Origin of the sequence: Falsiroseomonas sp. HW251 (assembly GCF_050563545.1) — a bacterium.
Classification (GTDB): domain Bacteria; phylum Pseudomonadota; class Alphaproteobacteria; order Acetobacterales; family Acetobacteraceae; genus Falsiroseomonas.
In genome coordinates this window covers 1-54,609 of the sequence record NZ_JBNXUM010000041.1, presented here as the reverse complement: position 1 = coordinate 54,609, position 54,609 = coordinate 1, and the positions used below count along the sequence as shown (strand labels likewise).

General features: G+C 71.3%; 52 protein-coding genes, 1 tRNA gene and 1 pseudogene. 28 read left to right on the top strand and 26 right to left on the bottom strand.

Annotated elements, in window-relative coordinates:
* The first annotated feature begins 159 nt into the window (after window positions 1-159).
* From ACLF3M_RS31760 to ACLF3M_RS31745, 4 genes and pseudogenes are all read left to right on the top strand, one after another.
* A complete protein-coding gene (locus ACLF3M_RS31760) occupies window positions 160-735 on the top strand; it encodes a hypothetical protein (protein WP_430661034.1) in 576 nt (191 codons plus the stop codon).
* A gap of 125 nt (window positions 736-860) precedes the next feature.
* Window positions 861-1,685, top strand: a complete 825-nt coding sequence (locus ACLF3M_RS31755; RefSeq protein WP_430661033.1) for a DNA-primase RepB domain-containing protein — start codon at window positions 861-863, stop codon at window positions 1,683-1,685.
* A pseudogene (locus ACLF3M_RS31750) lies at window positions 1,573-2,217 on the top strand (helix-turn-helix domain-containing protein); the annotation flags it as partial. The gene ACLF3M_RS31755 and the pseudogene ACLF3M_RS31750, both read left to right, overlap by 113 nt.
* A 110-nt stretch (window positions 2,218-2,327) precedes the next feature.
* Window positions 2,328-3,485 carry a tyrosine-type recombinase/integrase gene (locus ACLF3M_RS31745; protein WP_430661032.1) on the top strand — a complete coding sequence of 386 codons (1,158 nt, stop codon included), beginning with the start codon at window positions 2,328-2,330 and terminating at the stop codon, window positions 3,483-3,485.
* Window positions 3,486-3,653: 168 nt separating this feature from the next.
* Here the strand turns inward: ACLF3M_RS31745 and ACLF3M_RS31740 are convergent.
* Window positions 3,654-3,746: transfer RNA gene (locus tag ACLF3M_RS31740), tRNA-Ser, on the bottom strand.
* A gap of 293 nt (window positions 3,747-4,039) precedes the next feature.
* On the bottom strand, window positions 4,040-4,669 hold the full coding sequence (locus tag ACLF3M_RS31735) for a glutathione S-transferase family protein (RefSeq protein ID WP_430661031.1): 630 nt from the start codon (window positions 4,667-4,669) through the stop codon (window positions 4,040-4,042).
* 106 nt (window positions 4,670-4,775) lie between these two features.
* Here ACLF3M_RS31735 and ACLF3M_RS31730 point away from each other — a divergent pair, with 106 nt between their 5' ends.
* Window positions 4,776-5,060: a hypothetical protein gene (locus tag ACLF3M_RS31730; RefSeq protein WP_430661030.1), complete on the top strand. Its 285-nt coding sequence runs from the start codon at window positions 4,776-4,778 to the stop codon at window positions 5,058-5,060.
* 51 nt (window positions 5,061-5,111) lie between these two features.
* On the opposite strand, the gene ACLF3M_RS31725 is transcribed toward ACLF3M_RS31730, so the two are convergent.
* Together ACLF3M_RS31725 and ACLF3M_RS31720 are read right to left on the bottom strand one after the other, a co-directional pair.
* Window positions 5,112-6,074 carry a tripartite tricarboxylate transporter substrate binding protein gene (locus ACLF3M_RS31725; protein ID WP_430661029.1) on the bottom strand — a complete coding sequence of 321 codons (963 nt, stop codon included), beginning with the start codon at window positions 6,072-6,074 and terminating at the stop codon, window positions 5,112-5,114.
* Between the two features lie 31 nt (window positions 6,075-6,105).
* Window positions 6,106-6,978, bottom strand: a complete 873-nt coding sequence (locus ACLF3M_RS31720) for a fumarylacetoacetate hydrolase family protein (RefSeq protein ID WP_430661028.1) — start codon at window positions 6,976-6,978, stop codon at window positions 6,106-6,108.
* 157 nt (window positions 6,979-7,135) lie between these two features.
* Here ACLF3M_RS31720 and ACLF3M_RS31715 point away from each other — a divergent pair, with 157 nt between their 5' ends.
* Window positions 7,136-7,420 carry a hypothetical protein gene (locus ACLF3M_RS31715; RefSeq protein WP_430661027.1) on the top strand — a complete coding sequence of 95 codons (285 nt, stop codon included), beginning with the start codon at window positions 7,136-7,138 and terminating at the stop codon, window positions 7,418-7,420.
* Between the two features lie 166 nt (window positions 7,421-7,586).
* On the opposite strand, the gene ACLF3M_RS31710 is transcribed toward ACLF3M_RS31715, so the two are convergent.
* From ACLF3M_RS31710 to ACLF3M_RS31700, 3 genes are all read right to left on the bottom strand, one after another.
* Window positions 7,587-7,952 (bottom strand): hypothetical protein, encoded by a 366-nt coding sequence (locus ACLF3M_RS31710; RefSeq protein WP_430661026.1) that lies wholly within the window; start codon window positions 7,950-7,952, stop codon window positions 7,587-7,589.
* A complete protein-coding gene (locus tag ACLF3M_RS31705; protein ID WP_430661025.1) occupies window positions 7,952-9,274 on the bottom strand; it encodes a sulfite oxidase in 1,323 nt (440 codons plus the stop codon). The genes ACLF3M_RS31710 and ACLF3M_RS31705 overlap by 1 nt, the downstream gene beginning before the upstream one ends.
* Window positions 9,275-9,339: 65 nt before the next feature.
* Window positions 9,340-10,296: a dihydrodipicolinate synthase family protein gene (locus ACLF3M_RS31700; RefSeq protein ID WP_430661024.1), complete on the bottom strand. Its 957-nt coding sequence runs from the start codon at window positions 10,294-10,296 to the stop codon at window positions 9,340-9,342.
* Between the two features lie 101 nt (window positions 10,297-10,397).
* Here ACLF3M_RS31700 and maiA point away from each other — a divergent pair, with 101 nt between their 5' ends.
* The 6 genes from maiA to ACLF3M_RS31670 all read left to right on the top strand — a co-directional run bounded on the left by maiA (window position 10,398) and on the right by ACLF3M_RS31670 (window position 15,871).
* On the top strand, window positions 10,398-11,045 hold the full coding sequence (gene maiA / locus ACLF3M_RS31695; protein WP_430661023.1) for a maleylacetoacetate isomerase: 648 nt from the start codon (window positions 10,398-10,400) through the stop codon (window positions 11,043-11,045).
* Complete coding sequence (locus tag ACLF3M_RS31690) at window positions 11,035-12,024, top strand: 2-hydroxyacid dehydrogenase (RefSeq protein ID WP_430661022.1); 990 nt, start codon at window positions 11,035-11,037, stop codon at window positions 12,022-12,024. The genes maiA and ACLF3M_RS31690 overlap by 11 nt, the downstream gene beginning before the upstream one ends.
* 17 nt (window positions 12,025-12,041) lie before the next feature.
* Window positions 12,042-13,022: a Bug family tripartite tricarboxylate transporter substrate binding protein gene (locus ACLF3M_RS31685; protein ID WP_430661021.1), complete on the top strand. Its 981-nt coding sequence runs from the start codon at window positions 12,042-12,044 to the stop codon at window positions 13,020-13,022.
* Window positions 13,022-14,008 carry an ABC transporter substrate-binding protein gene (locus ACLF3M_RS31680; protein WP_430661020.1) on the top strand — a complete coding sequence of 329 codons (987 nt, stop codon included), beginning with the start codon at window positions 13,022-13,024 and terminating at the stop codon, window positions 14,006-14,008. Before ACLF3M_RS31685 ends, ACLF3M_RS31680 begins: the two co-directional genes overlap by 1 nt.
* Window positions 14,009-14,131: 123 nt before the next feature.
* Window positions 14,132-15,163, top strand: a complete 1,032-nt coding sequence (locus ACLF3M_RS31675; protein ID WP_430661019.1) for a methyltransferase — start codon at window positions 14,132-14,134, stop codon at window positions 15,161-15,163.
* Between the two features lie 102 nt (window positions 15,164-15,265).
* Complete coding sequence (locus ACLF3M_RS31670; RefSeq protein WP_430661018.1) at window positions 15,266-15,871, top strand: 2-hydroxychromene-2-carboxylate isomerase; 606 nt, start codon at window positions 15,266-15,268, stop codon at window positions 15,869-15,871.
* 10 nt (window positions 15,872-15,881) lie between these two features.
* Here the strand turns inward: ACLF3M_RS31670 and ybaL are convergent, their stop codons facing one another.
* The gene (ybaL, locus tag ACLF3M_RS31665; protein ID WP_430661017.1) at window positions 15,882-17,594 is read right to left on the bottom strand and encodes a YbaL family putative K(+) efflux transporter; all 1,713 of its coding nucleotides are present in this window, start codon (window positions 17,592-17,594) and stop codon (window positions 15,882-15,884) included.
* Between the two features lie 100 nt (window positions 17,595-17,694).
* Window positions 17,695-18,951: a D-amino acid dehydrogenase gene (locus ACLF3M_RS31660; RefSeq protein WP_430661016.1), complete on the bottom strand. Its 1,257-nt coding sequence runs from the start codon at window positions 18,949-18,951 to the stop codon at window positions 17,695-17,697.
* A 132-nt stretch (window positions 18,952-19,083) separates the two neighbouring features.
* Here ACLF3M_RS31660 and ACLF3M_RS31655 point away from each other — a divergent pair, with 132 nt between their 5' ends.
* The gene (locus tag ACLF3M_RS31655; RefSeq protein ID WP_430661015.1) at window positions 19,084-19,521 is read left to right on the top strand and encodes an Lrp/AsnC family transcriptional regulator; all 438 of its coding nucleotides are present in this window, start codon (window positions 19,084-19,086) and stop codon (window positions 19,519-19,521) included.
* A 45-nt stretch (window positions 19,522-19,566) separates the two neighbouring features.
* Here the strand turns inward: ACLF3M_RS31655 and ACLF3M_RS31650 are convergent, their stop codons facing one another.
* Both ACLF3M_RS31650 and ACLF3M_RS31645 read right to left on the bottom strand, forming a co-directional pair.
* A complete protein-coding gene (locus tag ACLF3M_RS31650) occupies window positions 19,567-20,832 on the bottom strand; it encodes a hemerythrin domain-containing protein (RefSeq protein ID WP_430661014.1) in 1,266 nt (421 codons plus the stop codon).
* Between the two features lie 134 nt (window positions 20,833-20,966).
* Window positions 20,967-21,881: an NAD(P)/FAD-dependent oxidoreductase gene (locus tag ACLF3M_RS31645; protein ID WP_430661013.1), complete on the bottom strand. Its 915-nt coding sequence runs from the start codon at window positions 21,879-21,881 to the stop codon at window positions 20,967-20,969.
* A 157-nt stretch (window positions 21,882-22,038) separates the two neighbouring features.
* Here ACLF3M_RS31645 and ACLF3M_RS31640 point away from each other — a divergent pair, with 157 nt between their 5' ends.
* The 3 genes from ACLF3M_RS31640 (at window position 22,039) to ACLF3M_RS31630 (ending at window position 25,338) form a co-directional block, all read left to right on the top strand.
* Window positions 22,039-23,094 carry an alkene reductase gene (locus ACLF3M_RS31640; RefSeq protein WP_430661012.1) on the top strand — a complete coding sequence of 352 codons (1,056 nt, stop codon included), beginning with the start codon at window positions 22,039-22,041 and terminating at the stop codon, window positions 23,092-23,094.
* A 126-nt stretch (window positions 23,095-23,220) separates the two neighbouring features.
* On the top strand, window positions 23,221-24,315 hold the full coding sequence (locus ACLF3M_RS31635) for a YihY/virulence factor BrkB family protein (protein WP_430661011.1): 1,095 nt from the start codon (window positions 23,221-23,223) through the stop codon (window positions 24,313-24,315).
* Window positions 24,316-24,372: 57 nt separating this feature from the next.
* On the top strand, window positions 24,373-25,338 hold the full coding sequence (locus tag ACLF3M_RS31630) for a Bug family tripartite tricarboxylate transporter substrate binding protein (protein ID WP_430661010.1): 966 nt from the start codon (window positions 24,373-24,375) through the stop codon (window positions 25,336-25,338).
* Window positions 25,339-25,344: 6 nt separating this feature from the next.
* Here ACLF3M_RS31630 and ACLF3M_RS31625 read toward each other — a convergent pair whose 3' ends face one another.
* Genes ACLF3M_RS31625 through ACLF3M_RS31605 form a run of 5 tightly spaced genes read right to left on the bottom strand, consistent with a single transcriptional unit; the run spans window position 25,345 to window position 30,028 of the window.
* Window positions 25,345-26,121: an ABC transporter permease gene (locus tag ACLF3M_RS31625; RefSeq protein ID WP_430661009.1), complete on the bottom strand. Its 777-nt coding sequence runs from the start codon at window positions 26,119-26,121 to the stop codon at window positions 25,345-25,347.
* Window positions 26,121-27,299, bottom strand: a complete 1,179-nt coding sequence (locus ACLF3M_RS31620) for an ABC transporter permease (protein ID WP_430661008.1) — start codon at window positions 27,297-27,299, stop codon at window positions 26,121-26,123. Before ACLF3M_RS31620 ends, ACLF3M_RS31625 begins: the two co-directional genes overlap by 1 nt.
* Before the next feature lies 1 nt (window position 27,300).
* Window positions 27,301-28,326, bottom strand: a complete 1,026-nt coding sequence (locus ACLF3M_RS31615; RefSeq protein ID WP_430661007.1) for an extracellular solute-binding protein — start codon at window positions 28,324-28,326, stop codon at window positions 27,301-27,303.
* Window positions 28,323-29,270, bottom strand: a complete 948-nt coding sequence (locus tag ACLF3M_RS31610) for an aminotransferase class IV (protein ID WP_430661006.1) — start codon at window positions 29,268-29,270, stop codon at window positions 28,323-28,325. Before ACLF3M_RS31610 ends, ACLF3M_RS31615 begins: the two co-directional genes overlap by 4 nt.
* 59 nt (window positions 29,271-29,329) lie before the next feature.
* Window positions 29,330-30,028, bottom strand: a complete 699-nt coding sequence (locus ACLF3M_RS31605; RefSeq protein WP_430661005.1) for a hypothetical protein — start codon at window positions 30,026-30,028, stop codon at window positions 29,330-29,332.
* A 72-nt stretch (window positions 30,029-30,100) separates the two neighbouring features.
* Here ACLF3M_RS31605 and ACLF3M_RS31600 point away from each other — a divergent pair, with 72 nt between their 5' ends.
* Entirely contained in the window at window positions 30,101-31,069 is a 969-nt protein-coding gene (locus tag ACLF3M_RS31600) for a Bug family tripartite tricarboxylate transporter substrate binding protein (protein WP_430661004.1), read from the top strand.
* On the opposite strand, the gene ACLF3M_RS31595 is transcribed toward ACLF3M_RS31600, so the two are convergent.
* From ACLF3M_RS31595 to ACLF3M_RS31580, 4 genes are read right to left on the bottom strand one after another with little or no spacing between them, the layout of a single operon-like run.
* Window positions 31,070-32,386 carry a TRAP transporter large permease gene (locus ACLF3M_RS31595; RefSeq protein ID WP_430661003.1) on the bottom strand — a complete coding sequence of 439 codons (1,317 nt, stop codon included), beginning with the start codon at window positions 32,384-32,386 and terminating at the stop codon, window positions 31,070-31,072.
* Window positions 32,387-32,389: 3 nt separating this feature from the next.
* Window positions 32,390-32,902 carry a TRAP transporter small permease gene (locus tag ACLF3M_RS31590; RefSeq protein ID WP_430661002.1) on the bottom strand — a complete coding sequence of 171 codons (513 nt, stop codon included), beginning with the start codon at window positions 32,900-32,902 and terminating at the stop codon, window positions 32,390-32,392.
* Window positions 32,902-33,933 (bottom strand): TRAP transporter substrate-binding protein, encoded by a 1,032-nt coding sequence (locus ACLF3M_RS31585; RefSeq protein WP_430661001.1) that lies wholly within the window; start codon window positions 33,931-33,933, stop codon window positions 32,902-32,904. Before ACLF3M_RS31585 ends, ACLF3M_RS31590 begins: the two co-directional genes overlap by 1 nt.
* 19 nt (window positions 33,934-33,952) lie before the next feature.
* Window positions 33,953-34,885 carry a fatty acid desaturase gene (locus ACLF3M_RS31580; RefSeq protein WP_430661000.1) on the bottom strand — a complete coding sequence of 311 codons (933 nt, stop codon included), beginning with the start codon at window positions 34,883-34,885 and terminating at the stop codon, window positions 33,953-33,955.
* Window positions 34,886-35,064: 179 nt separating this feature from the next.
* On the opposite strand from ACLF3M_RS31580, the gene ACLF3M_RS31575 reads away from it, so the two are divergent.
* Window positions 35,065-36,495, top strand: a complete 1,431-nt coding sequence (locus ACLF3M_RS31575; protein ID WP_430660999.1) for an NAD(P)-binding domain-containing protein — start codon at window positions 35,065-35,067, stop codon at window positions 36,493-36,495.
* On the opposite strand, the gene ACLF3M_RS31570 is transcribed toward ACLF3M_RS31575, so the two are convergent.
* Genes ACLF3M_RS31570 through ACLF3M_RS31550 form a run of 5 tightly spaced genes read right to left on the bottom strand, consistent with a single transcriptional unit; the run spans window position 36,496 to window position 43,763 of the window.
* On the bottom strand, window positions 36,496-38,154 hold the full coding sequence (locus tag ACLF3M_RS31570; RefSeq protein ID WP_430660998.1) for a thiamine pyrophosphate-dependent enzyme: 1,659 nt from the start codon (window positions 38,152-38,154) through the stop codon (window positions 36,496-36,498).
* Window positions 38,154-39,083 carry a branched-chain amino acid transaminase gene (locus ACLF3M_RS31565; protein ID WP_430660997.1) on the bottom strand — a complete coding sequence of 310 codons (930 nt, stop codon included), beginning with the start codon at window positions 39,081-39,083 and terminating at the stop codon, window positions 38,154-38,156. Before ACLF3M_RS31565 ends, ACLF3M_RS31570 begins: the two co-directional genes overlap by 1 nt.
* A gap of 6 nt (window positions 39,084-39,089) precedes the next feature.
* Window positions 39,090-41,153: a hydantoinase/oxoprolinase family protein gene (locus ACLF3M_RS31560; RefSeq protein ID WP_430660996.1), complete on the bottom strand. Its 2,064-nt coding sequence runs from the start codon at window positions 41,151-41,153 to the stop codon at window positions 39,090-39,092.
* Window positions 41,150-42,133 (bottom strand): Bug family tripartite tricarboxylate transporter substrate binding protein, encoded by a 984-nt coding sequence (locus tag ACLF3M_RS31555; protein ID WP_430660995.1) that lies wholly within the window; start codon window positions 42,131-42,133, stop codon window positions 41,150-41,152. Before ACLF3M_RS31555 ends, ACLF3M_RS31560 begins: the two co-directional genes overlap by 4 nt.
* Window positions 42,117-43,763 carry a hydantoinase B/oxoprolinase family protein gene (locus tag ACLF3M_RS31550; protein WP_430660994.1) on the bottom strand — a complete coding sequence of 549 codons (1,647 nt, stop codon included), beginning with the start codon at window positions 43,761-43,763 and terminating at the stop codon, window positions 42,117-42,119. Before ACLF3M_RS31550 ends, ACLF3M_RS31555 begins: the two co-directional genes overlap by 17 nt.
* Window positions 43,764-43,950: 187 nt before the next feature.
* On the opposite strand from ACLF3M_RS31550, the gene ACLF3M_RS31545 reads away from it, so the two are divergent.
* The 10 genes from ACLF3M_RS31545 to ACLF3M_RS31500 all read left to right on the top strand — a co-directional run bounded on the left by ACLF3M_RS31545 (window position 43,951) and on the right by ACLF3M_RS31500 (window position 53,874).
* Window positions 43,951-45,168: an ABC transporter substrate-binding protein gene (locus ACLF3M_RS31545; RefSeq protein ID WP_430660993.1), complete on the top strand. Its 1,218-nt coding sequence runs from the start codon at window positions 43,951-43,953 to the stop codon at window positions 45,166-45,168.
* A 209-nt stretch (window positions 45,169-45,377) separates the two neighbouring features.
* Window positions 45,378-47,231 carry an ABC transporter permease gene (locus ACLF3M_RS31540; protein ID WP_430661041.1) on the top strand — a complete coding sequence of 618 codons (1,854 nt, stop codon included), beginning with the start codon at window positions 45,378-45,380 and terminating at the stop codon, window positions 47,229-47,231.
* Window positions 47,228-48,004, top strand: a complete 777-nt coding sequence (locus ACLF3M_RS31535) for an ABC transporter ATP-binding protein (RefSeq protein ID WP_430660992.1) — start codon at window positions 47,228-47,230, stop codon at window positions 48,002-48,004. The genes ACLF3M_RS31540 and ACLF3M_RS31535 overlap by 4 nt, the downstream gene beginning before the upstream one ends.
* Entirely contained in the window at window positions 47,997-48,710 is a 714-nt protein-coding gene (locus ACLF3M_RS31530) for an ABC transporter ATP-binding protein (protein ID WP_430660991.1), read from the top strand. Before ACLF3M_RS31535 ends, ACLF3M_RS31530 begins: the two co-directional genes overlap by 8 nt.
* Window positions 48,711-48,767: 57 nt before the next feature.
* The gene (locus tag ACLF3M_RS31525; protein ID WP_430660990.1) at window positions 48,768-49,733 is read left to right on the top strand and encodes an NAD(P)/FAD-dependent oxidoreductase; all 966 of its coding nucleotides are present in this window, start codon (window positions 48,768-48,770) and stop codon (window positions 49,731-49,733) included.
* The gene (locus ACLF3M_RS31520) at window positions 49,730-50,284 is read left to right on the top strand and encodes a pyridoxamine 5'-phosphate oxidase family protein (RefSeq protein ID WP_430660989.1); all 555 of its coding nucleotides are present in this window, start codon (window positions 49,730-49,732) and stop codon (window positions 50,282-50,284) included. Before ACLF3M_RS31525 ends, ACLF3M_RS31520 begins: the two co-directional genes overlap by 4 nt.
* The gene (locus ACLF3M_RS31515) at window positions 50,281-50,541 is read left to right on the top strand and encodes a DUF3253 domain-containing protein (protein WP_430660988.1); all 261 of its coding nucleotides are present in this window, start codon (window positions 50,281-50,283) and stop codon (window positions 50,539-50,541) included. Before ACLF3M_RS31520 ends, ACLF3M_RS31515 begins: the two co-directional genes overlap by 4 nt.
* Window positions 50,541-50,984, top strand: coding sequence for a DUF1499 domain-containing protein (locus tag ACLF3M_RS31510; protein ID WP_430660987.1), 444 nt, complete (start codon window positions 50,541-50,543; stop codon window positions 50,982-50,984). Before ACLF3M_RS31515 ends, ACLF3M_RS31510 begins: the two co-directional genes overlap by 1 nt.
* Window positions 50,985-51,048: 64 nt before the next feature.
* Window positions 51,049-52,782, top strand: coding sequence for an ABC transporter ATP-binding protein/permease (locus ACLF3M_RS31505; protein WP_430660986.1), 1,734 nt, complete (start codon window positions 51,049-51,051; stop codon window positions 52,780-52,782).
* Between the two features lie 162 nt (window positions 52,783-52,944).
* Complete coding sequence (locus ACLF3M_RS31500) at window positions 52,945-53,874, top strand: alpha/beta fold hydrolase (protein WP_430660985.1); 930 nt, start codon at window positions 52,945-52,947, stop codon at window positions 53,872-53,874.
* A gap of 5 nt (window positions 53,875-53,879) precedes the next feature.
* Here the strand turns inward: ACLF3M_RS31500 and ACLF3M_RS31495 are convergent, their stop codons facing one another.
* Entirely contained in the window at window positions 53,880-54,353 is a 474-nt protein-coding gene (locus ACLF3M_RS31495; protein ID WP_430660984.1) for an SRPBCC family protein, read from the bottom strand.
* Window positions 54,354-54,609: the final 256 nt, after the last annotated feature.

Below are 54,609 nucleotides of genomic sequence, written 5' to 3'. Positions count from 1 at the left end.
CCATCGCCCTGCAGATTAGGAAGACGAACGCCGGCGAAATCTGTGACAGCGCCGCCGCCTCTTTCTCTTGCCAATATCTGCATGCCGCGCCGGTCCCAACAGGCACGCGCATCCCCGCACATCGCACCTTCATCTCATTGAACAACTCAGGATCAACTCATGCTCTCCAGCATCCCCGCGTGGCTCGGCCGCATTGGCCTTTCACGGACAGACATCGGCAATTTTGGAGACGACATACTCATCACCGGCAGCGCTCTTTGCGCCATGCACCGCACGCCATGCGGCATGTCCCTCGGATGGGAGCGCGTCGAGCAGGATTCTCGCGGCCGTCTGCGTTACAGCTATCCGGCCGGCGCGCAGAAGGGCATCGTGCGCTCTCGAGTGAGAGACCCAATCGCGCGTCGGATCCTGCTCACGTGCGGTCCCCTGCCGGCACTTTGCGCACAGGTGATCGATGGTGCGCGCCATGACACGGTCGCCATTGGTCTCGGCGGCTGCTGGACGGATGCCTCGGCGGAGATCGTCGAGCATCATGTCAGTGCAGGCGCACGTGAGATCGTGCTCGCCTTCGCGGACCATCCGGCAGGGACGAGGTCGCATGACGCGGCGGTCGCGTTCATCCGAAAGTCGCCGCTGGGGTTGGAGCGTCTGACACGACGCACCCCGGCGTGCCGAACATGGCCGGAGACATTGCAGGTGCTTCGGTCTCTCTCGGCTGACGGGTCAGCATCGTGAACAGCGTATTGCATGCGACTGCGAAGTCAGACCGGACACACACCGCCATCGCGGCGTGGCTGTCAGCCCTGCCAGCAGAACGCTACGACCTTAGGCTCGTGCCGTCAGCGACAGCCGGCCCGGTCATGTCGCGAACAGTCGATGCGATGGGCTTGATCAGGTGGATACCCTGGGTTCGTGCGCGCAACGCGAGTGGCGATCATGTCTACTGCCGGCCGCTCTGCTCGCGGCACGTCCTCGTGGACGACCTCTGGCAGCATCAGCTTGACGCGTTGGTCGCAGCCCACGGCGTCGCGGCTGTGGTCGAGACATCGAAGGGCAACTACCAGGCGTGGGTCACGGTGGCGCAGGCCGAGGTGGATGCGCCGGTTGCCAGTGCGGCAGCGCGGATCCTGGCGAGGCAATTTGGCGGTGATCCCGGAGCCGCGAGCGCTCATCAGCTGGGTCGCTTGGTCGGCACGACGAACCGGAAACTGCGGCATCAGAGGGAGGACGGGTCATTCCCGTTCGTGCTCCTTCGCCGATCCGTCCCTCTGGTCGATCCCGCTGGCTCGGCACTGCTAGCTGAGGCCGCTGATGACGCACAGAGGCATTCCCAGGAACCGCTCGCTGCTACGCCGGCCGTCGCTCCGAATTCGAGAGCGTTCTGTGAAGCTGCTGAAGCGCGTCGACGGATTGTCGCGAGCCTTCGATGCGCGATACCGGTTGACCGGTCCCGTGTGGATTTCTCGGCTGCGCGTCGCCGCTTGAGGCGAGGTGGTGGGGCCGAGGCAGCGCTGCGGATGGTGTTAGCGGGTGATCGAGCCCGGGAGATGTCTCCGGCGGCCGCGATTGCGTATGCAACGCGGACCGTCTGTGCCGCGCGGCTCGCAATTGCCAGGGAAGCTGATCACGGGCGCCCCCTTGGGGCGGGGAAAGGAAGATGCCCAGAGGTCGCAGCCACGGACTAAGCGACCAAGCCTCCGTGGCCGGCGAGCCCCCACAGCTGTTTGCAAATTTCTGCAGCGCCGGACTAACTCAAGCATAGGACGCCTCGGGACGTGCACAGACCTGTCTGTGCACGCGCAGCCAGGACGTCGGCAGCGTCAGAAGGCGCGGGCATGTCATCCCTGTTGTGGATGCACCCGCCGTCGTGCTGCCGACGTCGGATGCATTCGGAGCGAGCCACCGGTGCGCCGGGTCCGATTGCGATCAGCCGAGCCGCCATTCGCGGATTGTCAGCGGGTACTCCCCGCGGCACTGCCGGGGCGGTCGTCCATCCAGAGCAGTCCGGACCTAGGGCCGCAAGGGCTCTGCAAATGCGGCGCCCTTGCTGAAGCCGCGATGCACCATAGCCTCGAGCATCGGCTCCAGGCGGCGGAAGCAGCCCCCCTACTCGGCGTGTCCGTCAGGATGGTCCAGGCGCTCCTGGCTTCTGGCGAGCTCGCGGGCAACAGGGTCGGCCGCACCTGGACAGTCACGCCCAGTTCCATCCGCGGCTATCTCGCTCAGCACTCCAATCAACGTCATTCAGCTCCGCTTTCCCGTCCGCCGTCAGGCGAAGACGAGGATGGCCGGGGCTGCATGCGCAAATCCAACGAGAAGCATCGGCCATGCCGAGAACCCAGAACGAAGACCCCGACCGCAACCTCTACAGGCGCGGCGAGACATGGTGGTGCCGCTACGTCCTCGGCGGCGCCGAGCAGCGCGTCTCGCTACGAACTTCTGATGTCAAGGCGGCGCGCCGGGCGCGCGACCGGCTCCTGAAGGACGCCGCCACCCACCGCGACGGGCGGGGACCCGCCCCGGTCCGAACGTGGGAAGATGCGGTCGAAGGCTACCTCGCCGTCCAGGAGACCCTCGTGCGCAGCAATACGCTCGCTGCGAAGACGGCCCGACGTTACGAGACGAGCTTGGTGCAGATCAGCGAGGCACTGGAAGGCACGCCCCTCGGCGACATCACGACGGCGACCGTCCTCGACTTCGTCATGGCTCGCCGCGAGGATGAGTGCGCCTCGAGCACCATCCACAACGACCTGACGGCGTGGTCCCGCGTGCTCGGCTACGCGGTAGCCAACAACTGGATCGACGTGAACCCAGTGCGGAGCTTCGAGCGGAAGATCTTTATCGGCCGGGACGCCGACATGCTCGACCCACCTGAGGATGCCGCGGTGCAGACGCTCATCGAAGAGGTGGCAACCTGGTCGACGGACATGGCCGACCTCGTGCGCTGGCTGCGGGAAACCGGCATGCGACTGGGCGAAGCGCTCGCGATCGACCGGCAGGACATCCATCCCGACAAGAGGCATGCGACGCTGCGGCGTGGCGTCAAGCGGAACGCACACGGCCTCAAGACGCGCACCATCGACCTGGGCCGAGCCGCCGATATGCTGGACCGGCTGCCGGGCAAGGGGCGCCTCTTCGCCAACCTGTCCGCCGACAGCGCCGTGGTCAGCACGCGCTACGGCCAATGGTGCCGTCAGCGCCAGGGACGGGAGGACCGCGAAGCCTATGCCGAAGGGCGGCCACCCGTTCAGCTGGCGCGGTACCGTCTTCACGACCAGCGACACGCCTTCGCCATCGCGTCGCTGATCGACGACCCGACCTGCATCTATCGATTGATGGAGCAACTGGGCCACTCGAGCGTGAAGACCACGGAGATCTACACGCGGTTCCTCCGCGGCGAGGGCGCCCAACGACGCTACGGGCGCGACCGCACCCGCTTTGGTTCGCTCCCGCCCGCCGTCATCATCAGCCCGCCCACGGGCTGATCGAAGGCAAGGCATGCGCGGACAGCATCACCACATAACGCAACGTTCATCGCGCCTGCGGCACGTCGGCGGCGCAACGATGGCACAGGGGGTCGGCACAAAGGTCGGCACAGTGGCCTGGAAACCGTTGTATTTGGCACCCTCGCAGGCACAGCTAAGTCATTGAAATGGCGGAGGGGATGGGATTCGAACCCACGATAGGGCTTAACACCCTATGACGGTTTAGCAAACCGTTGCCTTCAGCCACTCGGCCACCCCTCCGCGCGAGGCGCCCACGTCAAGTCCGGCTGAAGTGCCACAACGTATGCAGCGCCGCTTCTAGCGGCCCACTTCCCCCCGGGCAACCCCGGCGACGGGGCCGGCCTAGGGCCGGTTAGACAATGCGCGCGGCTGAGGGCCGGCGAGGGATTTTCCGGCCTGGGCAGGGTCGCGGCACTGCCGCGACGCCGAAGGCCGACGGCGCAGCCGATGGTTGTTCCATCGGCAAGCCGGCTGACGAACCCAGGGCGGAAAAGACCCGCCGGACCGACCCTCGCGGCGTTGTCTAACGCGCCCTAGGACAGCGCGGCCTCGAAGCCCCGCGCCGTCGCGGGCCGTGCCATCATGCGGGCGTACCAGGCACCGACCGCCGGGAAGTCCGTGAAGTCCACCTGGTGCCGTTCGTGCCGCCACGCCCAGCCCAGGATCGCGAAGTCCGCGATCGAGGGCTCGCCCTCGGTCGCGACGTACTCCCGCCCCTCCAGGCGCCGGTCCAGCACGCCGTAAAGCCGCAGCGTCTCCTTGTGGTAGCGGCCGACGCCGTAGTCCCGCGCGGGGCCCTCGGGCTGCAGAAGGAAGTGATGCACCTGGCCCGGCATGGGACCGAAGCCGCCCATCTGCCACATCAGCCACTCGTGCACCGCGACCCTGGCGCGTGCGTCCTGCGGCAGGAAGCGGCCGGTCTTCTCGGCGAGGTAGAGCAGGATCGCCCCGGATTCGAAGACGCTGATGGGCTGGCCGCCGGGCCCCTCGGGATCAACGATCGCGGGGATGCGGTTGTTCGGCGAGATCGCCAGGAACGCGGGGTTGAACTGCTCGCCCTGGCCGATGTTCACGGTGTGCACCTTGTAGGGCAGGCCCATCTCCTCCAGCGCCACGCTGATCTTGCGGCCATTGGGCGTGTTCCAGGTGTGGAGGTCGATCATCCCGAGGCGGGCTCCCGTGCATGTCAGGGTCAGGCGCCGGTGATCCCACAGCCCGGCGGCAACGCCAAGCTTGACCGGACCCGCCCCGGTTTGCGATTCAGGCGAGGTGACCAGCCTCGTCAGCCTGCGCGGTGGGGACGACGACACGCTCTGGGCGGTGATCGCGACCGCGGGGAAGCGCAGCCGCGTGGCGAACGTGTACCGCTCTCGCACCGACGCGCTGGAAGACCGTGCGTGGCGCGCGCAGCAGGTCAGCGCCTATGCCGAGTGGCTGCGGCGATCGAGCCAGCCGGTCCCGCACTACTCCGTCGCCCCGATCCGCCGTGCGGACCTCCCGAAGAAGTGGAGCCCCCTGCCCGCCCTCGGCTTCCTTCGCGGGCAGTTTGTTTGAGGGCCGGCCGATTCACGGCTCAGGGCTGAAGCCCTCTGTCGATCGGACGGCTTACTCGGCTGTCGCGCCCGAGGTCCTGACCACCGAAGCCCACTTGCCGACCTCCAACCGCAGATACGCCGCGAAGTCGGCGCGGCCGCGGACGTCCGGTGCGAAGCCCATGCCGTCCAGGCGCTGGCGCATCTCGGGCGCGGAGAGCACGCGGTTCACCTCGGCATTCATGCGGTCGGCGATCGCGGCCGGCGTGCCCTGCGGCGCCATCAACGCGAACCAGGTCAGCGCCTCGAAGCCGGGGAAGCCCTGCTCGGCGACGGTCGGCACGTCGGGCAGCGCGGGGTCGCGGCGGGCGCCCGTCACCGCGATTCCGCGCAGCCGCCCCTCCCGCACCATGGGCAGCGCCGGCGGCAGGCTCGTGCTGCCCACCGGCACCTGGCCGCCGACGACGGCGGTGACGGCCTGCGCCGGTCCGAAGGGGACGTGCTGCACCTCCACCCGCGCGAGGGAGCGGAACAGCAGCTCCATCCCGAGATGCGTCGTCGTCCCGATCCCCGACGACCCGTAGTCGAGCGGCCGCGACCGCGCCGCGGCGATCAGCTCCTGCAGGGTCGCGACTTGCAGCTTCTCCGGGTTCACCGTGATGATGTTCGGCGTGCTCGCCATCATCGCCACGGGCTCGAGGTCGAAGGCCTCGTAGCCCGCGTTGCGGAAGAGGCTGGGGTTCACGGCATAGGCGACGGAATGCGCGAGGAAGACGCTGCCATCGGCCGCGCCGCGGCGGACCGCTGTTGTCGCGATGTTGCCGCCCGCGCCCGGCCGGTTCTCCACCACCACGGGATGGCCGAGCACGGGCTGCAGCGCGTTGGCCACGGCGCGCGTCAGCACGTCGGTGGACGCGCCTGGCGGGAAGGCCACGACGATCCGGACCGGCCTGTCGGGCCAGGCCTGCGCATGCGCCACGGCGGGCGCAACGAGCGCCGCGGCCAGCAGCGCCCGCCTGGTCGTCCTCGTGTCCATCGTCGTTCCCCCCATGCCCCGGCGCGCCCCGCTACTTCGCGAAGGCCGGGTCATCCGCGACGCTGTTTCGCAGCACGCCGACGCTCTCGACCTCGATCTCGACCGTCATGCCGGGCTTGAGGAAGAGCGGATCTGGCTTGCGGGCGTAGCCGACGCCGGACGGCGTGCCGGTCGCGATGACGTCGCCGGGCTCGAGCGTCATGACCTCCGACAGGATGGAGATGCAGCGCGCGACGGAGAAGATCATGTCGCCGGTGGTGCTGTCCTGCACGGTCATGCCGTCCACCCGCGCGCTGATCCGCAGCGGGGCGGCGCCGGCCGGCAGCTCGTCCGGCGTCACCAGCTCCGGCCCGAAGGCGCCGGTCGCGTCGAAGTTCTTGCCCATCGTCCATTGCGTGGATTTGCGCTGGTAGTCCCGCACCGAGCCGTCGTTGAACAGCGAATACGCGCCGACATGAGCCAGCGCCCCGGCTTCGCTGACGCAGCGGGCCGTGGAGCCGATGACCACCGCAAGCTCCGCCTCGTAATCGAGCTTCGTCGAGCAGCCCGGCCGCAGCATCGGCGCATCCGGCCCGACGAGCGAAGACTGCACGCGCAGGAACACCGCGGGGTAGTCCGGGATCGGATTGCCGCCTTCCTTGGCGTGCAGGGCGTAGTTCAGCCCGATGCAGATCACCTTGCCCGGCCGCTCGATCGGCATCAGCCGCTTCAGCCCCGCCGCCGGCTTCCTCGCCGGCGATGCCGAGGCCGCGGCTGTTACCTTCGCCCACAGCGCCGCGCCGCCCGCGAGCACCGCCACGGGATCGTCCGGCACGCCCGCCAGGGCCGAGAGCGGCACCACCTGGTCGCCCAGGCGCACGCCGGCCACGGCGCGCCCCCCGTCTTCGTAGCGCAGCAGCCGCATGCAGGCGTTTCCTCTCGATCGAAGGCAGGTGACGGGCCGTTCTATCGAGAGAAGCGGGATGCCGGCAAGGCGGGGCCCGGTCGCCGGATCATCCGCCTGGCGCAACGCCGGCCCGCGCCGCGCGTTGGCCGCGTCGGATCATCGGGTGGAGGTCACCATGCGTGCGCTTGCCGCGGCCCTGTCCGTCGCGCTGCTCGCCGCCCCGGCGTTGGCGCAGACGCGAGCGCCGGACCGTTCGGGCAGCGAGGCCCGCTCGCCCGGCCCGCCGGTGGATCTCGGCCCGCGCACGCCGGAGGCGAACGAGGCGCATCGCGGCGGCGGCGCCGTGCTGACCGGCCCGCCGGGCATGCCGGCCCCGCCGGCCCTGCCCACGCCGGCGCATGACCCGACCGTCGTGGTCACCCAGCCGCCACCCCCGGTCGTGGTGGTGACGCCACGCTGAGCTCATGCCTGCCTCGTGAAGTCCTGACGTACGGCCGACGAAGTCGGCCGTCACGCCGGGGGCGTGCCTCCGGCACGACGCCGCGAACGCGGCCCGCCGCCTATGCGGCGAAGCCGAGCGCTGGCGTTTGAAGCATGAAGTGCGTCAGCGCTTCCTGAGCCCGGCATCAGTTCAGGAAGGGATTGCGTCCCCGCGCCGGCGCCTGGGCCGGGCCGAAATGCGCGGCGAGGTAGTCCACGATCGTCCGGCGGAAATCGCCGTCCAGCGGGTTCATGCCGTGCCGCTCCGCCATCCAGTCCATCAGCCCGTCCCATTGCTGGCGGGTGAAGCGGCTGCGGCGGATCAGCGCGGTGTTGTGGCAGGCTGTGCAGTAGGCGAAGGTCTCGGAGCGGCCCTCGCCCTCCGGCAGGATCGTCTCCGCCTCCGTCGCGGACTGGATCGCCTGGGCGGCGCCGGCGTCGCGCGCGGCATCCTGCGCCATCGCCGCACCGGGTCCGAGCGCGACGCAGGCCGCCATCAGCAGCCTGCGCATCAGCCCACCAGGATCGCAGCGCGGCTGATGGGGTTCGCGCCGTAGCCCTGCGGGTTCCAATTCGCGGCCTGGAAGGGCTGCATGCGCCCGTTGCTGTCGGTGGCGCGGTACCAGATCTCGAAATAGCCGTCGGAGGGCAGCGCCGCGCGGCCCGTCCAGCGCTGCCAGGCGTGGCGGTTGGCCGGGGCCGAGACCTCCATCGCCGTCCAGCTCTGGCCGAAATCGACGCTGACATCCACGGCGCGCACCGACAGGTCGCCGGCCCAGGCCGCGCCGCGGAGATCCACACTGCGCGTCCCCGCTGGCAGCCTGGTGCCGTGCGCCAGGGAGGACAGGATGGCGCGCACCGGCATGCTCTCCATGTCGGCGAAGCTTGCGCCGTTGTCGTCGCTGCCCGGCACGATCGGGCGCAGAGGCATGCGGTAGGAGGTCCCACCCATGCCCTGCCCGCGATGCGGCTCGTTCAGCAGCGTGATCCGCGTCAGCCATTTCTGGCTGAGGCTGCCCGGCCAGCCCGGCACGAGCAGCCGCAGCGGCGCGCCATGCAGCTGCGGGATGGGCTGGCCGTTCAGCCGGACCGCGACCAGCGTGTCCTCGTCGAGCGCCTTGGCCAGGCGCATGCCGCGGCTGATGGATTGCCGGTTCGGATCACCCGACAGATGCGGGTCGGCGCCGAAATGCCCGGTGAACCGCGCACCGTCCTTCGGCCCCGCGGCGGCCAGCAGGTCGCGCAGGCGCACGCCGGTCCAGGCGCCGTTGCTGATCGCGCCGTTGCCCCATTGGTTGCCGCGCGCCTGGGGCGCGAAGAAGCTGCGCCCGTTGCCACCGCACTCCATCTGCAGTTGCAGCGTGACGAGCGGGAAGCGGCTTTCGATCTCGCCGACCGTCAGTTCGAGGCGGTTGTTCACCTCGCCGTCGATGACGAGCTTCCATGCGCGGGGATCGGCCGCGGCGTCCGGCACCAGGCCGTTGTTGCGGATGAAGAAGTTGGCGTAGCTCGTGACGGGCTCGTCGAGGAGGTGTTCCGGCGTCTCGGCGTTCAGCGGCCGCTCGCCCTGCAGGATCAGCGCGGCCTTGCCGTCCATGCGCAGCAGCTGCGGCGCACCGCCCTGGGCCGCTGCGGGGCGGGCGAAGATCGCGGGCAGCAGCCCCTCCGGCATGCGGCCGCCGAAGGGGATGGCGCCGCCGACCACGGCCCCCATCGCCGCGAGCGCCGCGCCCTTCAGCGCGCCGCGCCGGCCGAAGGCGAGGGCGTCACCGCGCTCCGGATCGTCGCGATAGAGTTCCTGGACCGAGCGTTCGGCCTTGCCGTGGCGCAGCATCGCGTTTCCTCCGTCGCTTGAAACGGAGTTAGAGGTGCTTCAGCACTCCGGCAAGAGCGGAGGATTTACTCCGCTGCCAGCGGCAGCGCGCCAAGCAGGCGCCAGCCATACTGCGCGTCGAGGCCGAGCTTCCGCACGATCTCCACCCCGCGCGCAAGGTGATCGGGCTTCAGCCCGGTCAGCGGCCGCCGCAGGTCGCCGGCCGGCAGCCCGACGGCCTTCATCAGCGACTTCACCGCGACGGGGTTGATCGCGCTGTAGGTGAAGTGCAGCAGCGGCAGCAGCCGCAGGTAGGTGTCGCGGAACACGACGGACTGCTCCGGCGTCGTCCAGGGCGTGGAGAGCCGCGCCATCCCCGCGGGGTCGATGTTGCCCGTCATGTTCGCCGTCCCGTGCCCGCCGAGCGACATGGTCGGCACCACGAGCCCGAGGTTCGGGCTGTCGCAGCACATGATCGTCGCGTCGGGCTGCGCCGCGCAGACCTGCGCGACCTGGCCGACGCGCGTCGTGCTCTCCTTCAGCACCACGATGTTGGGGTGCTTCATCAGCCGCAGCAGGTGGTCCCAGTGCAGGTCCGACTTCACGCGCGGCGGGTTGTTGTAGATGCCGATCGGCAGTTCCACCGCATCCGCGCATTCCGCGAAGAAGGCCTCGATGTCGTCCTCCGGCGCGCAGATATAGGCGGGTGCCGCCAGGATCGCGCCATCCGCGCCGGCGGCCTTGGCGTGCTGGAGATACCTGATCGTCGCGGCGGTCGAGGTGCCGGTGCAGCCGTAGAAGAACCTCATCCGGCCGTTCACGCCCTCGGCCTTCATCGCGGCGGTCTTCTCCACGATCTCGCGGCGTTCCTCCGGCGCGAGCATGGAGACCTCGCCGGTCGAGCCCATGATCAGCACGGCCGATGTGCCGTTGCGGGCGTGCCAGTCCAGCAGCGTGCGGAAGCCCCCGAAATCCACCGTCCCGTCGGCGTTGAAGGGGGTGATCAGGGCGACGAAGGAGCCCTCGATCCGCATCTTGGCCATGGGTGCGATCCTCTGTTCGTGCAGCGACCTTACCAGGGCGGGCCGATGGTTGACAGGCCGCTGCCCCGCCCGCGTCATGGCGCGACCAGGGAGGCCAGCCCATGAACGAGATGACGCTGCACGGCTATTTCCGCTCCTCCGCGGCCTGGCGGGTGCGGATCGCGCTGGGGCTGAAAGGGATCGCTGTCCGCCAGGTCTCGCGCCATCTCCGCAGGGGCGGGCAATCCGCGCCCGACCATCTCGCGCTCAACCCGCAGGGCCTGGTGCCGACCCTGGAAGTGCCGGGCCAGGGCGCGCTCACGCAGTCGCTGGCCATCGTCGAATGGCTCGACGAGACCCAGCCCGGCGCGCCCCTGCTGCCCGCCGATGCCTGGGGCCGCGCCCGCGTCCGGGCGCTGGCGCAGATCGTCGCCTGCGACATCCATCCCATCCAGAACCTGCGCGTGCTGCAATACGTGAAGCGCCAGTTCGGCCAGGAACAGCCCGCCATCGACGCCTGGGCGCGGCATTGGATCGACACCGGCCTCGCCGCCTTCGAGGCCCGCCTGGCCGAACCCGCGACCGGCCGCTTCTGCCAGGGCGACGCGCCAGGCCTGGCCGACCTCTGCCTGGTGCCGCAGCTCTACAATGCGCGCCGCTTCGGCTGCGACCTGTCGGCCTGGCCGCGCATCGTCGCGATCGAGGCGGCGTGCATGACGCTGCCCGCCTTCGCCGACACCTATCCCGACCGGCAGCCCGATGCCGAGTGACGCCGCGGTGCCGATGCGCGTCGCCTTCGTCGGCGCCTTCGCCAGCCGCCTGGCGGAGCTGGTGCGCCCGCTGCTGGCCGCGTCCTGCGAGGCGATCGCGGGCGATGTCCCGGAGATCCTGCCCCGGCTCGTTGACGTGGACGTCATCGTCTCCATGGTCTTCACCCCGGAGATGGCCGCTGCCGCCCCGCGGCTGCGCTTGGTGCAGGTCGCCGGCGCAGGGACGGACCGCGTGGACCGCGCGGCGCTGCGCCCGGGCGTGCTGCTCGCCAATGCCTTCGGGCATGAGGACGGCATCGCGGACCACGCGATCGGCGCGATGATCGCGCTCAGCCGCGACTTCGCCCGCCTCGACGCCGCACTGCGGCAGGGACGGTGGGAGAGCCAGTGGAAGGTCGGCGCGCCGGCGCCGCCGCTCTGGCCCGAACTCGGCGGCCGCACCCTCGGCCTGCTCGGCTTCGGCCATATCGGGGAGGCCGTGGCCCGCCGCGCCGCCGCCTTCGGCATGCGCATCGTCGCAATCGGCCGTCGCGCCCGCCCCGCGCCGCCCGGCATCGCCTGGATCGGCGGTCCGGAGCGGCTCGAGGAGATGCTGCGCGAGGCCGACCACCTCGTCGTCTCCGTCCCGCTCGACGATGCGACGCGCGGCCTGCTGGACGCGCGTCGCCTCGGCCTGATGAAGCCTGGTGCGATCCTGGTGAACGTCGCTCGTGGCGAGGTGGTGGACGAGGCCGCGCTCTACGAGGCGCTGAAGCACCGCCGCCTCGCCGCCGCCGCGCTCGATGTCTGGTACCGCTACCCCGCGGCGCCCGGCGCGACCATGCCCGCCACCCTGCCCTTCCACGAGCTCCCGAACGTGCTGATGACGCCGCACAGCTCCGGCTGGACGGAGGGCATGCTGACCGGCCGCGCGCGCACGGTGGCGGAGAACATCGCCCGCCTGGCGCGCGGCGAGCCGCCGCTCAACGCGATCGGCTGAGCCCGAGGATGCTTCGCATGACCACCCGCCGCACCCTTCTGCGCGCCGGCGCGCTGGCCGCACTGCCCCTGCCCGCCTTCGCCCAGGGGACGCAGGGAAGCTGGCCGAACCGCCCGATCACCATCGTCGTCCCCTTCCCCCCCGGCGGCTCCAACGACCTGCTGGCCCGCCCGCTGGCGGCCAAGCTGCAGCAGGCGCTGGGCGGCAACCCCGTGGTGGTGGAGAATCGCGGCGGCGCCGGCGGGACGGTCGGCGCGGCCTCCGTCGCGCGCGGCCCGGCGGACGGGCATCTCCTGATGTGGGGCCATGTCGGCACGCTGGCCGTGAACCCCTGGATCTACCCCAACAACCCCTATGACCCGCTGCGCGACTTCGCCCCCGTCGCGCTGGTCGCGACCCTGCCCGGGGTGCTGGTCGTGCATCCCTCCGTCGGCGCCCGCACGGCGGAGGAGTTCGTGGCTCTCGCGAAGCGCGCGCCCGGCACGATCGAATACGGCAGCGCGGGCAACGGATCGGCGTCGCACATCACCATGGCCGGCTTCTGCGACGCCGCGGGGATCGAGCTGGTGCACGTCCCCTATCGCGGCAACGGCCCGATGCTCACCGACCTGCTCGCCGGGCGCGTGAAGTGCAGCTTCGCCGGCGCGCCCGTCGTGCTGCCCGCGGCGCGCGACAACCGGCTGCTCGCGCTCGGCATCAGCGCGGCGCAGCCCTCGGCGCTTATGCCGGGCCTCGAACCCGTGGGGCATGCCGTGCCGGGCTACGAGATGGTGCAGTGGCACGGCCTCGTCGCGCCCGCCGCGACGCCGGCCGAGGTCGTGGCGCGCATCAACGCCACGGTGAACGGCTTCCTCAACGACCCCGAGATGACGCAGCGCCTGGCGATCGAGGGCGCCGATCCCGCCCCGCTGACGCCCGCGCAGTTCCGCGACCTCATCGCGCGGGAGAACGAGCGCTTCCGCGTGCTGGTGGCGCGGGCGGGCATCAAGCCCGACTAATGCTGACGATCACGCTCGCCTGCGGCGACTACGACCGCGTCCGCCCGATCTTCGACGGGCGCGTGCAGGTCGAGGGCGCGCGCGTCGTCCCCGTGCCGATGGCGACCGAGCAGACCTTCCCGCGCGCCGTCACGCGGGCGGAGTTCGACGTCAGCGAGCTCTCGATGTCCTCCCAGCTCATCCAGCTCTCGCGCGGGGAGGCGAAGTATGTCGCGATCCCCGTCCCGGTCTCGCGCGCCTTCCGCCACGGCTGCATCTACCTCCGCGCCGATGCGGGGATCGCGACGCCGAAGGACCTGGAAGGCCGCCGCGTCGGCATCCCGGAATACGGCATGACAATGGGCCTTTGGCTGCGCGGCATCCTGGCGGACGAGCACGGCGTGGACGTCAACGGGATCAGCTGGCGCACCGCCGGGACGAACCAGGCCGGCCGCAGGGAACGGCTCGCGCTGGAACTGCCGCCTGGCCTGGACGTGCGGCCGCTGCCGGTGGGTGCGACGCTCAACGCCGCGCTGCTGGCCGGCGAACTCGACGCCGTCATGTCGCCGACTCCGCCCTACGCCTTCTCCGCCGGCGATCCCCGCGTCACGCGCCTGTTCCCGGATCCCCGCGCCGCGGCCGAAGCGTCCTTCCGCCGTACCGGCTTCTTTCCCACCATGCACCTGGTCGGCATCCGCCGCGACGTGCTGGACCGCGCGCCGGGGCTGGCGCACGCGCTCTACGACGCCTTCCTGCGCGCGAAGCAGGTGGCGGAAGCCGAGTGGGTCGCGACGCTGGCAAAGAGCGCGCCGGCCACGATGTTCCCCTTCCTCGCCGAGGAATGGGACGCGATGCGCACCCTGCTCGGCCCCGATCCCTGGGCGTACGGCATCGCCGCGAACCGCGCGGAATGGGACGCGCTCTGCCGCTGGTCGCATGCCCAGGGGCTGGCGCGGCGCGTGCTGGCGATCGAGGAGGTCTTCGCCGCCGACACGCTGGCGAGTTGACGCCGCCGCCCACGGGGGCTTGACCGGGCCGGCGCGTTTTCCCGTTGCGGCGCCCGCCGGTCCGGGCGCTCCCTGTCGGCCAGCGCCGGCCGATCCGCGCGCGGCGCGCCAGGAAGCGCCGCCATGACGCAACAGGCCCCCGCCCCGTCCGATGTCAGCGCCATGCTGCGCCTCGTCACCGGGGCCTGGATCACCCAGGCGGTCTACGCGGCCGCGAAGCTTGGCCTGGCCGACCTGCTGCGCGACGGGCCGCGGGCGGCCAGCGACCTCGCCGAGGCGACCGCGACCGAGCCGCGGGCCCTGCACCGCCTGCTCCGCACCCTCGCCAGCCAGGGTGTCTTCGCGGAGGAACCGGATGGCGGCCGCTTCCGCCTGACGCCGCTCGCCGATCTCCTGCGGAGCGACACGCCTGGCTCGCTCCGTCCCTTCGCCATCATGATGGGCGAGCCGCTGCTCTGGCGGTCCTTCGGCGAGTTCCTCTACAGCCTGCGCACCGGGAAGCCGGCCTTCGACCATGTCTTCGGCCAGCCGCTCTTCGACTACTACGCCGATCATCCCGAGGCCGCGCGCATCGCCGTGGAGGGCCTGACGAGCCGCGCCGCCTCGGAGAACATGGCGGTCGTCGCGGCCTATGAATTCGGCGCGGCGCAGACCGTGGTGGATGTCGGCGGCGGCCAGGGCTCGCTGCTCGCCGCCATCCTCGCCGCGAACCCGCAGATCAAGGGCGTGCTGCTGGACAAGCCGCATGTCGTGGAGATGGCGCGCCCTGTGCTGGACAGCGCCGTGCGCACCGGCCGCTGCACCCTGCAGGCCGGCGACTTCTTCGCCGAAGTGCCGCCGGGTGGGGATCTCTACCTCCTCAAGAAGGTGATCCACGACTGGGAAGACGAGCGCGCCGTCGCCATCCTGCGCAACATCGCCGCCGCGATGACGCCGCGCGCCCGCCTGCTGCTGGTGGAGCTCGTCGTGCCGCCGGGCAATGCTCCCTCCTTCGCGAAGCTGCTCGACCTGCTGATGATGGTCTACACCGGCGGACGCGAGCGTACCGAGACCGAGCACCGCGCGCTGCTCGGCGAAGCCGGCTTCGAGCTCCGCCGCGTCATCCCCACCGAATCCACCGTCAGCATCGTCGAGGCCGTGCGCCGCGACAGCTGAGCCGGAGATCGCGATCCTGCCGTCGCCGCCGCCACGCAGACGCGCCCGGCTTGTCGAGCCGGCGCGACAGGGTGCAGCCTGGACGCCCACGGAGGAACGGCGATGGCGCGGATCGACTACCACATCTCGCTCAACAGCCCCTGGACGCATCTCGGCGCCGCGCGGATCGAGGCGATCGCGCGCCGGCACGGCGCGGAGCTCCGCGTCTTTCCCGTCGACTTCCGCGAGGTGATCTTCCCGGCTTCGGGCGGGCTGCCGCTCCCGAAGCGCAGCCCGCAGCGCCAGGCCTACCGGCTGCAGGAACTCGCGCGCTGGCGCAGCTTCCTCGACATCCCGATCGAGCTCTCGCCCACCCATTCGCCCTTCGACGAGACGCTGGCCGCGCAATGCGTCATCGCCGTGCGGGAGCTGAAGACCGACGCGCATGCCGTGGCGCTGGCCCACCGCATCCTGCGCGCGCTGTGGGAGGAGGACCGCAACCCCGGCGCCCGCGACGAGCTGGCCGCGCTGATCGCCGATGTCCATCTCGACCCGGACTGGCTGCTCAGGGAAGCCGACCGCGAGGAATGGGCGAAGCAGCGCCGGCAGGACAGCGAGGCCGCGCTGGCCCGCGGCGTCTTCGGCGCGCCGACCTACGCGATCGAGGACGAGCTGTTCTGGGGCCAGGACCGGCTGGACTTCGTGGACCGGCATCTCGCGGCGGGGTAGCGCCGGACTCCTATCCCGCCTCCGCGGCCTGCTCCAGCATGCGCAGCGCGATCTCGCGCTCGCCCAGCACCGTGACGTCCGCCCCCATCCCCGCGAGATGCGACACCGCCTCGTCGCTGTGCGCCCGCGCCAGGATCTCGAGCCTCGGGTTCAGCGCGCGGGCCTGGCGCACCAGGTCGCCGGCCTCGAAGGCTTCGGGGATGGTGCAGAACAGGCGGCGGGCGGCGGGCAGGTTCGCCGCGGCCAGCACCTCGGGTTCGACGGCGTTGCCGACGACGACTTCGGCGCCGGCGGCGCGGGCGGCATCGGCCGCCTCGTCCTCGGTCGTGATGACCAGCACCGGCCGGCCCGTCGCGAGCAGCCCCGGCGCGACGAGCGACCCCACGCGGCCATAGCCGACGACGACGTCGTGGTCCGCCATCGCGGTCACCCCTGGCGGCTCCGGCGCGGGCTGCGGGGCGGGCGCGGGCTCCGGCGCGGCAGGCGCCGGCACGGCGGACTTCGGCGCTTCCGCGGTGAAGGCGATGCGCGTCAGCAGCTTCGTCCGGCCCTTCTCGACCGCGGCAAACAGGAAGGGATTGAGCGCGATGGACAGGATCGCGCCGGCCAGGATCAGGTCGCGACCCTCCGGCGGCAGCAGCCCCAGCGCGACGCCGAGCCCCGCCAGGATGAAGCTGAACTCGCCGATCTGCGCGAGCGCGGCGGAGACCGTGATCGCCGTGCCCGTGGGGTGCCCGAACAGCCGCACGATCGCGAAGGCCGCGATGGACTTGCCGAAGACGATGATCAGCACCGTCGCCAGCAGCGCCAGCGGCGCCTGCAGGATCACCGCGGGGTTGAACAGCATTCCCACCGAGACGAAGAACAGCACGGCGAAGGCGTCGCGCAGCGGCAGCGCTTCCTCCGCCGCGCGCTGCGACAGGCGGCTTTCGCCCATCATCATCCCCGCGAAGAAGGCACCGAGCGCGAAGGAGACGTCGAACAGCTTCGCCGCGCCGAAGGCGACGCCGAGCGCGATCGCATAGACGGCCAGGCGGAACAGCTCCCGCGATCCCGTATGGGCGGCGTGGTGCATGATCCAGGGGATCAGCCGCCTTCCCGCGACCAGCATGACGGCCACGAAGGCCGCGACCTTGACCAGCGTGAGGCCGATGGTGGTCGCCAGCGCCCCGGCCGAGAGCGACGCGCCCGAGGTCAGCGCGGGCGCCAGCGCCGGCAGCAGCACCAGCGCAAGGACCATCACGAGGTCCTCGACGATCAGCCAGCCCACGGCGATGCGGCCGCGCTCGCTCTCCAGGATCTTCCTCTCCTGCAGCGCGCGCACCAGCACGACCGTGGAGGCGACGGACAGCGCGAGACCGAAGACCAGCCCCGCGCCGCTGCCCCAGCCATGCGCCCGGGCCAGCCCCATGCCCATCATCGTTGCCACCGCAATCTGCGCGACCGCGCCGGGCACCGCGATGGCGCGGACCTCCATCAGCTCCTTCAGCGAGAAGTGCAGGCCGACGCCGAACATCAGCAGGATCACGCCGAGCTCCGCGAGCTCGCCCGCGAGTTCCGCATCCGCCACGAAGCCCGGCGTGAAGGGCCCGACCACGACACCGGCGGCGAGATAGCCGACCAGCGGCGACAGCTTCAGCCGATGCGCGACCATCCCCAGCAGGAAGGCCAGCGCGAAACCGATCGCAATCGTCGCGATGAGGGGTGTGTCGTGTCCCGGCAAATTCGTCTCCCTTCGCCTCGCCTCCTAAATGCGGGGCGAGGGAGCCGAGATCAACCGGAAATTTTCTGGATATTGCGCCGCCGGCGCGAAATTCAGGTACTCAGGCGGCGTAGCGCGCGAGCGCGAGGTCGTCGGACGCGATCTCCGGCTTGCGGCCCGTGACGAGATCGGCGAGCAGCCGCCCCGAGCCGCAGGCCATCGTCCAGCCCAGCGTCCCGTGGCCGGTGTTGAGGTACAGGTTCGAATAGCGTGTCGGCCCCACCACCGGCGTGCCGTCCGGCGTCATCGGGCGCAGCCCCGTCCAGAAGCTCGCCTTGGCGACGTCGCCGCCGCGGGGGAAGAGGTCGGTGACGGAATGCTCCAGCGTCTCGCGCCGCGGCCTGCGCAGCCGGAGCGAGAAGCCCGCGAGCTCCGCGGTGCCGCCCACGCGGATGCGGTCGCCGAGCCTGGTGATCGCCACCTTGTAGGTCTCGTCCATCACGGTGGAAACCGGCGCCGCGGCTTCGTCGGTCACCGGCAGCGTCAGCGAATAGCCCTTCACGGGATAGACCGGCACATCCACGGCCAGCGGCCGCAGCAGCGCCGGCGTATAGCTCCCCATCGCGACGACGTAGCGGTCGGCGGCGAAGGTGCCCTGGTCGGTCTGAACGCCGGTCACCATGCCGGCCTCGGTCGTCAGGCCGCTGATCGTGATGCCGTGGCAGAAGGTCACGCCGGCGGCGGCCGCCAGCCCCGCAAGGCGCTGGGTGAAGAGGAAGGCGTCGCCGGTCTCGTCGCCCGGAAACTGCAGCCCGCCCACGAACCTCCCAGGGACGAGGCCGAGCGCCGGCTCGGCGGCAACCGCGCCGGCGGCATCCAGCAGCGCGTGGCGTACGCCGAAGGCCTTCAGCACCTCGATGTCGGCGCCCACCGCATCCAGCTGCTTCTGCGTGCGGAAGAGCTGCAGCGTGCCCTTCGTCCGCTGGTCGTACTCGATGCCGGTCTCGGCGCGCAGATCCCTCAGGCAGTCGCGCGAATACTCCGCCAGCCGCACCATCCTGGCCTTGTTCACGCCATAGGCGGCCGCGGTGCAATTCGCGAGCATCTGGCCGAGCCAGCGGTACAGCCCGCCATCGGCCTGCGGCCACAGCACCAGCGGGCGGTGGCGCATCATCAGCCACTTCATCGCCTTGATCGGGATGCCCGGGCCGGCCCAGGGGGCGGAGTAGCCCGGCGAGACCTGGCCGGCATTGGCGAAGCTGGTCTCCATCCCTGCGGCGGGCTGGCGGTCCAGTACCGTCACCTCGTGCCCTGCGCGGGCGAGGTACCAAGCGCTCGCGACGCCAACGACACCGGAACCCAGGACCAGGACGCGCATCGCAACCTCCACCTCGTGGCGGGGCCAGGATAACCGGTGGGATCGGCGAATATCCCGCGCATCCGGCGCATGGAATGGCCAAATCGCCGAATTTATCGCATGATGTTGCATGATTCCGCAGGATCTGCCGACATGGACGAGACCGACCGCGCCATCATCCGCGAGCTCCGGCGCGACGGGCGCATGCCCAATTCGGCGCTGGCCGAGGCCGTCGGCCTGTCGCCTTCCGCCTGCCTCCGCCGGCTTCGCCTGCTAGAGCGCAACGGCACGATCCGCGGCTACACCGTGGTGGTGGAGGAAGCGCCGGCGCGCGATGCGGTGACGGTCATCGTGCAGATCACCCTGGACCGCCAGACCGACGAGCATCTCCGCCGCTTCGAGGACGCCGTGCGCAAATGCCCGGAGGTCCGCGAATGCCACCTCATGACCGGCATGTCGGACTACCTGCTGCGCGTCGAGGTCCGCGACGCCGCGGATTACGAGCGCCTGCACAAGGAAGCGCTGTCCCGCATGCCCGGCGTCGCCCGCATCCAGTCGAGCTTCGCGATCCGGACGGTGATCAGGGGATAGGCGCGCGCGGCCCGGGGGGGGGTCGGGCCGCGCGCGGCCGTCCGGCTAGTGCGCGCGCTGCATCTGGCGACGCGCGCGGCCTGCGCCGGGCTGCTCGATCTCCACCTCGTCGCGCTTCAGCGTCTCCCGCACCGTCTCGACGCGCTCGCTGCGCTCGGTGCGGACGACGATCTCCTCGCGCAGGCGCAGGTGCTTCTCGACCACCGGCACCTCCGCGGTTTCGATCACCTCGACCGTCACCTCGGTCAGCACCTCGCCGGTCCGGGCATCGCGCTGCGGGCGGCGCCGCTCCACCACCACGCGCTCGCTCGTCAGCGTGACCTGGCGCTCCACCGGCGTCTCGACGACGAAGCGGTGGATGCGCGCGGTGCCGCGCGCCTCGGTGCGCTTGCCGACCTCGAGGACCTCCTCGCCGAGCGCGATCACCTCCTCGGCGTTGGCCGGCGCCTGGCGGACGGGCTGCTGCGGCGACGGCTGCCGCTGCTGCAGCTGCTGTCGCTGGGGCTGCTGCTGCATGCCCTGCATCATGCCCATCCAGGGCGCGAAGAAGAGTTCGGTCAGCGAGACCGCGGTCGCACGCGACGGCATGGCGGCCTCCGACGCGGTGGTGGCCACGCGCGTCATCTGCCGCGCCATGTCGGTCGCCATCTTCGCCGGCCTGACGGCCGCATCGGCAACGTGGCGAGCGGTCTCGCGGACCTGCCGCTCGGCCTGGTGCTGCGCACGCAGCTCCTCGCGCTGGCGGCGGGATTCCGCTTCCTCCTGCTCGCGCTGGCGGCTCGCCTCGGCCTCGGCCTGCTCACGCGCCTGATCGGCCTGCTCGCGCTCCTGACGGGCCTGGGCGCGGCGATCCTCGGCCTCCTGCTCGCGGGCCTGCTCTGCCTCGGCGCGACCGGCCTCGATCTTCTCGGCGACGCCCTGCACCTGCTCCTCGCTGAGCGCGCGCTGGACCGCCGGCAGGATCTCCGTCTTCTCGTCGCGGGCGTGCTGGCGGAACGCCTTCTGCAGCTCCTTCAGCCGCTGCGCGAAGCTCTCGTCGCCCTTGGGCAGGCCTTCGAGCTCGGCCAGCTGGGCGCGAAGCTCGCGGTTGTCGCGGATCGCGTCGGTGACGAGTTCCTTCGTCTCGGCGTTCCGGCGCAGCACGGGGAACAGGTGCTGCTCCTCCAGGCTGGCATGCAGTTCGAGCTCGGCCTTCAGCTCGGCAAAGAGGCGCTCGCGCGTCTTCACCGCGCCGTCGGAGGTCTCGGCGAGCTTCGTGAACAGCTCGTTGGCCCGTGCGGGGCCGGCTTGCATCAGGGTGCGCAGGTTCATGTGGTCCAATCCCTTGTTGCCGACGGCGCAGGCCGTGGCGTTCAGGGAGTCCAGCGCAGGGATGCAGGTGAAGTTTCGCAGCGCAGCAGAACAATGCAGGGTAGATGCCGCTCCGGACCGGTGGGGAGCCGTGCCTACCCTTCCTCCTCCGTCCGCATGCCGCATTCGTTGTGGATGCGCGTGGCCGCGATCGCCGCATGGCCCATGCCGACCACGATCTGATCGAGCCCCGTCACGATGTCGCCCGCGGCATAGAGCCCCTTCACCGTGGTCTGCATCCCCCCATCCACCACCAGCGCGCCCTTCGCGTCGCGTTCCGCGCCCAGGGCCGCCGCCAGCTCCGTCCTGTAGTCCAGGCCAAGCGCGGAATAGAGGATGTCGAAGCGAAGCTCCGCCCCGTCCACCCGCAGCGCCGCGATGCGGCCGTCCTGCACATCCAATGCCGTCACCGGCTTCTCCACGACGCGCACGCCATGCCGTTCCAGCCGCTCGCGCGTCGGCGCGTCCATGTCCATGCGGCCGAGCGTCAGCAGCGTCACGTCGTCGGAATAGGTCCGCGCGATGAACAGCGCCTCGCCGGCGCCGGTCGCGCCGTGGCCGATGACCGCGATGCGCTTGCCGCGGCTCTCGAAGCCGTCGCAGACCGGGCAGTAGCGCACCAGGCCGCGGCGGACGGCATCCCGCAGATCCGGCAGCTCGGGCTCGATGTCGCGGGCACCGGTCGCCAGCAGCACGTGCCGCGCGCGGATGACCGCGCTGCCGTCCAGCGTCGCGGCGAAGCCCTCGCCTTCCCGCACCAGGGACGTGACGGCGGCCGCGACCACGGGAATGCGGTAGCGGCCGAGATGCTCGCGCTGCCGGGCCAGGATCTCCGGCCCCGGGATGCCGTCGGCGAAGAAGGGGATGTTGTGGCTCGCCGGGATCCAGGCGGCCCGGGGGTCGCCGGCATCGGCCACCACCACGCGACGGCGGAACCGCGCGAGGTAGAGCGCGGCGGTCATCCCCGCGGGCCCGCCGCCCACGACCAGCGCATCGACTTCGTCCTGCATGGACCGCCAACGCGCAAGGGGTGCAGAGGTCGCGGCTCCATCATTGCCGTGAATGGCGGCCATCCGACGGACGCAGGTGGCAGGGTCCGGCCGTTGCGCCACCTTACGGACCCAAGGCGGCGCCGTGCGCCGCGCCACGCACACAAGGACCCCTTGCATGACCGACATCCTCTTCACGCCGACGACGCTCGGCGACATCCCGCTCGCCAACCGCATCGTGATGGCGCCGATGACGCGCAGCCGCGCGCCGGGCAACGTGCCGACGCCGCTGATGGCGACCTATTACGGCCAGCGCGCCGGCGCGGGGCTGATCGTGACGGAGGGCACCTCCCCCTCCGCCGACGGGCTCGGCTACATCACCATCCCCGGCCTGTTCTCCGACGCCCAGGTCCAGGGCTGGCGCGGCGTGACGGAGGCGGTGCACGCGAAGGGCGGGCGGATCGTCGCCCAGATCATGCACACCGGCCGCATCTCGCATCCCGACAACACCGGCGGGCTGCCGGTCGTCGCGCCCTCGGCCGTCGCCGCCCAGGGCCAAATGTTCACCGCCGGCGGGATGAAGCCCCTCCCCGTGCCGGAAGCGCTGACCGAGGCCGGGATCGAGCGCGTGATCGGCGACTTCGCCGCCGCCGCGCGCAACGCGGTCGCGGCCGGCTTCGACGGCATCGAGATCCATGGCGCGAATGGCTATCTCGTCACGCAGTTCCTCGCGCCCAACGCCAACCGCCGCGAGGATCGCTGGGGCGGCAGCGCCGAGAACCGCGCCCGCTTCGCGCTGGCCGTGCTGGATGCCAGCATCGCCGCGATCGGCGGCGGGCGGGTCGGGATCCGACTGAGCCCCGGCAACCCGTTCAACGACATCGCCGACCCCGCGGTGGAGGAGACCTACACGCACCTCTTCCGCGAACTCGGCAAGCGCGACTTCGCCTATCTGCACCTGCTCGGGCCGAAGCTCGACTTCGACGTGCCGGGCCTGGCGAAGCGGCTGTCGGGGGCGAGGCTGATCCTGAACGGCGGCTACGACCGCGACCGCGCCGAGGTCGACCTGGCCGCCGGCCGGGCCGAGGCGATCGCCTTCGGCACGGGCTTCCTGGCAAATCCGGACCTGCCGGAGCGGCTGCGGCGCCGCGCGCCCCTGAACGCGCCGGACAGCGCGACCTTCTACGGCGGCGACGCGAAGGGCTACACGGACTACCCCGCGCTGGCAGCGTAGCCCGCGATCGTCCCGGGCGGCCGCCACGGCAGGCCGCCCGGGAGACGCGGACCTCAGGCGAATTGGGGCGGCACCCATCGCGCTCCGCGGCGTTGCGGCAGGAAACGCAGTGTCGCTGGAGCCCCCATGCCCGACCGTCCTCCTCCCTCGCCGTCTCCCTGGGTGATCGCCGCCGCGGCGATGGCCGCCTGGCTGGCGCTCGGCACCTCCCGCCACCGGGCGCTGCTGCCGCCGCCGCGCCAGCGCGACCGCGGGCAGAAGCCGCATGCCGCGACCATCCCGCAGGACGGCGCCGGCCGCGACGCAGACCACCCCCACCAGATCCCCCGCGCGGGCTGGTGGATGATCATCAAGCGCACCCTGAATCAGGCGAACGAGGACCGGCTGCTGAGCGAGGCCGCGGGCGTCACCTTCTACGCCCTGCTCGCGCTGTTCCCCGCCATCGCGGCGCTGATCTCGCTCTATGGCCTGATCGCGGACCCCGCGACGATCTCGAAGCAGTTCGACCAGCTGCAGGGCATCGTCCCCGGCGGCGGGATGCAGCTGATCGAGGAGCAGGTCCGCCGCGTCTCCTCCAAGCCCTCCGGCACGCTCGGCGTCGGCGCCATCATCGGCCTCGCGGTGTCGCTGTGGTCGGCGAACCAGGCGACCAAGGCGATGTTCGACGCGCTGAACGTCGTCTACGAGGAGAAGGAGAAGCGCAGCTTCATCCGGCTGACGCTCGTCAGCCTGGCCTTCACGCTGGGCGGGCTGATCTTCGCGATCGTGTCGATGATCGCGGTGATCCTGCTGCCCGTGGTCTTCAACGTCATCGGCCTGCAGACGCAGGTGGAATGGCTGCTGCGGATCGCGCGCTGGCCGCTGCTGCTGCTGCTGGTCGGCACGATCCTCGCCGCGCTGTATCGCTTCGGGCCGAGCCGGGAGCGCGCGCGCTGGCGCTGGGTGACCTGGGGCAGCGCGATGGCGGCCATCGTGTGGTTCGCGGGCTCGATCGGCTTCTCCTGGTACGTCGAGAATTTCGGCAGCTACAACGAGACCTACGGCTCGCTCGGCGCCGTCATCGGCTTCATGACCTGGATCTGGATCAGCAGCGCCGTGGTGCTGCTCGGCGGCGAGCTGAACGCCGAGATGGAGCACCAGACCGCGCGCGACACCACGACGGGGCCGGAGCAGCCGATGGGCACGCGCGGCGCGAAGATGGCGGACACCGTCGCGCCGTGATCGTTGCATCGCCTCGATCCCTGCGGGAGACTTGGGGATACCGTCGGGGAGAGCGAGATGCGACGCACCACCACCCGCCGCGGCCTGCTTGCCGCGGCCGCGGCCCTGGCGCCGCTGCCAACGGTCGCGCAGGCGGCCTACCCCGACCGGCCGATCCGGCTGATCATGCCCTTTCCCGCCGGCGGCTCCTCCGACACGCATGCCCGCGCCTTCGCCGATGCGATGGGCCGCGAGCTGCCGCAGCGCATGGTCGTGGACAACCGCTCCGGCGCAGGCGGCAACATCGGCGTTGACGCCGCGGCGAAGAGCCCGGCCGACGGCTACACCCTGCTGGCGACCGGGCCCAACATCATCAACACGCGCTACCTCATCCGCGACACGCCCTTCCGCTGGGAACGCGACTTCGACCCGCTCGGGATGATGTTCTCCGCGCCCAACGTGCTGGTCGTGCATCCCTCCGTGCCGGCGCGGACGGTGCCGGAATTCATCGCCCATGCGCGCGCGAATCCGGGGCGGGTCAATTTCGGCTCGGCCGGCGCGGGCGGTTCGATCCATCTCTCGGCCGAGATGTTCATGGACATGACGGGAACCCAGATGGTGCATGTCCCCTATCGCGGCGACGCGCTGCTGCGCGCCGACCTCACGACCGGCGCGATCCAGGTCCTGTTCGGCGGCATCACCACGGCGCTGGAGCCGATCCGCGCGGGGCAGTGGCGCGCGCTCGGCGTGACCGGCCCGACGCGCTGGCCGGCGCTGCCGGACCTGCCGACAGTGGCGGAGACGTTGCCGGGCTACAGCGTGACGAGCTGGATGGGCCTGTTCGCGCCGAAGGGCGTGCCCGCCCCCGTCGTCGCGCGCCTGCGGGACGCGTTCGACAAGGTCATGGCCAACCCCGCCAACATCGCGGAGTTCGAGAAGCTCGGCGTGCAGGTCACGCCCTCCTCCGCAGCGGAGCACCTGGCCTTCATGCAGATCGAGGAACGTCGCTGGACCCCGATCCTCAGCCGCATCGAGCCGCAGTAGCGGGCGTCACCGCTTCCGCAGCGCCTCCGTCAGTAGCAGGAACACGAAGGACGCCAGGAACAACAAGCTCGCCGCGGCCAGGATGGTCGGCGTCATGTATTCCCGGACGTTGGCATACATCTGCCGCGGCAGCGTGAACTGGCCGGGGCCGGCCAGGAAGAGCGTGATCACGAACTCATCGAGCGAGGTCGCGAAGGCGAAGACCGCGCCCGCCGCGACCCCGGGCCAGATCCGCGGCAGCAGCACGCGGCGGAACGCCATCGCCGGCGGGGCGCCGAGGCTTGCCGCCGCGCGCAACAGGCCGGAATCGAAGGTGGACAGGCTCGCCAGCACGGTGATGACGACGAAGGGCACCGCGACGACGGTGTGGCCCAGCACAAGCCCCGCCAGCGTCCCCGCCAGCCCGACCAGCGAGAAGGCGAAGAACAGGGACGCCGCGGTGACAATGAAGGGGGTCACCATCGGCGCCGTCAGCAGCGCCAGGATCAGCGCGCGGCCGCGGAACTGCCCGAGATGCAGCCCGATCGCCGCCGCCGTCCCGAGCGCGCTCGCCAGCAGCATCGTGCAGGCCCCCACCACCAGGCTGTTGCGCGTCGCCAGCGTCCAGCGCTCGTTGGCGAAGAAATCGACATACCAGCGGAGCGAGAAGCCCCTGGGTGGGAAGGCCAGCACCTCGGTCGGCGAGAAGCTGAGCCACAGCGCCGCGGCCATCGGCGCCGTCAGGAAAGCCAGCACCAGCGCGCAGGCGCCGACCAGCAGCGGGGACGGCTTCAGCCCCGGCATCAGCCCCGCGCGCCCACGGGCGTGCGGCCTGTCAGCGCCTTCAGCAGCCCCACCACCGCGCCGGCCATCGCCAGCAGATAGACCGACAGCGCCGCCGACATGCCCCAGTTCACGTCGCGGTTCAGGAACTGCGCGATGAACCAGGCGACGAGCTGGTCGCGCTCCCCGCCGACCAGCGCCGGCGTGATGTAGAAGCCGACCGCGATCAGGAAGGTCATCGCCGCGCCGGCCAGCACGCCCGGCAGCGACAGCGGCAGCCAGACCCGGCGGAACGCCAGCCAGGGCGTCGCGCCGAGCGAATGCGCGGCCTGCAGGTAGCGCCGGTCGAGCCTGGTCATCACGCCGACCATCGGCAGGATCGCGACCGGCAGCAGGACGTGGATGGTCGCCAGCAGCACCGCGACGCGCGTGCCCACGAGCTGCAGCGGCGCCTCCACGAGCCCGAGGAAGACCAGCGCGTCGTTCACCGGCCCCTCTCGCTGCAGCAGCGCGAACCAGGCGGTGGAGCGCACCATGACCGACGACCAGAAGGGCAGCAGCACCAGCATCAGCGCGGCCGAGGACCAGGGCGGCCGCAGCGCCGCGATCGTCGCCGCCACCGGCCAGCCCAGCACGACGCAGGCGAGCGTCACGACCAGGCTGACCCAGAGCGTGCGCAGGAACAGCGTGACGAAGACCGCCTGGTCCGCATCGACCGCACGCACCTCGCCATCCGGCGTCCGTGTGAGGTCGAGCGCGCGCAGCATGTAGAGCGAGGTCGTCGGCCCGCTTGCGCGGCGGATCATCCTCCAGGTGTCGGGATCCGCCCAGCGGGCGTCGAGCGCGGGCAGGTTCTCGGCATAGGGCGCCGCAAGGCGCGGCCCCGCGCGCGCGGTGCGCAGCAGCAGGGCGCGCATGCCCGTCCGCTCGAAGTTCAGGCGCTGCGAGACCTCGCCGATTCGGCGTTCCTCCAGCGCGTCCGAGAGTTCCCGCGCGATCGCGGCGAAGGCGGCCTCGGGCGGCAGTCCCTGCCCGTCCCAGGCCGCAAGCGCGGCGGAGGTCCGCGGCAGCGCCGCCGGGACCTCGCGGTCGGCGACCGCCATGAAGAGCGTGATGCCGACCGGGATGACGAAGGCGCCCGCGATCAGCAGCAGCAGCGGCGCAAGCAGCGCGGCGGCGAGGAGCTTCTGCCCCCTCACTTCACCGATTCAGCCAGGACGCGAAGCGCTGCTCGAGGTCGGTGCCCTGGTCCAGCCAGAACTCCGTGTCGATCTGCAGGCCGCCGGCCTGGTGGTTGCTCATCATCAGCGGGTTGGCCGCGCGCACCGCGGGGTCGTTGGCGACCGCCGCCGTCACGGGGTTGATCGGCCACACCGCGGAAAGCGCGCGCAGCGGATCGGCATCGGTGATGTGGTTGATCAGCCGCATCGCATTCGCCGCGTTGGGCGAGCCCCGCACCACGGCCCAGTAGTCGTAGCTGTAGAGCAGCGTGTTCCAGTTCAGGTCGAGCCGCGCGCCGCCCCGGATGGCATTGGCGGTGCGTCCGACGAAGCCGACGGCATAGGCGACCTCGCCGGCGTTCACCCATTCCAGCGGCTGCTGCCCGCCCGTCCAGAACACCAGGTGCGGCCGGATGCGGTCGAGTGCCGCGAAGGCGCGCTGCTGCCCCGCCGGCGTCGCCAGCACGCGATAGACCTCGGAAGCCGGCACGCCATCGCCCATCAGCGCGATCTCGAGCGTCATGCGCGCGCCGCGGCGCAGCGTGCGCCGGCCGGGGAAGCGCTGCACGTCCCAGAATTCTTGCCAGTTCGACGGTCCGTTCGGGTTGCGCGCGACGTCGCGGAAGACCGACACGCCCCAGCCGATCGCGCCCGCGCCGCAGGTGATCGCGCCGCCCGGCAGGAACTTCTCGCGGTTCACGACGGACCAGTCGATGCGCTCGAAGATGCCGTCTTCGCAGCCGCGGATCAGGTCCGGCGCCTCCACCAGCACGACGTCCCACGTCACGTTGCGCGCCTGCACCATCGCGCGGATCGGGCCGACATTGTAGTCGTAGCTGCTGTCCCGCACGGCGACGCCGGTGCGCTGCGTGAAGGTCTCGAACAGCGTGCGCCGCATGTGGTCCTGCAGCTGCCCGCCGCCCGCGACGATGGTCAGGTCGCGCTGCGCCAGAGCGGGCGCCGCCGCGAGGACAAGCGCGAGGAGCGCGAAAAGCAGACGCCTCATCGAATGGTCTCCACCGGCGTGATCCGCCACCCCGCATTCTTTCGCTCGTAATACGCATTGAGCAAGCGGGTCGTGACCGGCCCCGGCACGCCCTTCCCCACGGGCCGCCCGTCCAGCCGCGTCACCGGGAACAGCCCGCAGGAGGTCGCGGTCAGGAACGCCTCCTCCGCCCGCGCCAGCTCCTCCGGCATCAGGCGCCCGTAGCGCGCAGGAATGCCAAGATCCCCCGCGATCTCGAACATCGTCCGGCAGGACACGCCCGGCAGGACATTGGCGTCAGGCGCGACCAGCCCGCCGTCGAGATACGCGACGATGTTGAAGCCCGGGGCCTCCGCGACCGCGCCGTCGGTAGCGAGCAGCAGCGCCACGTCCTCGCCCGAATCCCTGGCAACGAAGGTGGCGCGGTGGAAGTCGCCCCAATGCGTGTTCTTCCAGTGCGGGTTCACCGACGCCGCGGCGATGCGCGGGATGCCGCGCACGATCATGGCGTGCAGGCCGCGCCGCATCTCCTCGGGCTGGCCGCGCAGGACCAGCGGCGTGACGGTCGCGAAGAACCGATGCGCCCTGTGCCGCGCGGGGTCGCGCGTGCCGGGCACCGCGGTGCCGCGCGTGCAGGCGAAATAGACCAGCGTGTCGGGAAGCCCGCTCGCCCGCACCAGCGCGGCCAGGCGCCTGCGCAGCCCATCGCGGTCGGTGCCGGGATCGAGCCGCAGCCCTTCGCAGGATGCCAGGAACCGGTCGAGGTGATCCTCCAGCCGGAAGAAGCCGCCCTTCCAGGTGTGGACCACGTCATAGGTCATGTCGGCATACATCAGCCCGAGGTCGCGCACGGGGATCCGCGCTTCCTCAAGCGGCACGACCGCGCCGTCGAGCCAGGCCATCGCCCTGGAGAAATCCGCGTTCTCCACCGTCAGGTGGGTGGGGATGTTCAGCGCCTCGGCCATGCGCCAGATGTGCCCCCCGTCGCGTGCGCGGTCAAATGTCGCGCACGGCGGGCGCGCGGTCAGATCTTCTGCGGTCCCTGGTCCGGCACCGCGGCCCAGGCCCGGAAGGCCTCGCTCGCCGGCACGCGGCCGCTCCGGATCAGGCCGAGCCAGGCCTCGGCCGCGCGGACGAAGGGGTTCACGCCGCGCGGCCAGATCACCAGCGACAGCGCCTCCGCGAGCTCGGGCTCCGGCACGCCGAGATGCAGCGCGGCCTCGATCTCCGCTTCCAGACCCCAGCGATGGTCCGACGCCGCATGGATCGCGGCGAGGCAGGTGCGCGCCAGCGTCTCCTCGATCGCCCCGCCGAGCAGCGCGCGGCCGCCATCGAGATAGGCGTCGCGCAGGTCGGTCCCGAAATGCGCAGCCCAGGCCCCGTCCAGCGTCGCGTAGCGCGGCGCGCCCGCGGCCCAGCCCGCCAGCCGGAAGACCGCCAGCGCCCGGTCCTCGGTCCCGCCAGCCGCCCTGAACTTCAGGAGGTGATGCGTGCCGACCGGCTCCTGGCAGGCCGAGAGGATCGCGAGCCAGACGGTTTCGCGCGCCAGCGGCGCCAGGTGCCGCCGGTCCAGCGTCAGCGCGCGATACATCGCCTCGTATTGCCCATGCAGCTCCGGCAGCGCGGCCGCCATCAGCCCGTGATGCGGCAGCACGAAGCCGCCGCGCGCGGCGCGGATCGCCTCCAGGCGGGCACGGACCTCTTCCGGCTCGGGCGCGGTCATCCCGGCAAGGTGGCATGGCTTGGCGCGGCGCGGGAGGGCGGGTCAAATACGCCGGACCCAGGGAGACGACCGATGCGCCGCCGCCACGCCCTTGCCCTGCTCGCCGTGCCGCTGCTGCCGCGCGCCGCGCTCGCCCAGACCTGGGCGCCGAACCGGCCGATCACGCTTGTCGTGCCCTTCCCGCCGGGCGGCCCGACGGACCTGGCGGCGCGCGTGATGCAGGCCGGCATGCAGGCCGCGCTCGGCCAGCCCGTCGTGGTGGACAACCGCACCGGCGCGACCGGCGCCATCGGGTCCCGCTTCGTCGCGCAGAGCGCGCCCGACGGCCACACGCTGCTGGTCGCGGCCAGCGGCACGCTGACCATCAACGAGGTCGTCATGCGCAGCCCGGGCTACGCCACGGAACGCGACTTCGCCCCCATCACTTTGGTGATGAGCGTGCCCAACATGCTGGTCGTCAACCCCGCTATCCCCGCGCGGACGGTGCCGGAGGTGGTGGCCTGGATGAAGGCGCAGCCCACCGGCGTGAACTACGCCTCCTCCGGCGTCGGCTCCTCCGAGCAGCTCGGCATGGAGCTCTTCCGCCTGCGCACCGGCACCGAGGCGACCGCCGTCCCCTTCCAGGGCGGCCCGGCCGCGATGCAGGCGGTGATGCAGAACCAGGCGCCGGTCGCGATGCTGAACGCCGCGACGGTCGGACCCCAGGTCCAGGCCGGGAGCTTGCGCGGCATCGCCGTCGCCGGGCCCCGCCGCATGCCGACGCTCCCCGACGTGCCCACCATGACCGAGCAGGGCCTGCCCGATATCGTCAGCGGCAGCTGGACCGGCGTCGTCGCGCCGGTCGCCACGCCGGTGCCGATCCTCGACCGGCTGAACGAGGTGATGGTCGCGGCGCTCCGCGCGCCGGACGTGACGGAACGCCTGAACCGCGTCGGCTTCGCCGTGGACGCATCGAGCCGCGAGGAGCTCGCCCGGCTGATCGCGTCCGATCTCGCGCGCTGGCGCGAGGTGGTGCGCCAGGCCCGCATCGAGGTCAATTAGCTACCACAACCCCGGCAGCCAGAGGCTGATCGCCGGCACCAGGGCCAGCAGCAGGATCCGCACCGCGTCCGAGGCGACGAAGCCCATCACGCCGCGATAGGTCTCGCCCATCGGCACGTCCTTCGCCATGGCGTTGATGACGAAGAGATTGAGCCCGAAGGGCGGCGAGATCATCCCGACCTCGACGCTCATCAGCACCAGGATGCCGAACCAGGTCAGCACCTGCGTCCTGTCCATCCCGAAGTCGAGCGACAGCATCAGCGGCACGAAGATCGGCAGCGTCAGCAGCACCATCGCCAGGCTTTCCATGAAGCAGCCCAGGATGAAGTAGATCACCAGGATCGCGAGAAGCACGGTGATCGGCGCGACATCCAGCCGCGCGACCGCGGCCGACAGTTCCGTCGGCAGCTGCGACAGCGCCAGCGCCGCACTGAACAACTCCGCCCCGAGCAGCACCAGGAAGATCAGTCCGGTGGTCTCGGCCGTGGAGAGCAGGCTTTCCTTCAGCCCCTGCCACCGCATGCCGCCCAGCGTCACCGCAAGGACGAAGGTCGCCGCGGCGCCGATCGCCGCTCCCTCGGTCGCGCTGAACCAGCCGTCATACATGCCGGTGACGACCAGGACGAAGACCAGCACGACCGGCCAGACATCGGCGGTGGCGCGCACCCGTTCGCCCCAGTTCATCCGCGCCGCCGCCGGCGCGGCGTCGGGGGCGAAGCGGGTGTAGAGGTTCACCACCAGCATGTAGCCCGCCGTCGCGATCAGCCCGGGGATCACGGCGGCGACGAACATCTGGCCGATGCTCTGCTCGGTGTAGATGGCGTAGATCACCAGGATGACGCTCGGCGGGATCAGGATGCCGAGCGTGCCGCCGGCAGCCAGCGTCCCGGTGGCCAGCGCCGGCGAATAGCCGTGCCGGCGCATCTCCGGCCCCGCCACCTGGCTCATCGTCGCGGCGGTGGCCAGCGACGACCCGCAGATCGCCCCGAAGGCCGCGCAGCCCCCGATGGTGGCCACCGCCAGCCCGCCGCGCCAATGCCCCATCCAGGCCCGCGCGCAGCGGAACAGCGCGCGGTTCATGCCCCCCTTGGTCGCGAAATCGCCCATCAGCAGGAACAGCGGGATGACCGAGAGCGTGTAGGAGGAGAAGCGGCTGAAGGTGAGCGTGTTCAGCGAGGCAAGCAGCCGGTCCGCGCCGGAGATCGCGGCATAGCCGAGCCCGCCCACCAGCAGCATCGCGATGCCGACCGGCATGCGCAGCCCGATCAGCAGCAGGGCGCCCGCGAACATGAAAAGGCCGATGTCGAAGTTGGTCATCTTCTACCCCCCTCCCCCGCTCGCGGGAGAGGGTTTCAGGGAGTTCGCCGCGCTCTCGACCGCCACGAAACCCGCGCAGACCGTCCAGACCGTCATGCCGATCGCCGCCCCCGCATAGCCCCACCAATAGGGGATCAGCAGGAACATCGTCTCGCGCTCGCGGTCCCACATGTTGAATCCGCCGATCGCCAGCCGCCAGGCCAGCACCGCGATGACCAGCGCGCCCACCGCGCGCATCAGCGCATCCAGCCCCGCGATGGCGCGCGGCGGCAGCTTCTGCGTGAAGAAATCCACCAGCACATGCGCGCCCTTCATCTCGCAGAGCGGCAGGCACAGCGCGACGGCGACGCCGAGCAGCATCTCCACGATCTCGGAATCGCCCAGGATAGGCTTGTTGATCACCGCGCTGCGGATGACCGACGCCGTCGTCACCCCGATCGCCACCATCAGCAGCGCGCCCGCCACCAGCGCCAGCGCGGTCGCGACGCCGGTGAGCGCCCCGCGCAGCCGCGCCATCAGGTCCGGCCGTGCGCCGCGGTGACCGACATCATGTCGTCGAACAGCGCGCGCCCGTTGCGGCCGCGGCGGTTCATCTCGGCGATCCAGGCCTCATAGGCCGGCGCCACCGCATTGCGCCAGCGCGCCTTCTCGGCATCCGGGATCTCGATGATCTCGTTGCCGGCGGCCCGCGTCGCGTCGATCGCCTGCTGGGTCTGGGTATCCCAGACCTCGCCGAGCTGTTTCGACAGCGCCGCACCGGAATTGGCGTCCACCACCGCCTTCAGCTCCGCCGGCAGGCGGTTGTAGCTCCGCAGGCTCATCAGCGTCAGCAGCATGCCCTGGAACAGCCCGCCCTTGGGCTCGGAGTGGTATTTCGCGACCTCGTAGAGGCGGAAGGGATGGGTGATCGCCCAGTTGATGAGGAAGCCGTCCACCTGGTTGCGCGCCGTCGCCTCATAGACGCCGCCCAAGGGAATGCCGACCGGCGTGGCGCCGAGCGCGGTCACGGCCTCGCCGATGAAGCGGCCAGCGACGCGAAGCCGCAGCCCCTTGAAGTCGTCCTGCACGCGGATCGGCTTGCGGCTGGTATGCACCAGAGCGCGGTCGGTCGAGTGGATAGAGATGATCTTGATGCCGCGGTATTCCGTGTCGGCCAGATTCTTCGTGCAGAACTCATAGGCCGCGACGGACTCCGTGGCCGACAGGCCCGTGTTCATGAAGGGCATCTCGAGCCCCTCGGTCCCCATGAAGCGGCCGGGGGTGAAGCCGGGGACGGTCCAGATGATGTCCACCACCCCGTCTTCCAGCTGCTGCGGCAGGTCGCGCGGCTGCCCGCCGAGCTGCATGGCGGGGTAGCTCTCGATCCGGATGCGGCCCTGCGACTGCTGCTGGATCCGCGCGGCCCAGGGGTCGAGATGCAGCGTGTGATCGAGCGCCGTCGGCGAGGAGAAGCTGTGCAGCCGGAAGGTGAAGCTCTGCTGGGCCTTCGCCACCATCGGCGCGGCCAGCGCGCCGAGCCCGGCGCCGATCAGAAGTCTGCGCTGCATTGTTCTCTCCCTGTTTTCCTCAGCGCGCCGGATGGGCCGGCACGAAGACCGGGCGCAGCAGCCATTGCCGCGCGATCTCCCAGTAGCCGCGGAAGACGAAGTGGCCGTTATGGGCCAGCAGCGCCGCGCGGTTGCGCCGCCAGAAGCCGGGGATCTCGAACCAGGGCATCTGGGGATAGAGGTGATGCACGATGTGCAGGTTGTTCCAGAGGAAGAGCAGCCCGAAGACCCAGTTGCTCTCGACGCTGGCGGTTCGCTCGCCCGGACTCGGCCCCCAGCGATGCTCGATGAAGGCCCGGAGCAGGCTGAGCGACATGCCGGGCAGCACGAGGAACAGGTAGTACTGCCAGACCGGCATGCCGCAGACAAACTTCACGAAGGCCAGGATGACCGCGAGGCCCGCGAAGAAGCGCAGCCAGGCCGGCACGTCGCTGTAGTTCCCGCGCTCGAGCTTGCCGTATTCCACGATGGCCAGCTTTCGCAGCCGGATGAAGGGCCCGAGCACCAGCCGCCCGAGCAGCGTCTGGTTCGCCAGCAGCACCGCGCGCCAGACGCGGGAGTAGCGCGACCAGTCCTCCCGCCGATGGTACTGCGTCTCCGTGTCCTCGCCGGGATAGGTGAGCACGGTGTTGCGGTGATGCATGGTGTGACTGCGCTTGTAGAGCTCGAACGGCCACCAGCCCCCGATCGGCGGCCAGGCCACCGCGGTGCGCAGCCAGCGCGGGATGCTGCGCCAGCCATGGATCGCCTCGTGCTGGAGGGAGAAATGCCAGGCCAGCACATACCCCCCGAGCAGCATCAGCAGCGGCCAGGGGATCCACGCATGAAACCAGACCAGCAGGAACCAGGCGAGGTAGATCGCGGCGGCGACGCCCCAGGTCGGCAGCTCCCACCGCCGCCACCAGACCGGGGACGGCGCCAGGGCGGCGGCGCGGGGCAACTCGCTGGACATGCGCGACTGTCGCAAGACGGCCGGGACGCTGGCAAGGGCCACGGCGCGCCAGCGCAGGGCCGGCCGCGACGCGGCTGCGTCTGCCCGGTGCAGCCCGTGCCGGTTTGCGCGGCAGCGCGCATGGCATGGCGCGCCTGCGGAATCCCCCTACATTGCGGCGGAACATCCGGAGACCCGCCTTGCCCGCGCCACGCACCCTGGCCGAGCTGGAAGCCGATGTCGCGCGCGACCTCGCGCTGATCGCGCATCCCCGCATGGAATGGCTGCAGCCGAAGACGTGCGGCGGCGCGCCGGTGCTGGACGTGCTGATCATCGGCGCCGGGCAATGCGGCGTGGTCACGGGCTTCGCGCTGCTGCGGGAGAAGGTGCGCAACATCCTGGTCGTGGACCGCGCGGCGGAGGGCAGGGAAGGCCCCTGGCTCACCTATGCCCGCATGCCCAACCTGCGGAGCTGGAAGGATCAGTCGGGCCCGGACCTCGGCGTGCCGTCGCTGACCTACCAGGCCTGGCACGAGGCGCGCTTCGGCGCCGCGGCGTGGGAGAAGCTGACGCTGATCCCGAAGGAACTCTGGAACGACTACCTCCTGTGGTTCCGCCGCGTCACCGGCGTGCCGGTGAGGAACAGCGTCGAGGCCGGGCGGATCGAACCCGCGCGCACCGATGACGGCCTGCCCTGCCTGAGGGTCGAGACATCCGTGGGCCCGATGCTGGCGCGCAAGGTCGTGCTTGCCACGGGGCAGGAGGATGCGGGGCGCTGGTGGATGCCGGACTTCGTGGCCGCGCTTCCCGCGGCCTTCCGCGCCCATGCCGCCGATCCCATCGACTTTGCCGCCTTGCGAGACAAGGTCGTGGCGGTGCTCGGCGCCGGGGCGTCCGCCTTCGACAACGCGGCGACGGCGCTCGAGCACGGCGCGGCGGAGGTCCACCTGTTCTGCCGCCGCGCGGAGCCGCAGCTGGTGCAGCCCTATCGCTGGCTGACCTTCTCGGGCTTCCTCTCGGCGCTGCACGCGATGCCGGACGAATGGCGCTGGCGCTTCATGGCGCATGTGCTGGGCCTGCGAGAGGCCTTCCCGCAGGACACCTGGAACCGCTGCGCGCAGCATGCCGGATTTACGATGCACACCGGCCGCCCCTGGACCGGCACGCGGATCGAGGACGGGCGCGTCGTGCTGGCGACGCCCCGCGGCGAGTTCCCCGCGGACTTCCTGATCTGCGGCACCGGCATGCGCATGGACTACGCCGCGGTGCCGGCGCTGGCCGCCTTCCACGACAACATCGCGCGGTGGTCCGACCGCTACGCCCCGCCGGCCGAGGAGGCCGACGAACGCCTCGGCGCCTTCCCCTATCTCGCACCCGACTATGCCTTCGAGGAACGCGTCGTGGGCACGACGCCCTGGATCCGCGACATCCACCTCTTCGGGATCGCGACGACGATGAGCTTCGGCCCGGCCGGCGCCTCGATCAACGCCATGATCTACGCCGTGCCGCGCCTGGCGCAGGGCATCGTGCAGGGCCTGTTCCGCGCCGACCTTCCGCGCCTCTGGGACGACTACCGCCGCTACGACGTCAGGATCGCCGAGCTCGATCCCGCGAGGCTGGCGGCGGAGTAGCTATGCCGTCCGCCGCCAGGCCGTCACCTGCAGCGCCGAGGCGTGGACATGCACCACGCTCGGCACGCCCTTCGGCGCCAGCGCGGCGTCCAGCACGGGCGCGATGTCCGCTTCGTCCCTGATCGTGTGGCCCTCGGCACCGAAGGCGCGCGCCCAGGCCGCGAAGTCGGGGTTGACCAGGTCCGCCGCCGCCGCGACCGGGCGGCCGGGATAGCGGTTGGAGTGATGCATCCCGATCGAGCCATAGGTGCGGTTGTCCGCGACGACGATCACCGGCGCCGTGCCGTGGCGCATCGCGGTCGCGATCTCGTTGCCCGTCATCAGCGCGCCGCCGTCGCCGACCACCGCGATGGCCTGGCGGCCGGGATGACGCAGCGTCGCCGCGACCGCCATCGGCACCGCTGCCCCCATCCCGCCGACCGCCGAGCCCAGGAAGACGTTGGATGGGCCGAAGGGAATGTGGCGATGGACGAAGGAGGTGAAGTTCCCGGCATCCGTCGTCAGCACGGCGTCGCGCGCCATGCGTTCGGCCAGCGCGATGCAGACGGCCGCGAAGTTCACGCCGTCCGGCGCGGGCTCGTGCCTCGGCGCGGTCAGTTCGCGATGGATGGCGTTCAGCGACGCGATCCATGCCGCGCGGCCCGGCATGGCGAAGGCGGCGCCGGACTCCAGCAGCCCCTGCACCACCGCATAGGGATCGGCGGCTATCGGCAGGTCCGCGCGGAAGACGCGGTTGAGCTCCGACGGATCGGGCCAGACATGCGCCAGCCGCACCTCGGGATCCGGCGCCGCGGGGAAGGTGAAGGACTGGCTGACGACGTCGCCGAGCCGTTCGCCCAGCGCCACCACCAGGTCGGCCGTGCGCATCACCTCCATCAGCTTCGCCTGCACGCGGTTGCCGACATAGCCGGCGTAGTGCGGGTGCCGCGCGTCGAACAAATGCGGCCAGCGATGCGTCGGCGCGACCGGCAGCATCCATTCCTCGGCAAAGCGCCGCAGCGCGTCCAGCCGTTCCGGCGCGCCGTCCATTGCGCTGCCCGCCAGCACCAGCGGACGATGCGCCGTCGCCAGCAGCGCCGCGAACTCGGAGAGCTGCGCCTCCGAGGGCTGCGGCACCGCAAGCGGCCGCGGCTTCGCGACCGGCAGGTCGTCCGCGGGATCGTCCAGCAAATCCTCCGGCAGGATCACCGCGACCGGCCCGGGCGTGCCGGATTCCGCGAGGTGATAGGCCCGCGCAATCGCCTCGCTGGCCTGCGAGGCCAGGTCCACCTCGATCACCGCCTTGCTCACGTCGCCGAGCAGCTTCGTGTAGTTCTGTTCCTGCAGCGCGCCGCGCCCCCTGTCGCGCCGCTCGATCTGCCCGACCAGCAGGATCATCGGCACGGCGTCGTGGAAGGCGGTGTGCAGCCCGATCATGGCGTTCGCCACCCCAGGCCCGCGCGAGACCAGGCACAGCCCCGCGCGACGCCGTAGCCGGCCATCGGCGACCGCCATGTAGCTCGCGCCCCCTTCGTGCCGGCAGACCACCAGGCGCAACTCGGGAAAATCCGTCATCGCATCCGTCAGGCCGAGGAAGCTCTCGCCCGGCACGCAGTAGATGAGATCGGCGCCATGCGCGATGAGGCTCTCGGCGACGAGCCGCCCGACAGAGCGGCCCATCACGCGTAGACCGGCGTCAGCCAGTGCCGGTACTTCGGCACGTCGCCCTCCACCACGTCGAAATAGAGCTGCTGGATGCGCCTCGTGATCGGACCGGGCCTGCCCTCGCCGACGTCGTAGTGGTCGATCGAGTTGACCGGCGTCACCTCGTGCCCGCTGCCGCAGAAGAAGGCCTCGTCGCAGATGTAGAGCTCGCTGCGGTCTATGTCGCGTTCGACGACCGGGAGCCCGAGCTCGTTGCGCGCGAGCTCGATCAGCGTCTCCCGCGTGATGCTCTCCAGGATGTCGGCGGTGATGGGTGGCGTGATGAGCTGGCCCTTGCGCACCATCATGAAGCAGGAGCCAGGCCCTTCCGCCACCTTCCCCGCGGCGTTCAGCATTACCGGTACGCCGAAGCCGTTCAGCCGCGCCTCGACATAGGCGAGGCGCGAGTTGTGGTAGTTCGAACCCGCCTTCACGCGCGACGGCGAGGCCAGGTCGGAATTGCGCCGCCAGGTCGAGACGCAGGACCTGATCCCCTCCCTCACCGACTTCGTCGTCGGCATCTCGAAGGCCAGGATGAAGAAGCCCGTGCGGATCTCGTCCGGCAGGTAGTCCGTGAGGTTCCCGAAGTCGAAATAGGCGACCGGGCGGTAATGCACCTGTCCCCGGTAGCCGCAGGCGCGCAGGAGATCCAGCGACGCCGCCTCGATCTCCGCGTCGGTATAGGGGATCCACATCCGCATGATCTTCGCCCCCTGCCGCAGCCGCGCGATGTGGTCGGCGTGGCGGAAGGCGAAGAGCTGCTGGTGCTTCTCAGACCAGTAGGCGCGGATGCCCTCGAAGACGTTCTCGCCGCGCAGCACGGCCTCTGTCGCGACATGGATCGTCGCCTCGGCCCAGGGCACCAGCTTGCCGTCGAGCCAGACGAAGGGCGCGGATTTGGACATCTCTGATCAGCCCTCGATGTCGATGACGAGGTTGCCGTGGGGGTCGAGCGTGAAGCGGCTGTCCGGCCCGATCACGGTCGTGGATTCGCGTTCCTCGACCACCGCGGGGCCGTGCAGCACCACATCGGGCGCCAGGCGGTAGCGGTCGTACACCGCGGTCTCCACCAGGCCGGTCTGCGCGAACCAGGCCTGGCGCGTCCCCTTGCGCGGATCGCCGCCGATGCTGGCGCCGAGCGTCGCCGGCACCTGGGGGCGACTCGCCGTTGCATGCAGGCGCCAGGACAGGACCTCGCTCGGCAGGCCCTCGATGCGCCGGTCGAAAAGCCGCTGGTAGGCCTCCGTGAAGGCGGCCTGCACGCTGTCCGCGTCCAGCGTGTCGGGCAGGGGCACCGGGATGTCGAAGCCCTGGCCGACGAAGCGCATGTCGGCGGTACGGCGGAAGGCCACGTCGCCCTCGGCCGCGCCGGTCTCCACCAGCAGCGCGCGTGCTTCCGCCTCCATCGCCGCGAAATGCCGCGAGACCTCCGCCCAGTCCACGTTCGACAGCCGCCGGATGCCGCTGCGCACCAGGTCGATCGCCGGCGCCGCGACGAGGAAACCGAGCGCGGAGGCCACGCCGGCGCCGGCCGGCACCACGATGCGCGACAGCTTCAGCAGCTTCGCCAGCCCGTAGGCATGGACGGGCCCCGCCCCGCCGAAGGCGAGCAGCGCGTAGCGCCGGGGGTCCCTGCCCTTCTCCGCGATGTACATGCGTGTCGCGGCCGCCATGTTCTCGTTCACCACGGCATGGATGCCGGCGGCGACCTCCAGCACCGACATGCCGAGCGGCCCCGCCAGCGTCTCCTGCACGGCGCGTTCCACCGCCGCGCGATCCAGCCCCATCTCGCCGCCCAGGAAGTAGTCGGGCGAGAGATACCCCAGCAGCAGGTCCGCATCGGTGACCGTCGGCCGCGCCCCGCCACGCCCGTAGCAGACCGGGCCCGGCACGCTGCCCGCGCTTTCCGGCCCGACCGTCAGCAGCCCCATCGCGTTCATCGCGGCGATGGATCCGCCGCCGGCGCCGATCTCGATGAGGTCGATCACCGGCACCTTCAGCGGCAGCCCCGATCCCTTCTTGAAACGCCTGACGCGCGCGGCTTCGAAGGTGGAGGCATGCTCCGCCTCGCCGCCCTCGATCAGGCACATCTTCGCGGTGGTGCCGCCCATGTCGAAGCTGATCATCTCGCTCAGCCCGCAGGCCGCGCCGACATGCATCGCCGCCATCGCACCGGCCGCGGGCCCGCTCTCGATCAGCTGCACCGGGTTCGCCCGCGCATGCCGCACCGTTGCGATGCCGCCCGCCGACAGCATGAGGTGCAGCGGCCCCGCCAGCCCGCGCCGCCGCAACTCGCCCTCCAGCTTCGCGAGGTAGCGGTCCATCAGCGGCTGCACATAGGCGTTTACGCAGGCGGTGTTGGCGCGGTCGTATTCACGGATATCCGGCGCGACGTCGGAGGACAGCGTGACCGGCACGTCAGGCAGTTCCTCCGCCAGGATCGCGCCGACGCGGCGTTCATGCGCGGGGTCGAGGTAGCTATGCAGCAGGCAGACCGCCACGGCCTCCACGCCCTGCGCCTTCAGCGCGCGCGCGGCGTCCCGCACCTCCGCCTCGTCCAGCTGTCGCAGCACGCGCCCCGACGCGTCCAGCCGCTCCGTCACGACGTGCCGGCGAGGCCGCGGCACCAGCGGCTCCGGCTTCTCGAGCGCGAGGTCATAGAGGTCGTAGCGCATCTCGCGGCCCATCTCGAGGTTGTCCCGGAAGCCGCGCGTCGTGATCAGGCCGATGCGCGCGCCCTTGCGCTCGATGACGGTATTGGTGACCAGCGTCGTCCCGTGCACGACCTGGCGGACATCGCCGATCGACGCTGCCGCCTCGTCCAGCAGCCTGGTGATGCCGTCCAGGATCGCGCGGCCGGGGTCCTCCGGCGTCGTCAGCCGCTTGCCCGTCAGCACGCGGCCGCGCGCCTCATCCACCAGCACGAAATCCGTGAACGTCCCCCCGACATCCACGCCGATGCGCAAAGAACTCACTCCGGCTTGATCCCCGCGGTCTGCACCACCTCGCGCCAGCGCGCGGTCTCGGCAGCGAGGAACCGCGTGAAATCGGCGGGCCCGAGCTGCAGCCGCTCCAGCCCCAGGCTCGGCAGCCGCGCGGTCACGGCCTCGCTGCCCATCGCCGCCTGTGCCGCGCGATACGTCCGGTCCACCAGGTCATCGGGCATGCCCTTCGGGCCGAGGATGCCCCACCAGAAGGACGCCAGCAGATCCACGCCCTGCTCGCGCAAGGTCGGCGCGTCCGGCAGTTCCGGGATGCGGCGTTCGGCCGCGACGCCGATCACGCGCACCTGCCCGCTGGACACCACCTGCCCGCCCGTCGCCATCGCCTGCACGGATGCCTGGACATTGCCCGCGACCAGGTCCTGCAGCGCCGCGCCGGCGCCGCGATAAGGCACATGCGTGATCTGCACCCCCGCGCGCAGCCGCAGCAGCTCGATCATGAGGTGCGTGGAACTCGCGACCCCGCCGGACGCCACGTTCAACGCGCCCGGCCGGGCCCGCGCATCATCGAGGAACGCTTTCAGGTCGCGCCACGGCGCATTCGCCGCCACCACCAGGATCGCCGGCGCCGCGGCCACCGCGGTGACCGGCGCGAAGTCGCGCGCGGCCTCGAAGGGGATCGGCCGTCCGGCGGCGGCCTGCAGGGCCGGGATGGTCGCCAGCGGCGTGTCGCCAAACAGCAGCGTCGTGCCGTCCGGCGGGCTGCGCATCACGGCCTCCGCGCCGATCTGGCTGCCGGCGCCGGCGCGGTTCTCCACGACGACGCCGGCGCCGAGCTCGTTGCCGAACGACGGCGCCATCAGCCGCGCCAGCACGTCCGATCCGCCGCCGGGCGCGAAGGGCACGATCAGCCGCACCGTGCGCGACTGCGCGCGCGCGATGGCAGGAACCGTCAGCCCAGCCGCGACCACCGCGCGACGGGTGACGCGCAATCGATCAGCCACCTTGTCCATAATCGCGTTTCCTCCCTTCGGCCGTCACATAGCCGTTCTCTATGTCGCGCTCGACCGCGGCGGGATCCCGCGCATGCGGATCGCCGAAGCCGCCGCCGCCGCCGTAGTGCATCACCAGCCGCTCTCCGGGCAGCAGCGTGGACCGCCCCTTGGGATGGGGATGCGTGCCGTCCCCCTTCACCACCTTCGCCGGCAGCCCGAAACCGCCGCCGGCCAGGCCCCCCGCAGGATGCTTCATGCGATCGGCGATCAGCGAGAGCCGCACCGGCTCCTCCGTCATCACCTCGAGCTCGACTTCCTGCCCGAGTCCGCCACGCCACTGGCCTGGGCCCCCGCTGTCGGGGATCAGGTCCTTGCGCCAGACCAGGACGGGCGCGCCGGCCTCGAAGGCCTCGATCGATCCCGACCCGGAATTCGTCGGAAACGCCACCGCGTTCAGCCCGTCGCGCCCCATGCCGGCGCCCATCCCGCCGGAGCCGAACAGCACCTGGCTGAAGCGCTCGCCGCGCGCCATGCCGGTGGTGACCGGCCGCGGCGCCGGGGACGCGCTGTCCGCGATCACCTTCTCCGGCACGACCTGCGCGAGGCACCCGTAGATCGCGCCGGACAAGAACAGGCCGGTCAGGTGCCGCGCATTCACCGCCGCGGGATAGCGGCAGTTCAGGATGCTGCCTTCCGGCGCTTTCACCTCGATTGCGCGGTAGGTGCCCTCGTTGCGCGGCGTCTCGGGGTCGAGCGCGCATTTCAGGGGATAGACCGTGTACGCATAGGTGTAGTTCATGACGCAGTTCAGCCCGCGCGCGATCTGCGGGGATGTGCCGTCGTAGTCCACCACCATGCGGTCGCCGGTCTTGGTGACGGTGCAGGCGATGGTGGTCTCGGCGTCCTCGTAGCCATCGGCCTTCACGACATGCCGCCAGGTCCCGTCGGGCAGCGCGGCGATCGCCTTGCGCATCGCGGCATCGGCGCGGGCCTGCAGGACGGCCGAAAGCTCCGTCAGGTCCTCGAGCCCGGTGTCGTCGAGAAACTCGGAAAGCCGCTTCGCGCAGACCGCCTGCGCGTTCACCTGCGCCGCGATGTCGCCCAAGACCTGGTCGGCGACGCGGACATTGCCGCGGATCAGCCGCACCAGTTCCCTGTTCTCCCGCCCTTCGATCATCAGCTTCGTCGGCAGGATGCGCAGGCCTTCCTCGTAGACTTCGCTGCAGTCGGCGGACCACAGCACGCCGCCGATGTCGGGCACATGCGACGTCGCGCCGGCGAAGCCCACCAGCCTTCCCTTGCGGAAGATCGGCGAGACCGTGGTCACGTCGAGCTGATGCCCCGTCGCCATCCAGGCGTCGTTGGTGATCATCACGTCGCCGGGCCTGAGCGTCTCCGCCGGCATCTCCTCAAGCATATGTTGCAAGGTGCGCGGCAGCAGGCCGACGAAGCTCGGGATGCCGATGGAGTTCTCCGCCAGGCTCGCCCCCGTCGCATCCATCAGCACCGTCGCGAAGTCGTTGGACTCCCGCACGATGGTGGAGAAGGAGGTCCTGAGCAGCGCCGCCGCCGCCTCGTCCGCGATGGAGATCAGCCGGCTCCAGAGGATCTGGAGCGAGACGGCGTCGAAGCCGGCGGCCCTTGTCATGCCGCGGATCCTGTCGTCACGGAGCCTGTCGCCAGAGAACTCACTGTGAACAGCCGCTCCGTGCCATGAATGAATGTCATGCCTGCGAGCATGGCAGGGGGCTGGCGCAGCCGGAAGGGGTGCCCCATCTCTATCCGAGGCAGTCCCGCAACGAGGGACGCCCCGAGGAGCCGCAGGGACCGCAACGATGTCACTCACGCTTCCGCGCCGGATACTTGCCGGCGGGCTGGCCGCCGCCGCGCTGACCGGCCTCCGACCGGCACGGGCCCAGGGAACGCCGGTCCGCATCGGAGAGCTAAACTCGTATGCCCGGATGGCGGCCTTCACCGGCCCCTACCGCAACGCCATGCAGCTGGCCGCCGAGCAGATCAACCGCGCCGGCGGCGTGATGGGCGGCAGGCCGCTGGAATTCGTCTTCCGCGACGACGGCTCGACCCCGGGCGATGCCGTACGCGTTGCCGAGGACCTGCTGACGCGGGAGAACTGCGCCTTCATCGCCGGCACCTATCTCTCCAACGTCGGCCTGGCCGTCGCCGACTTCGCGAACCAGCGCAAGCGCCTGTTCTTCGCGACGGAGCCGCTGACCGACGCGCTCACCATGCAGCAGGGCAATCGCTACACCTGGCGGCTGCGGCCGGGGACGCACATGCAGACCCGCATGCTGGTGGAAGCCGCGCGCGGCCGCACGCAGCGGCGCTGGGCAATCGTCGCGCCGAACTACGAGTACGGCCAGTCCGCGGCGGCCAACTTCAAGCGCCTGATCACGGCCGCCATCCCCGGCGCCGAGATCGTGGCGGAGCAGTATCCCGCGCTCGGCCGCGTGGATGCCGGGGCCACCGTCGGCGCGCTGGCCCAGGCGCGGCCCGACGCGATCTTCAACGTGCTCTTCGGCCCCGACCTGACCGCCTTCGTGCGCGAGGGCAACACGCGCGGCCTCTTCGAGCGCCGGTTGGTGCTGTCGGTCCTGACCGGCGAGCCGGAATACCTGATCCCGCTCGCGGACGAGACGCCGGAAGGCTGGATCGTCACGGGCTACCCTTGGGACCAGGTCGAGGGCGCCGCCCACCGCGCCTTCGTCGAGGCCTATCGCGCCCGCGTCAACGAGACGCCGCGCATGGGCAGCCTGCTCGGCCATGTCACGGTGCAGGTGCTGGCGAACCTGATGAACAGGGCGAACAGCGCGGACAGCGAGGCGCTGGTGGAGGCGCTGCGCGACCTGAAGACGGAGACGATCATTGGCGACGTCGTGATGCGCGGACTCGATCACCAGGGCACGATGGGCACCTGGGTCGGCGAGACGACGCTGCGCGGCCGCCAGGGCGCGATGCGCAACATCCGCTACGTTGACGGCGCGACGGTGATGTTCCCCGAATCCGAGGTCCGCGCCGCGCGTCCGAACGCCTGACGCGCCCCTCTCCGTTTCTTTCTCCCTCCCCCGCACGAGAATTTACCCTCTCCCGCCTGGGCGGGAGAGGGCAAGAAGGGGCGCCGCCAGCAGCAAGCGCGCGCTGTCATGACAGGAACCGCCGCACCGCCACGGCCGCCTGGCTTGCGGAGCCCGGCGGGAAGGGGGCAAACGGAACTCCCGCCGCAGAACCACCAAGGGCCCTCCCCCTGGACCCCGCCTTCCTCGTCATCCAGGCCCTTTCCGGCCTGGCCAGCGCCTCCTCGCTCTTCGTCATCGCCTCGGGCCTGACGCTGGTCTTCGGCGTCACGCGCATCGTCAACTTCGCGCATGGCTCCTTCACCATGCTCGGCGCCTACATCGCGGTCACCATCGTGCCCTGGTTCCTCGAGCTCGACCGCTCGCCCCTGCTGTTCTTCGCAGGCGTGCTGGCCAGCGCGGTCGCGGTCGGTCTGCTCGGCGTGGTGATGGAGGTCCTGCTGCTGCGCCGTCTCTATCGCGTGCCGGAGCTGTTCCAGCTACTCGCCACCTTCGGCGTCGTGCTGATCCTGCAGGACGCGGTGATCCGGGTCTGGGGCCCGCTCGACATCCCCGGCCCCCGCGCGCCCGGCCTGCGCCACGGTGTGGAAATCCTGGGCGAGCGCTTCCCCGCCTATGAGCTCTTCCTGATCGGCGTCGGCCCGGTCGTGCTCGGGCTGCTCTGGCTGCTGATGCACCGCACGCGGTTCGGCGTGCTGGTCCGGGCCGCGACGCGCGACCGCGAGATGGTCGGCGCGCTCGGCGTCAACCAGGCGATGCTCTTCACCGGCACGCTCTTCCTCGGCGCCTTCCTCGCGGGGCTCGGCGGCGCGCTGCAGATCCCGCGCGTCTCCGCCTCCTCCCAGATGGACATCGCCATCATCGCGGAGGTCTTCGTCGTCACCGTCGTCGGCGGCATGGGCAGCGTGACGGGGGCGTTCCTGGCGGCGCTGCTGATCGGGCTGCTGCAGGCCTTCGGCGTGCTGGTCTTCCCCAAGGTCACGCTGGTGCTGGTCTTCCTGCTGATGGCGGCCGTGCTGGTGGTGAAGCCCTGGGGGCTGCTCGGCCGGCCCGAGGCCGCCGCCGGCCGCGCCGCCCTGCCCGAGGGCATCCTGCATCCCCGCCCGTGGTCGCGGCCGGACCGCGTGCTGGCCGCCATCGCGGTCGCGGCGGTGCTGGCCGTGCCGGTCTTCGGCGGCGCCTACACGGTGAAGGTGGTGACGGAGATGCTGATCTTCGCGCTCGCCGCCTGCTCCCTGAACTTCCTGGTCGGCGTCGGCGGGATCGTCAGCTTCGGCCACGCCGCCTATTTCGGCCTCGGCGCCTATGCCGCGGGGCTGCTGGCAACGAAGGGTGGGTTCGCGATGGAGCCCGCGCTGCTCGCCGCGCCGCTGGCCGGCGGTCTCTTCGCCGCGATCTTCGGCTTCTTCGTCGTGCGGCTCTCCGGCATCTACCTCGCGATGCTCACCCTCGCCTTCGCGCAGATCGCCTATGCCGTCTGCTTCCAATGGGTCGAGGTCACCGGCGGCGACAACGGCGTGGTCGGCGTCTGGCCGAGCGACTGGGCCCGCCCGAGGGAGGTCTACATCTACCTCGTCGCTTCCTGCTGCATCGGCGCGATCCTGGCGCTGCGGCGCGTGATCCTCGCGCCCTTCGGCGCGACACTGCGCGCGGCGCGCGATTCCGAACAGCGCGCGGATGCGATCGGCGTCGATGTCCGCACGCATCGCTGGCTCGGCTTCACGCTGGCGGGCGCCGCGGCGGGGCTGGCGGGCGGGCTCTACGCCTTCTCCAAGGGCTCGATAGACCCGGGGCTGCTCGGCATCGCGATGTCGGTGGACATGCTGGCGATGATCCTGCTCGGCGGCATCCAGACCGTGATGGGGCCGGCCGCGGGGGCCGCGGCCCTGCACGCGATCAAGGATGTCTTCATGCCGCTGACCGACAGCTGGCGCTTCTTCCTCGGCGCCTCGATCATCGCGCTGGTGCTGCTCTTCCCGCGCGGGATCGGCGGCGCCGTCGCGCAGCTCCGGGGCCGCGCATGACGCTGCTGGCGGCGGAGGGCCTACGCAAGAGCTTCGGCGGCGTCGTGGCCGCGCGCGACGTCTCCTTCGCGCTCGCCGCGGGCGAGATGCTGGCCATCATCGGCCCGAACGGCGCGGGCAAGTCCACGGTCTTCAACATGGTGGGCGGCCAGCTCCGCCCCGATGCCGGCCGCGTCGTGCTCGACGGCCAGGACATCACGGGGCGCCCGCCGCGCCAGGTCTGCCGCCTCGGCGTCGGGCGCACCTTCCAGGTCGCGCAGACCTTCTTGTCCTTCTCGGTCGCCGGGAACGTCCAGATGGCGCTGATCGCGCGCCACGGTCAGACCCGCAACGTCACCGCCGACGCCGCCGCGATGCATCGCGCCGACGCGCTGGCCCTGCTTGCCCGCGTCGGCATGGACGGCGCCGCCGACCGCCCGATCGGGGAGCTCGCCTATGGCGACGTCAAGCGCGTCGAGCTCGCCATCGCGCTCGCGGCCTCCCCGCGCCTGCTGCTGATGGACGAGCCGACCGCCGGCATGGCCCCGCGCGAGCGCGCCGCCCTGATGCGCCTCGCCGCCGCCATCGCGCGCGACGCGGGGATCGGCGTGCTCTTCACCGAGCACGACATGGACGCGGTCTTCGCCCATGCCGACCGCATCCTGGTCCTCGTCCGAGGCAGCATCATCGCGCAGGGAACGCCCGAACAGGTCCGCGCCGACGAGGAGGTGCGCCGCGTCTATCTCGGCACCACCGGCCTCCGCGCCGCCCTCAGGGCCCGCCGGCATGGCTGATCCCCTGCTCCAAGTCGAGAACCTCCGCGCGGGCTACGGCCCCGCCGAGGTGCTGTTCGGCGTCTCGCTGACGCTGGACCCGGGCGAGGTCGCGGCGCTGATCGGCCGCAACGGCGCGGGCAAGTCCACCACGCTCAAGGCCATCATGGGCCTGCTGCCGGCCCGCGCGGGGCGCATCCGCCTCCACGGCCGGGACATCGCCAATCGCCCGCCCTTCCGCATCGCCCGCTCGGGCCTCGGCTATGTGCCGGAGGACCGGCGCATCTTCACCGACCTCACGGTCTTCGAGAACCTCGAGGTCGGCCGCCGGCCCGCGGGACCCGGCCGCGAGCCCTGGACGCCGGAGCGCCTGTTTGCCGTCTTCCCCAACCTCGCCGAGATGCGCGGCCGCCGCGCCAGCGCCATGTCGGGCGGCGAGCAGCAGATGCTCGCCATCGCCCGCACCCTGATGGGCAACCCCGACGCCGTGCTGCTGGACGAACCGTCCGAGGGCCTGGCGCCGGTCATCGTGGAGCAGATGGCCGACGCCGTGCTGCGCATGAAGGAACAGGGCATCGCCGTGCTGCTGTCCGAGCAGAACCTGGATTTCGCCGCCGCCGTCGCCGACCGCGCCCATGTCATCGAACGCGGCGAGATCCGCTTCGAAGGCACGATGGCCGCGCTGGAGGCGGACGAAGCGGTCCGCGAGGCCTACCTTACGGTCTGATTGCCGGGCCGCGGCGGCAAGCTTCCCGGCCGGGCCGCGAGGCCCCATACAGGGGCCATGCCGCTCCAGCGCGTCGCCATCGTGGGTGCCGGGCTCGCCGGCCTGGCCTGCGCCAGGACGCTCGCCGCCCATGGGACCGAGGTCAGCCTGCTCGACAAGGGCCGCTCGCCCGGCGGGCGGCTCGCGACCCGCCGCGTCGAGCAGGACGGGCGCGCCTTCAGCTTCGACCACGGCGCGCAGTACCTGACCGCCCGCGGGCCGCTGTTCGCGGCGACGCTCGATGCCGCCGGCGCGCGCGCCTGGCCGGAGCAGGGCAAGCGCGTCGGCGTGCCCCGCATGTCGGCGATCGCCCGTGGCTTGGCGGAGGGGCTGGACATGGCCCTCGGCCGCGAGGTCGTGGCGCTGACCGGCGGGCCCGGCGCCTGGATGCTGCGCCACGTCGCCGCTCGCCGCCCCGGCAGCACCGCTGAGGACGACGCGCAGGAGTCCGGCCCCTTCCAGGCCGTGGCGCTCGCCATCCCCGCCGCGCAGGCCGCGGCGCTGCTGGCCCGCCCCGCCCCGCATCTCGGCCGCGTGCTGGAGATGGTGCGCTTCGCCCCGTGCTGGACGCTGATGGCGGCCTTCCCCGACCGGCTGCCTCTGCCCGACACGCTGCGCCCCGAGGATGGCCCGGTCGGCTGGGCCGCGCGCGACAGCTCCAAGCCCGGCCGGGACCATGCGACGGAATGCTGGGTCGTGCAGGCCGGCCCCGCCTGGTCGCGCGAGAACCTCGAGCTCAGGCCCGAGCAGGCCCAGGCCGCGCTGCTCGACGCGCTCGGCGCCCTGGCCGGCGCGCCCCTGACGGCGCCGCTCTACGCCGCCGCCCATCGCTGGCGCTACGCCCTGGTCGAGACGCCGCTCGGCGCGCCCTGCCTGTGGGAGCCGACGCGCGGCCTCGGCGCGGCGGGCGACTGGTGCATCGCCGCGCGGGCCGAGGCGGCGGTGCAGTCCGGCGCCGCGCTCGGCGCCGTGATGGCGCGATGACGCCGCGGGACTGCCTGGACGAAGCCTTCCGGCGCCTCTCGCGCGGCGTCGCGGATCGCCGCCACGCCTTCCACACCCCGACCTTCGCGACCATCGGCCCGGACGGCGCGCCGGAGGCCCGGACCCTGGTCCTGCGGGGCTTCGACGCCGCGGCGCGGACGATCCGCCTGCACAGTGACGCGCGGTCGGGCAAGGTCGTCGCGCTGCTGCGCGATCCCCGGTGCGCGCTGCACCTCTATGACGCCGGCGCGAAGCTGCAGATCCGCCTCTCCGGCGCCGCCGAGGTGCTGGGCGACGAGCGCGCCGAGGCCGCCTGGCAGGCAAGCCGCGACTTCTCCCGCATGTGCTACGCGATCGAGCCCGGCCCCGGCACGCCGGTCGCCGAACCGCCCCCCGCCCCGCGCGATGCGGAGGCCGGGCGGCCGCATTTCCGGGTGATCGCGATGGTCTTCGACGTGATGGATTGGCTCGAGCTTGCGCATGACGGCCATCGCCGCGCGCGCTTCGACTGGCGCGCCGGCGCGCTGCGATCCGACTGGCTGGTGCCATGACCGACGCCATCGAGCAGGAGATCCTGCGCCAGGTCGCCGCGCGCGGCGCCGGCAAGTCCATCTGCCCCTCCGAGGTCGCTCGCGCGCTGGCGCCGGAGGAGGAGGCCTGGCGCCGCCTGATGTCCCCCGTCCGCGCCGCCGCGATCCGCCTGGCGAAGCAGGGCCGCGTCGAGGTGCTGCGCAAGGGCAAGCCGGTGGACCCCGCCGCGGAGATCCGCGGCGTCATCCGCCTGCGCATCGCGGAAGGGGAAGGCTGATGCTGGAGATGATGTTCTCGCGCGGCACCGGCGGGCTGCCGCCGGCCGCGCCGATCGACTTCGCCACGCTCCGCCTGCCGTCCTCCCCCAACGCGCATCTCGCCGCACCGCCGGGCGCGACGGCCGAGCGGCACGAGAACGTCCCGCCCCTGCCGGTCCCGCCCGATGCCGCGTGGGCGGTGCTGCGCACGCTCGGCAACGGCATGGAGCGCGTCTGGACGATGGCGGAATGGCCTGAGATCCGGCAGGCGCAATGGGTCGCGCGGACGCGCTGGATGAACTTCCCGGACCTGATCAACGCCCAGATCGTCGAGCTGCCCGGCGGGTCCGGCCTGTTCCTCTATTCGCGGAGCCTCATCGGCTATTCCGACATGGGCGTGAACGCGGCGCGGGTCGCGGCCTGGCGCGCGGCCTTCGACGCGGCGCTCGCCAGGGCGCGCTAGGTCCAAAGCCCCCTCCCCGTCCCTCCCCCGCGACAGCGGGGGAGGGAGAAGAAGGATCAATCCGATGCGCCGTCTCGGCTCCTTCCTCGGCGATGCCTGGAAGCTCGCGAAGCCCTACTGGACCTCCGAGGAACGCGGCCGCGGCCTCGCCATCCTCATCGCCGTCGTCGTCCTGAACCTGAGCCTGGTCGGCATGACCGTCGTGCTGACCTACTGGCAGCGCGCCTTCTACAACGCGCTCGAAGCCAAGGACGGCGACACCTTCTGGTCGCTGCTGCTGCTCGGCGGCGATGCCGAGGGCACCTGGTATCCCGGCTTCTGCATCGTCGCCGCGATCTACATCCTGATCGCGGTCTACCAGCTCTATCTCCGCCAGGCCCTGCAGATCCGCTGGCGCCGCTGGATCACCGAACGCTACCTCTCGGATTGGTTGTCCGACCGCGCGTATTACCGGATCGCGCTGACCGACCCCACGACCGACAACCCCGACCAGCGCATCGCGGAGGACATCCGCATGTTCGTGGACGACACGCTCTCCCTCGGCCTCGGGCTGATGAACAGCGTCGTCACGCTGTTCTCCTTCATCTTCGTGCTGTGGTCGCTGTCGGGCCCGCTCGAGATCCTCGGCGTCTCCATCCCCGGCTACATGGTCTGGGTCGCCGTCCTCTATTCCGTCATCGGCACCTGGCTCGCGCATCTCATCGGCCGGCCGTTGATCCGGCTGAACTTCCTGCAGCAGCGGGTCGAGGCGGATTTCCGCTACGGCCTGATGCGCGTTCGCGACAACGTGGAGGGCGTCGCGCTCTATGGCGGCGAGGAAGACGAGCGGCGCGGGCTGACCACCCGCTTCCGCGCGCTGATGGAGAACTGGTGGGCGATCATGGTCGCGACCAAGCGGCTGACCTTCTTCACCTCGGGCTTCGGCCAGGTCGCGTCCATCTTCCCGATCGTCGTCGCCGCCCCCGCCTATTTCCGCGGCCAGATCCCGCTCGGCGGGCTCATCCAGACGAGCTCCGCCTTCGGCCAGGTGCAGGGCGCGCTGTCCTGGTTCGTGGACAACTACGCCCGCCTGACGGAATGGCGCGCGACGGTGGAGCGACTGACGACCTTCCGCCGCGCCATCGAAGCCGCGCGCGCCAGCGATGACGGCGTGCGCGTGCAGCCCGGCGGCGAGGCGGTGGAGTTGCACGACGTCACGATCTCCGTCCCCGGCGGCCGCGTGCTGGTGGCCGATGCGTCGCTCCGCATCGCCAGGGGCGAGGCCGTGCTGATCACCGGCGCCTCGGGCAGCGGCAAGTCCACGCTGTTCCGCGCCATCGCCGGCATCTGGCCCTTCGGCCGCGGCAGCGTGACCATCCCGGACGGCGCGCGCGCGCTGTTCCTGCCGCAGCGTCCCTACCTGCCGCTCGGCACGCTGCGCCGCGCGGTCTGCTATCCCCTCGACGCCGCCGCGATCCCCGACGCCGAGATCCGGGCGGCGCTGGAGGCGGTGAACCTGCCGCAGCTCGTCGCACGGCTCGACGAGGAGGATGCCTGGGACCGCGCGCTGTCCGGCGGCGAGCAGCAGCGCCTGGCCGTCGCGCGCGCCCTGCTGGTCAAGCCCGACTTCCTGTTCCTGGATGAGGCGACCGCCAGCATGGATCCCGAGGGCGAGGAGCGGCTCTACACGCTGCTGAAGGAACGCCTGCCCGCCACCGCGATCCTGTCCATCGCGCATCGCCCGGCGGTGGCCCGCTTCCATGACAGGGGGGTGCGGGTGGCGGACGGGAAGCTGGTTCCCCTCGCGGCGACGGCGTGACAGGCCGGTGCAAGTTCGCCAGTCCTGCCTGTTGGCACGCAGCGGCTCATTCTTTTTCCCTCTCCCCCTGGAAGGGGGAGAGGGCTGGGTGAGGGGGTCGCGAAGCTGGTTTGCGCCGCGTCACTCGATCCTGGCGTGCCGCCCCGTCTTCCTCCGCGCCCCGTGACCCGCGTGCTCACCTGGATCGCCGCCGCCCTCCTCGTCGCGCTCCTCGCCGCGGCCTTCGTCCTCTACACCCCCGACAGGCCCCGCGCCGCGCTCGAGGCCCGCTACGCCGCCCCGCCCAGCCGCTTCGTGGAGGTCGAGGGCACCCGCCTCCACATCCGCGACACCGGCCCTCGGGATGAGCAGGCTGTCCTCCTCCTCCACGGCTTCGGCTCCTCCCTGCACACCTGGGACGAGTGGGCGCGCATCCTGGAAGCCCGCTTCCGCGTCATCCGCCTTGACTTGCCGGGCTTCGGCCTGACCGGCGCCGATCCGCGCGCCGACTACAGCGACACCCGCGCCGTCGCGATCCTCGCCGGGCTGCTCGATACGCTGTCCGTCCCGCGCGCCGACGTCATCGGTTCGTCCATGGGCGGCCGCCTGGCCTGGCGCTTCGCCGCGGAGAAGCCGGACCGCGTGAGGCGCCTCGTCCTCATGGCCCCCGACGGCTTCGCCAGCGCCGGCTTCGACTACGACCGGCCCGCCGGCGTGCCGCTGATGATGCGCGCCCTGCCCTGGACGCTGCCCATGCCGCTGCTGCGCGGCGGCGTCGCGCCGGCCTATGCGGACCAGGCCGCGCTGACCGACGCCGTGCTGGAGCGCTACCGCGACATGATGCTCGCGCCCGGCGTGCGCCAGGCGATCCTAGACCGGATGGCGACCCACGCGCTGGCGCGGCCCGAGCCCTTCCTGCGGCGCATCCAGGCCCCGGTCCTGCTGCTCTGGGGCCAGCAGGACCGCATGGTCCCTGCGGCCCACGCCGCGGATTACGAACGCGAGCTGCGCGACCGCCGCACCGTCATCCTGCCGGGCCTCGGCCATGTCCCGATGGAGGAGGACCCCGCGCGGTCGGCGGCGGTGGTGACGGACTTCCTCTCGGCGCGCTGACCGCGTCAGGCCTTGCCCAGCAGCTCCACCAGCTGGTCCAGCGCCTTGCCCCAGCCTTCCTGGAACCCCATCGCCTCGTGCTTCTCGCGCTCGGCAGCGTCCTTGTGGCGGACCCAGGCGACGTATCGCGTGCCCTCCGCGACAGGCTCGAGCGTCAGCGTCGCGGTGACGAAGGGGTTCGGGCCGGGCCGGAAATCCTCGAGCAGCGCGTCGGTCCAGGTCAGGCGGCGGTGCGGCACGAGTTCGAGCCAGCAGCCGCGGTGGTCGTGCTGCTCGCCGTTCGGGCCCTGCATCAGCGTGCGGAAACGGCCGCCGGGGCGCAGATCCACCTCGGCCTCCGTCACGCGCCAGGGGCGCGGGCAGAACCATTCCTTGAGCAGCGCGGGCTCGGTCCAGCCGCGCCAGAGCTGTTCGGGCGTCAGCGCGACGACGCGGGTGAAGAGCAGGTCGCGGGAGGGGTCGAAGCCGGGCGGGGTCATGGGCTTAGCCTAGGCCCGGGAGGGTGCGAAGGGCAGCCCGGGGCGCGGGAATGTGCTGGCATGCCAGCGATGTTGCCGTTATGTTCCTGGCCGCTCTTTGACAGGGCCGGACCGCCCGGCCGTCATCCGAACCCTGGCCGTTCCGGCCCGCGCTTTCGCTGAGCGCCCGGTCAGCCAACCGCCCCTGCCCGGGAAATCCGATTTGTCCGACGCCGGGTGCTGCCTAAAGGCTAAAACCGTAAAAGCCTAAAATCGT

Bases quoted from the DNA above. Each gene is read 5' to 3' on its own strand.
- ACLF3M_RS31525 (WP_430660990.1), top strand. From the start codon at position 48,768: ATGCCGCTCCAGCGCGTCGCCATCGTGGGTGCCGGGCTCGCCGGCCTG.
- ACLF3M_RS31495 (WP_430660984.1), bottom strand. From the start codon at position 54,353: ATGACCCCGCCCGGCTTCGACCCCTCCCGCGACCTGCTCTTCACCCGC.
- ACLF3M_RS31550 (WP_430660994.1), bottom strand. From the start codon at position 43,763: ATGACAAGGGCCGCCGGCTTCGACGCCGTCTCGCTCCAGATCCTCTGG.
- ACLF3M_RS31760 (WP_430661034.1), top strand. From the start codon at position 160: ATGCTCTCCAGCATCCCCGCGTGGCTCGGCCGCATTGGCCTTTCACGG.
- ACLF3M_RS31675 (WP_430661019.1), top strand. From the start codon at position 14,132: ATGACGCAACAGGCCCCCGCCCCGTCCGATGTCAGCGCCATGCTGCGC.
- ACLF3M_RS31565 (WP_430660997.1), bottom strand. From the start codon at position 39,083: ATGTCCAAATCCGCGCCCTTCGTCTGGCTCGACGGCAAGCTGGTGCCC.
- ACLF3M_RS31535 (WP_430660992.1), top strand. From the start codon at position 47,228: ATGACGCTGCTGGCGGCGGAGGGCCTACGCAAGAGCTTCGGCGGCGTC.
- ACLF3M_RS31710 (WP_430661026.1), bottom strand. From the start codon at position 7,952: ATGCGCAGGCTGCTGATGGCGGCCTGCGTCGCGCTCGGACCCGGTGCG.
- ACLF3M_RS31640 (WP_430661012.1), top strand. From the start codon at position 22,039: ATGACCGACATCCTCTTCACGCCGACGACGCTCGGCGACATCCCGCTC.
- ACLF3M_RS31595 (WP_430661003.1), bottom strand. From the start codon at position 32,386: ATGACCAACTTCGACATCGGCCTTTTCATGTTCGCGGGCGCCCTGCTG.
- ACLF3M_RS31610 (WP_430661006.1), bottom strand. From the start codon at position 29,270: ATGGCCGAGGCGCTGAACATCCCCACCCACCTGACGGTGGAGAACGCG.
- ACLF3M_RS31555 (WP_430660995.1), bottom strand. From the start codon at position 42,133: ATGGACAAGGTGGCTGATCGATTGCGCGTCACCCGTCGCGCGGTGGTC.
- ACLF3M_RS31680 (WP_430661020.1), top strand. From the start codon at position 13,022: ATGCTGACGATCACGCTCGCCTGCGGCGACTACGACCGCGTCCGCCCG.
- ACLF3M_RS31520 (WP_430660989.1), top strand. From the start codon at position 49,730: ATGACGCCGCGGGACTGCCTGGACGAAGCCTTCCGGCGCCTCTCGCGC.
- ACLF3M_RS31735 (WP_430661031.1), bottom strand. From the start codon at position 4,669: ATGATCGACCTCCACACCTGGAACACGCCCAATGGCCGCAAGATCAGC.
- ACLF3M_RS31745 (WP_430661032.1), top strand. From the start codon at position 2,328: ATGCCGAGAACCCAGAACGAAGACCCCGACCGCAACCTCTACAGGCGC.
- ACLF3M_RS31600 (WP_430661004.1), top strand. From the start codon at position 30,101: ATGCGCCGCCGCCACGCCCTTGCCCTGCTCGCCGTGCCGCTGCTGCCG.
- ACLF3M_RS31645 (WP_430661013.1), bottom strand. From the start codon at position 21,881: ATGCAGGACGAAGTCGATGCGCTGGTCGTGGGCGGCGGGCCCGCGGGG.
- ACLF3M_RS31635 (WP_430661011.1), top strand. From the start codon at position 23,221: ATGCCCGACCGTCCTCCTCCCTCGCCGTCTCCCTGGGTGATCGCCGCC.
- ACLF3M_RS31720 (WP_430661028.1), bottom strand. From the start codon at position 6,978: ATGCGGCTGCTGCGCTACGAAGACGGGGGGCGCGCCGTGGCCGGCGTG.
- ACLF3M_RS31715 (WP_430661027.1), top strand. From the start codon at position 7,136: ATGCGTGCGCTTGCCGCGGCCCTGTCCGTCGCGCTGCTCGCCGCCCCG.
- ACLF3M_RS31670 (WP_430661018.1), top strand. From the start codon at position 15,266: ATGGCGCGGATCGACTACCACATCTCGCTCAACAGCCCCTGGACGCAT.
- ACLF3M_RS31590 (WP_430661002.1), bottom strand. From the start codon at position 32,902: ATGGCGCGGCTGCGCGGGGCGCTCACCGGCGTCGCGACCGCGCTGGCG.
- ACLF3M_RS31515 (WP_430660988.1), top strand. From the start codon at position 50,281: ATGACCGACGCCATCGAGCAGGAGATCCTGCGCCAGGTCGCCGCGCGC.
- maiA (WP_430661023.1), top strand. From the start codon at position 10,398: ATGAACGAGATGACGCTGCACGGCTATTTCCGCTCCTCCGCGGCCTGG.
- ACLF3M_RS31630 (WP_430661010.1), top strand. From the start codon at position 24,373: ATGCGACGCACCACCACCCGCCGCGGCCTGCTTGCCGCGGCCGCGGCC.
- ACLF3M_RS31530 (WP_430660991.1), top strand. From the start codon at position 47,997: ATGGCTGATCCCCTGCTCCAAGTCGAGAACCTCCGCGCGGGCTACGGC.
- ACLF3M_RS31660 (WP_430661016.1), bottom strand. From the start codon at position 18,951: ATGCGCGTCCTGGTCCTGGGTTCCGGTGTCGTTGGCGTCGCGAGCGCT.
- ACLF3M_RS31505 (WP_430660986.1), top strand. From the start codon at position 51,049: ATGCGCCGTCTCGGCTCCTTCCTCGGCGATGCCTGGAAGCTCGCGAAG.
- ACLF3M_RS31685 (WP_430661021.1), top strand. From the start codon at position 12,042: ATGACCACCCGCCGCACCCTTCTGCGCGCCGGCGCGCTGGCCGCACTG.
- ACLF3M_RS31570 (WP_430660998.1), bottom strand. From the start codon at position 38,154: ATGGGCCGCTCTGTCGGGCGGCTCGTCGCCGAGAGCCTCATCGCGCAT.
- ACLF3M_RS31705 (WP_430661025.1), bottom strand. From the start codon at position 9,274: ATGCTGCGCCACGGCAAGGCCGAACGCTCGGTCCAGGAACTCTATCGC.
- ACLF3M_RS31605 (WP_430661005.1), bottom strand. From the start codon at position 30,028: ATGACCGCGCCCGAGCCGGAAGAGGTCCGTGCCCGCCTGGAGGCGATC.
- ACLF3M_RS31625 (WP_430661009.1), bottom strand. From the start codon at position 26,121: ATGCCGGGGCTGAAGCCGTCCCCGCTGCTGGTCGGCGCCTGCGCGCTG.
- ACLF3M_RS31755 (WP_430661033.1), top strand. From the start codon at position 861: ATGTCGCGAACAGTCGATGCGATGGGCTTGATCAGGTGGATACCCTGG.
- ACLF3M_RS31545 (WP_430660993.1), top strand. From the start codon at position 43,951: ATGTCACTCACGCTTCCGCGCCGGATACTTGCCGGCGGGCTGGCCGCC.
- ACLF3M_RS31700 (WP_430661024.1), bottom strand. From the start codon at position 10,296: ATGGCCAAGATGCGGATCGAGGGCTCCTTCGTCGCCCTGATCACCCCC.
- ACLF3M_RS31580 (WP_430661000.1), bottom strand. From the start codon at position 34,885: ATGTCCAGCGAGTTGCCCCGCGCCGCCGCCCTGGCGCCGTCCCCGGTC.
- ACLF3M_RS31655 (WP_430661015.1), top strand. From the start codon at position 19,084: ATGGACGAGACCGACCGCGCCATCATCCGCGAGCTCCGGCGCGACGGG.
- ACLF3M_RS31725 (WP_430661029.1), bottom strand. From the start codon at position 6,074: ATGGACACGAGGACGACCAGGCGGGCGCTGCTGGCCGCGGCGCTCGTT.
- ACLF3M_RS31690 (WP_430661022.1), top strand. From the start codon at position 11,035: ATGCCGAGTGACGCCGCGGTGCCGATGCGCGTCGCCTTCGTCGGCGCC.
- ACLF3M_RS31650 (WP_430661014.1), bottom strand. From the start codon at position 20,832: ATGAACCTGCGCACCCTGATGCAAGCCGGCCCCGCACGGGCCAACGAG.
- ACLF3M_RS31615 (WP_430661007.1), bottom strand. From the start codon at position 28,326: ATGAGGCGTCTGCTTTTCGCGCTCCTCGCGCTTGTCCTCGCGGCGGCG.
- ACLF3M_RS31585 (WP_430661001.1), bottom strand. From the start codon at position 33,933: ATGCAGCGCAGACTTCTGATCGGCGCCGGGCTCGGCGCGCTGGCCGCG.
- ACLF3M_RS31510 (WP_430660987.1), top strand. From the start codon at position 50,541: ATGCTGGAGATGATGTTCTCGCGCGGCACCGGCGGGCTGCCGCCGGCC.